Origin of the sequence: Rhizobium sp. C1, from assembly GCF_021026335.1 — a bacterium.
GTDB lineage: Bacteria > Pseudomonadota > Alphaproteobacteria > Rhizobiales > Rhizobiaceae > Ensifer_A.
The window spans coordinates 109378-155705 of the sequence record NZ_JAJNCY010000011.1 but is presented as its reverse complement, the minus strand read 5'-3'; the positions used below and the strand labels follow the sequence as shown (position 1 = coordinate 155705).

34 protein-coding genes (1 of these 34 running past the window's edge) are annotated in these 46328 nt (G+C 61.7%); 24 read left to right on the top strand and 10 right to left on the bottom strand.

Features of this window, described 5'->3' with window-relative positions; all coding sequences use genetic code 11:
* Positions 1 to 414: 414 nt before the first annotated feature.
* A complete protein-coding gene (locus LQK83_RS19720) occupies positions 415 to 2043 on the top strand; it encodes a phospholipase C (RefSeq protein ID WP_230839165.1) in 1629 nt (542 codons plus the stop codon).
* Positions 2043 to 3326, top strand: coding sequence for a cytochrome-c peroxidase (locus tag LQK83_RS19715; RefSeq protein WP_230839164.1), 1284 nt, complete (start codon positions 2043 to 2045; stop codon positions 3324 to 3326). The genes LQK83_RS19720 and LQK83_RS19715 overlap by 1 nt, the downstream gene beginning before the upstream one ends.
* Positions 3327 to 3399: 73 nt before the next feature.
* Here the strand turns inward: LQK83_RS19715 and LQK83_RS19710 are convergent, their stop codons facing one another.
* On the bottom strand, positions 3400 to 5730 hold the full coding sequence (locus LQK83_RS19710) for a methyl-accepting chemotaxis protein (RefSeq protein WP_230839163.1): 2331 nt from the start codon (positions 5728 to 5730) through the stop codon (positions 3400 to 3402).
* 310 nt (positions 5731 to 6040) lie between these two features.
* On the opposite strand from LQK83_RS19710, the gene LQK83_RS19705 reads away from it, so the two are divergent.
* The 12 genes from LQK83_RS19705 (at position 6041) to LQK83_RS19650 (ending at position 26395) form a co-directional block, all read left to right on the top strand.
* Complete coding sequence (locus LQK83_RS19705; RefSeq protein WP_230839161.1) at positions 6041 to 9352, top strand: transglutaminase family protein; 3312 nt, start codon at positions 6041 to 6043, stop codon at positions 9350 to 9352.
* A 25-nt stretch (positions 9353 to 9377) separates the two neighbouring features.
* Positions 9378 to 11789, top strand: a complete 2412-nt coding sequence (locus tag LQK83_RS19700) for a circularly permuted type 2 ATP-grasp protein (protein ID WP_442966802.1) — start codon at positions 9378 to 9380, stop codon at positions 11787 to 11789.
* Between the two features lie 8 nt (positions 11790 to 11797).
* A complete protein-coding gene (locus tag LQK83_RS19695; protein ID WP_230839160.1) occupies positions 11798 to 12673 on the top strand; it encodes a transglutaminase family protein in 876 nt (291 codons plus the stop codon).
* A 228-nt stretch (positions 12674 to 12901) separates the two neighbouring features.
* A complete protein-coding gene (locus LQK83_RS19690; protein ID WP_230839157.1) occupies positions 12902 to 14113 on the top strand; it encodes a vWA domain-containing protein in 1212 nt (403 codons plus the stop codon).
* Between the two features lie 173 nt (positions 14114 to 14286).
* Positions 14287 to 16743 (top strand): glycogen/starch/alpha-glucan phosphorylase, encoded by a 2457-nt coding sequence (locus LQK83_RS19685; protein ID WP_230839155.1) that lies wholly within the window; start codon positions 14287 to 14289, stop codon positions 16741 to 16743.
* Entirely contained in the window at positions 16743 to 18953 is a 2211-nt protein-coding gene (glgB, locus tag LQK83_RS19680; protein ID WP_230839154.1) for a 1,4-alpha-glucan branching protein GlgB, read from the top strand. The genes LQK83_RS19685 and glgB overlap by 1 nt, the downstream gene beginning before the upstream one ends.
* A 23-nt stretch (positions 18954 to 18976) precedes the next feature.
* Positions 18977 to 20242 carry a glucose-1-phosphate adenylyltransferase gene (gene glgC / locus LQK83_RS19675; RefSeq protein WP_230839153.1) on the top strand — a complete coding sequence of 422 codons (1266 nt, stop codon included), beginning with the start codon at positions 18977 to 18979 and terminating at the stop codon, positions 20240 to 20242.
* Between the two features lie 4 nt (positions 20243 to 20246).
* Positions 20247 to 21686 (top strand): glycogen synthase GlgA, encoded by a 1440-nt coding sequence (gene glgA, locus LQK83_RS19670; protein WP_230839151.1) that lies wholly within the window; start codon positions 20247 to 20249, stop codon positions 21684 to 21686.
* 3 nt (positions 21687 to 21689) lie between these two features.
* Entirely contained in the window at positions 21690 to 23318 is a 1629-nt protein-coding gene (locus LQK83_RS19665; RefSeq protein ID WP_230839149.1) for an alpha-D-glucose phosphate-specific phosphoglucomutase, read from the top strand.
* 79 nt (positions 23319 to 23397) lie between these two features.
* Entirely contained in the window at positions 23398 to 23784 is a 387-nt protein-coding gene (locus tag LQK83_RS19660) for a DUF302 domain-containing protein (protein WP_230839147.1), read from the top strand.
* Positions 23785 to 23895: 111 nt separating this feature from the next.
* Positions 23896 to 25854: a glycogen debranching protein GlgX gene (gene glgX / locus LQK83_RS19655; protein ID WP_230839146.1), complete on the top strand. Its 1959-nt coding sequence runs from the start codon at positions 23896 to 23898 to the stop codon at positions 25852 to 25854.
* Between the two features lie 58 nt (positions 25855 to 25912).
* Positions 25913 to 26395 (top strand): MaoC family dehydratase, encoded by a 483-nt coding sequence (locus tag LQK83_RS19650; protein WP_230839145.1) that lies wholly within the window; start codon positions 25913 to 25915, stop codon positions 26393 to 26395.
* Here LQK83_RS19650 and LQK83_RS19645 read toward each other — a convergent pair.
* Positions 26388 to 27323: a LysR substrate-binding domain-containing protein gene (locus LQK83_RS19645; RefSeq protein ID WP_230839143.1), complete on the bottom strand. Its 936-nt coding sequence runs from the start codon at positions 27321 to 27323 to the stop codon at positions 26388 to 26390. The two genes, LQK83_RS19650 and LQK83_RS19645, sit on opposite strands and share 8 nt — an antisense overlap.
* A 130-nt stretch (positions 27324 to 27453) precedes the next feature.
* On the opposite strand from LQK83_RS19645, the gene LQK83_RS19640 reads away from it, so the two are divergent.
* Entirely contained in the window at positions 27454 to 27666 is a 213-nt protein-coding gene (locus LQK83_RS19640) for a hypothetical protein (RefSeq protein ID WP_230839141.1), read from the top strand.
* Between the two features lie 260 nt (positions 27667 to 27926).
* Complete coding sequence (locus tag LQK83_RS19635; RefSeq protein ID WP_230839140.1) at positions 27927 to 28724, top strand: ParA family protein; 798 nt, start codon at positions 27927 to 27929, stop codon at positions 28722 to 28724.
* Here the strand turns inward: LQK83_RS19635 and LQK83_RS19630 are convergent.
* Genes LQK83_RS19630 through LQK83_RS19615 form a run of 4 tightly spaced genes read right to left on the bottom strand, consistent with a single transcriptional unit; the run spans position 28667 to position 33787 of the window.
* A complete protein-coding gene (locus LQK83_RS19630) occupies positions 28667 to 29227 on the bottom strand; it encodes a sarcosine oxidase subunit gamma (protein ID WP_230839138.1) in 561 nt (186 codons plus the stop codon). The genes LQK83_RS19635 and LQK83_RS19630 overlap by 58 nt on opposite strands.
* Positions 29220 to 32213, bottom strand: a complete 2994-nt coding sequence (locus tag LQK83_RS19625; RefSeq protein WP_230839136.1) for a sarcosine oxidase subunit alpha — start codon at positions 32211 to 32213, stop codon at positions 29220 to 29222. Before LQK83_RS19625 ends, LQK83_RS19630 begins: the two co-directional genes overlap by 8 nt.
* Complete coding sequence (locus LQK83_RS19620) at positions 32210 to 32518, bottom strand: sarcosine oxidase subunit delta (protein WP_112627078.1); 309 nt, start codon at positions 32516 to 32518, stop codon at positions 32210 to 32212. The genes LQK83_RS19625 and LQK83_RS19620 overlap by 4 nt, the downstream gene beginning before the upstream one ends.
* Before the next feature lie 15 nt (positions 32519 to 32533).
* A complete protein-coding gene (locus tag LQK83_RS19615) occupies positions 32534 to 33787 on the bottom strand; it encodes a sarcosine oxidase subunit beta family protein (protein ID WP_230839135.1) in 1254 nt (417 codons plus the stop codon).
* On the opposite strand from LQK83_RS19615, the gene LQK83_RS19610 reads away from it, so the two are divergent.
* From LQK83_RS19610 to LQK83_RS19600, 3 genes are all read left to right on the top strand, one after another.
* Positions 33786 to 34106 (top strand): hypothetical protein, encoded by a 321-nt coding sequence (locus LQK83_RS19610; protein WP_230839133.1) that lies wholly within the window; start codon positions 33786 to 33788, stop codon positions 34104 to 34106. The genes LQK83_RS19615 and LQK83_RS19610 overlap by 2 nt on opposite strands.
* Positions 34107 to 34132: 26 nt before the next feature.
* The gene (gene rpsU / locus LQK83_RS19605; RefSeq protein ID WP_109856714.1) at positions 34133 to 34360 is read left to right on the top strand and encodes a 30S ribosomal protein S21; all 228 of its coding nucleotides are present in this window, start codon (positions 34133 to 34135) and stop codon (positions 34358 to 34360) included.
* 170 nt (positions 34361 to 34530) lie between these two features.
* A complete protein-coding gene (locus LQK83_RS19600; protein WP_230839187.1) occupies positions 34531 to 35379 on the top strand; it encodes a tetratricopeptide repeat protein in 849 nt (282 codons plus the stop codon).
* A gap of 109 nt (positions 35380 to 35488) precedes the next feature.
* Here the strand turns inward: LQK83_RS19600 and LQK83_RS19595 are convergent, their stop codons facing one another.
* Positions 35489 to 35710, bottom strand: a complete 222-nt coding sequence (locus LQK83_RS19595) for an aa3-type cytochrome c oxidase subunit IV (protein WP_230839132.1) — start codon at positions 35708 to 35710, stop codon at positions 35489 to 35491.
* Between the two features lie 209 nt (positions 35711 to 35919).
* Here LQK83_RS19595 and LQK83_RS19590 point away from each other — a divergent pair, with 209 nt between their 5' ends.
* Entirely contained in the window at positions 35920 to 36360 is a 441-nt protein-coding gene (locus LQK83_RS19590) for a DUF4279 domain-containing protein (RefSeq protein WP_230839130.1), read from the top strand.
* A gap of 488 nt (positions 36361 to 36848) precedes the next feature.
* Here LQK83_RS19590 and LQK83_RS19585 read toward each other — a convergent pair whose 3' ends face one another.
* Positions 36849 to 40325 (bottom strand): indolepyruvate ferredoxin oxidoreductase family protein, encoded by a 3477-nt coding sequence (locus tag LQK83_RS19585; RefSeq protein ID WP_230839129.1) that lies wholly within the window; start codon positions 40323 to 40325, stop codon positions 36849 to 36851.
* A 224-nt stretch (positions 40326 to 40549) separates the two neighbouring features.
* Between LQK83_RS19585 and LQK83_RS19580 the strand changes: the two genes are divergently transcribed.
* From LQK83_RS19580 to LQK83_RS19570, 3 genes are all read left to right on the top strand, one after another.
* Positions 40550 to 41107 (top strand): TRAP transporter small permease subunit, encoded by a 558-nt coding sequence (locus LQK83_RS19580; RefSeq protein WP_230839127.1) that lies wholly within the window; start codon positions 40550 to 40552, stop codon positions 41105 to 41107.
* 1 nt (position 41108) lies between these two features.
* Positions 41109 to 42992, top strand: a complete 1884-nt coding sequence (locus tag LQK83_RS19575) for a TRAP transporter large permease (protein WP_230839125.1) — start codon at positions 41109 to 41111, stop codon at positions 42990 to 42992.
* 122 nt (positions 42993 to 43114) lie between these two features.
* On the top strand, positions 43115 to 43738 hold the full coding sequence (locus tag LQK83_RS19570; RefSeq protein WP_230839123.1) for a LysE family translocator: 624 nt from the start codon (positions 43115 to 43117) through the stop codon (positions 43736 to 43738).
* On the opposite strand, the gene LQK83_RS19565 is transcribed toward LQK83_RS19570, so the two are convergent.
* Both LQK83_RS19565 and LQK83_RS19560 read right to left on the bottom strand, forming a co-directional pair.
* Positions 43739 to 44404: an HAD family hydrolase gene (locus LQK83_RS19565; RefSeq protein WP_230839122.1), complete on the bottom strand. Its 666-nt coding sequence runs from the start codon at positions 44402 to 44404 to the stop codon at positions 43739 to 43741.
* 124 nt (positions 44405 to 44528) lie between these two features.
* A complete protein-coding gene (locus LQK83_RS19560; protein WP_230839120.1) occupies positions 44529 to 45638 on the bottom strand; it encodes a TRAP transporter substrate-binding protein in 1110 nt (369 codons plus the stop codon).
* A gap of 264 nt (positions 45639 to 45902) precedes the next feature.
* Between LQK83_RS19560 and LQK83_RS19555 the strand changes: the two genes are divergently transcribed.
* Positions 45903 to 46328, top strand: partial view of a gamma-glutamyl-gamma-aminobutyrate hydrolase family protein gene (locus LQK83_RS19555; RefSeq protein ID WP_230839118.1) — the 5' portion only. The gene runs 336 nt beyond the window's last position; only the first 426 of its 762 coding nucleotides appear in the window; the start codon lies at positions 45903 to 45905; its stop codon lies off the right edge, out of view.

Below are 46328 nucleotides of genomic sequence, written 5' to 3'. Positions count from 1 at the left end.
AACCCGGCCAAAACAGAGGCCGGGCTCGATAAGGCACGTCTAACAATCTCCCAGCCGCGAAGACATCGCATTATGCAACGGTCCCCTTGAGGGGGAGATGTCAGCGAAGCTGACAGAGGGGGGGCTACACGAAAGAACGCGAATGACCGCTGAATATGCCGCACCATACCCCCCTCTGCCCTGCCGGGCATCTCCCCCTCAAGGGGGGAGATCGGCTGGAGGGACCCTCCTCAAACTGCGACGGAATGTCTCATGGGTTGGGGCAAAGAATATGTTCAGAAAACTGTCACAGAACTGTCGTGCGACGGTTCTAGTACTCGCAGCGTCGTCGAGGGGGCGGCATCGATTAGTCCCGAACGGATGGGCCCGGAGGCGGGTCTGCTTCCGTTCGCCATCATGGCAAAGGAAACACTGATGACCCTTCTCAATACCCGGCGGCTGCTGGCCTGCAGCGCAGCAGCCCTTCTCGCCGTCCAGAGCCCGCTTGCCTATGCTGACGAGGCGAAGACCGCCACGCCGATCAAGCATCTCGTGGTGATCTTCCAGGAAAACGTCTCCTTCGACCATTATTTCGGCACCTATCCGAAGGCTGCCAACCCGGCTGGGGAGCCGGCCTTCACGGCTGATGCAAAAACGCCGACCGACATTGACACGCTGGCCCATGCCGGCCTTCTCGACAACAATCCGAACAAGACCAATCCCGGCAACGGCGCTGACGCCACCGCGCCCTTCCGTCTCGACCGCTCGCAGGCCGCGACCGCTGACCAGGATCATGGCTATACGGCCGAGCAGGCGGCCTTCAACGAAGGCAAAATGGACCTCTTCCCGGCCCATACCGGCAAGGGCACGAAGGGCGCGGCTGGCGTCTTCGGCTCGAAGGGTCTCGTCATGGGCTATTACGACGGCAACACCGTGACGGCGCTGTGGAACTATGCCCAGCACTACGCCATGAGCGACAACTCCTTCTCGACCAATTTCGGTCCCTCGACGCCCGGCGCGATCAACCTCGTTTCCGGCCAGACCAATGGCGCGATCCTGCCCGAGGGCTACAAGCTGGAGAAGGACGGCACCTATGACGGCGGCCGCATCGTGCCGGACGGCAATGGCGGCTGGACGATCATTTCCGACTTTGACCCGACCGGCGACGTCTGTTCCAGCCCCAAATATCCGACCGCGCTGATGGCCGGCAAGAATATCGGCGACCTGATGAACGAGGCCGGGATCACCTGGGGCTTCTTCGAGGGCGGCTTCGACCTGACGGCCAAGAATGCCGACGGCTCGACGGGCTGCGGCCGGGCGACGGCAGCGACGGTGACGGGCGTCAAGGTCAACGACTATATCCCGCATCACCAGCCGTTCCAGTATTACAAGTCGACAGCCAATTTCGACCACAAGCGTCCGTCTTCGGTCGATGCCATCGGCACGTCGAAGGATGGCGGCGCGAACCACCAGTACGACCTGACGGATTACGAGGCGGCGCTGAAGAACGGCAACCTGCCGGCCGTGACCTTCCTCAAGGCTGCCGCCTATCAGGACGGTCATGCGGGCTATTCCAACCCGATCGACGAGCAGACCTTCATCGTCAACACGGTCAACGAGCTGCAAGCGTCGAAATACTGGAAAGATACGGCCATCGTCATCGCTTATGACGACTCCGACGGCTGGTATGACCATGCCATGAAGATCGTCAATCCGTCCGACATTCCGGTGAAGGGCTATGACGTGCTGAACGGTCCCGCCTGCGGCACCGGCACGCCGCTTGACGGCATCGACGGCAAGCCGGCGCAGGGCCGTTGCGGATATGGCACGCGCCAGCCCCTGCTCGTCATCTCGCCCTACGCCAAGGCGAACTATGTCGACCACACGCTGACCGATCAGACGTCGATCCTGCGCTTCATCGAGGACAACTGGCTGGGCGGCAAGCGGATCGGACAGGGCTCTTTCGACGCCAAGGCCAATCCGATTGACGGCATGTTCGACTGGCAGCACGCCACCAACACCACGCTGACGCTCGATCCGGCCACGGGCGAAAAGAAGAGCTGATGCGAACGCATCTATCGATCCTTGCTGCCGCAGGCGTGATGCTTGCGGCGGCTGGGGCCTCTGCACAGCCAGTGCAGTTGAGCGCGATGGCGCAACTCGGCAAGGACATGTTCTTCGACCGCAGCCTCTCGGGCAGCGGGGCCATGTCCTGCGCCACCTGCCACGACCCGGCGCATCACTTCGCGCCGGCCAACGATCAGGCCGTGCAGATCGGCGGCCCCTATCTCAGCGAGCCCGGCATTCGCGCCACGCCCTCGCTCACCTATCGCTCCTTCACGCCGACCTTCTCGGTGGGGCCGGCGGACGAGGCGAGCGAGGCGGGCGATGCGACGCCGATGGCGGCGGCCAACGGGGCGGTGAGTGGCGGTCCGGCCGGCCCATTGGGGGCTGCGCCGCCGGCGACGGGCAAGAGCGGAACGGACAACGCCGCCAACATGGTGCCGCGTGGCGGCATGTTCTGGGACGGGCGGGTCGATACGCTTCAGGATCAGGCGCTGGGGCCGCTGATGTCGCCCTTCGAGATGGCCAATCCGGATATCGCCACGCTGGCCGAGAAGGTGCGCAAGGGCTATGGCGATCGCATCGCGCAGCTGGCGGGCCGCAACGTGCTGGACGACCCGCAGGCGCTGGTCGGCGAGGCGGGCTTCGCCATTGCCCGCTATCAGATCGAGGACCCGGTCTTCCACCCGTTCAACAGCCGCTACGACGACTATCTCGCCGGCAAGGCGACGCTCAGCGAGCAGGAAATGCGCGGCCTCAAGGTCTATGAGGATCGCAACAGGGGCAATTGCGCCGACTGCCATCCGAACAAGCCGGCAGCGGACGGCACGCCGCCGCTCTTCACCGACTTCCAGTATGAGGCGCTCGGCGCACCGCGCAATAGCGCGATCCCGGCCAATGCCGATCCGAAGTATTTCGATCTCGGCATCTGCGGGCCGATGCGCGATGACGATTATGCGAAGCAGAAGGAAAATTGCGGGCTCTTCAAGACGCCGAGCCTGCGCAATGCGGCGTCGCGCGGCGTCTTCTTCCACAATGGTGTGTTCCATTCGCTCGAAGATGTCATGCACTTCTATGCGGAGCGCAATACCAACCCGGCGCGCTTCTATCCGAAGGCTGGCGATGGTGCCGTTCTGGCTTACGACGACATGCCGATGGAGTATCGCGGAAATATCGATGTCATCGATCCGCCCTTCAACCGCAAGGCGGGCGACAAGCCGGCGCTCAATGATCAGGACATTGCCGATCTCGTCGCCTTCCTGAAGACGCTGACGGACAAGTGACGCACCTGCAAAAAGAACGGCGCCCCTGAGGGCGCCGCCTTGTTTGTTCGATCTCGTAATCCTTGATAGCGGATCAGAATTCTTCCCAGTCCCGCGAAGCCAGCGCGTTGTTGCCGGAAACGGCGGGCATCTTGCGGGCCGGCGCGGCGGCGCGGCTCTGCGAGTGCCGGACGGGCTGCTGGCCATACTCGCGCGATGCCGAGGCCGAAAGCGCGCTGGACGATGCGCCGGTGCGGAAGCGGTTGACAAGCTCCATCAGCACACCGGCTTCCGTATTCAGCGCGGCGCTGGCGGCGGTTGCCTGTTCCACCATGGCGGCGTTCTGCTGGGTCACCTGGTCCATCTGATTGACGGCAGAGTTGATCTCGCGGAGGCCCACGGCCTGCTCGGTCGAAGAGGACGAGATCTGGTGAATCAGGCCGTTGATCTGAAGAACCTGTGTCGCGATGCTGGCCAATGCGTCGCCGGCCTTGTTGACGAGGCCGACGCCTTCGCTGACCTGAGCTTCCGAAGCATTGATCAGCGTCTTGATTTCCTTGGCGGCTGTGGCCGAGCGCTGGGCGAGTTCGCGGACTTCCTGTGCAACGACGGCAAAGCCCTTGCCGGCTTCACCCGCACGGGCAGCTTCCACGCCGGCGTTCAGGGCGAGAAGGTTTGTCTGGAAGGCGATCTCGTCGATCACGCTGATGATGCGGTTGACCTCTTGCGAGGACTGCTCGATGCCGTGCATCGCCGAAATCGCCTTGTGGACGATCTCGCCGGACTTCTCGGCATTAGAGTTCGCCGTCTGAACGGAGCTTGCTGCGCGGCCGGCATTGTCGGCGCTGGAATTGACCTGCGTTGTCAGCTCGTCGAGCGCTGCTGCCGTCTCTTCAAGGCTTGCGGCCTGCTTCTCGGTGCGCAGCGACAGATCGGCGGATGCGCTGGAGATTTCGCCGGCGCCACCGCTGATGTTGCGCACAGAGTGGTGGAGCGTCTGGATGGTTTCCTCGAGGCTGGCAAGTGCCGAATCGAAGTCAATCTTCAACTGACCATATTCGGCCGGGAAGTTGGCCGGCAGGCGATAGGTGAGGTTGCCGGAAGAGAGTTCCGAGAGGCCCTGGCCCAGATGCGTCACGACCTGCTGCTGGAGGGCCGCATTGGCGAGGCGTTCCTGCTCGTTCTGGCGGCGTGCGGCATCGGCCGCGTTGCGCTGTTCTTCGGCGGCTGCTTCGAGGCGGACCGTGTCGGCAAGCTTGTGGCGGAAGCCTTCGAGGGCTGCGGCTACGGAACCCGTCTCGTCTTCGCTGTCCTGGCCGGCGACAGGCTTGTCATACTGGCCGCGGCTCAGACGCTGAACGTCGGCGACAAGGCCGTCGATCGGGCGCTGGACGAGACTACGGACGGAAAGATAGAGGCCGATGATGACGGCGAGCAGTACGACGAAGCCGCCGGCGACCATGAGCATGGTCTGTTCGCGAACCTGTGCAGCCACGACGGACGTGGGGATATCGACGAGGACGACCCAGCGGGCGTTCAGGCCCGGCAGGTCGAAGGGATAGACGAGGCGGTCGAACTGCGCGCCGTCTTTGCCGGTGATGCCATCAAGCTCGGATGTCGTCTTGTCGGCGATGGCGGCTTTGATCTTCTCCGGCGCCAAGCCGTCATAGTCCTTCATCATGGCTTTGGCATCGGGGCCGACGAGCCACTTGCCGTCCTGCGAGACGAGCATGACGCGGCCCGTTTCGAAGGGACGCAGCGCGGAGAGGCGGGTCGAGAGCGACGCCAGCGAAATGTCCACGCCCGAGACGCCGATCAGCTTGCCGCTTGAAACGACCGGATAGGCAATCGAGCTCATGACGGTGGGTACGTCCGTGCCTTCGGCCAGATAGGGCTTGGTGATGGCGCCCTTCATGCTCTTGGCCGCCAGAGCGTACCATTCCTTGGTATAGTCGACGTTGAAGGTGCTGAACTGGATATCGCCGGTTTTGTTCTTCGACCAGTAGGGCGAGAACTGGCCTGTCTTGTTGCCGCCGAAATCTTCCTTGCCCTTCATCTCCTCCTGCTTGCCGTCGAAGGCATTGGAGGCTTCGGCAAACCAGCTTCCGAAGGCGAAGGGGTTCTGCTCCAGATTGGCGCGCAGGATGTCGATCGTGCCCTTGCGGTCGAGAAGGCCGCCGGCATGCGTGTGGCCAATGACGCCGGCCATGGTGCGGGCGGCGCTGGAGAGTTCGCCGACATCGGCGGCGATATCCTTGGCGATGCCGCCGGCCTCGCTGCCGGCCTGCTTCATGACCAGATTTCGAACCCGGTCGTTCGTCTGAGAGATCAGCACGTAATTGGAGAGCGCCAGGAGCAGCGTGATCGTGGCCGCGGTGACCAGGATGAGCTTGGCTGCGATGGAGCGTTTGATGAAACCGAACATGAAGCCTCATTTCAAGGTTCTGTGGCGGGAAGGGTGGTGGTGCCCGGCCACGTGACAAATATTCGCTCGAGTGTGCCGGAGCAGGTCTTGTCCGAACGGTCAGTCGAGAAGCATTGGTTAAAATTTATATCGATATGTTGTTAATGAAGCCCGAAAACCCGGCGTTTCCGGTTGTAACAGTCATGTGACACAATCGCGTCAGGGGGTGGCCCGTTTGCGACTTCGAACGGCGAATGCACATTCCCCATTGCACAAATCGGTGGCGTGATTAAAGATTTGGCAATTGTTTGTTCCGGCGCGATGAGGGCCAATGTCGATTAAAGCCAGTATCTATCACCTGACCCATTACAAATACGACAAGCCCATCATCCTGGGGCCGCAGATCATCCGGCTCAAACCGGCCTCGCATTCGAAGACCAAGGTGATCAGTCATTCGCTGAAGGTCACGCCGGAAAATCACTTCGTCAATCTGCAGCAGGACCCTTACGGCAACTATCTCGCCCGCTTCGTGTTTCCGGAGCCGGTGACGGAGCTGAAGATCGAGGTCGATCTCGTTGCCGACATGACGGTCTACAACCCGTTCGACTTCTTCGTCGAGGAACAGGCCGAGCACTATCCCTTCGACTATCCGGAGGACCTGAAGGAAGACCTTTCCATCTACATGAAGCCCGAGCCGGCGGGGCCGCTGCTCAGGGAGCTTCTGAAGGGCATCGATCGCAAGAAGCAGCGCACTGTCGACATGGTGGTCGGCATCAATGCGATGCTGCAGGGCCGGACGGAATATACGATCCGCATGGAACCCGGCGTGCAGACGCCGGAAGAGACGCTGAAGCTCGCCAAGGGCTCCTGCCGCGATTCGAGCTGGCTGCTAGTGCAGATCCTTCGGCATCTCGGCTTTGCCGCCCGCTTCGTCTCGGGCTATCTGATCCAGCTGACGCCAGACCTCAAAGCGCTCGACGGACCGTCGGGCACGGATGTCGACTTCACCGACCTGCATGCCTGGGCGGAGGTCTATATTCCCGGCGCCGGCTGGGTTGGGCTCGATCCGACTTCCGGACTGCTCGCCGGGGAAAGCCATATTCCGCTCGCCGCTACGCCGCACTACAAGAATGCCGCGCCGATCTCCGGCGGCTATTTCGGCGAGGCAAAGACCGAGTTCGACTTCGACATGAAGGTCATGCGCGTTGCCGAGCATCCGCGTATCACCAAGCCCTTCTCGGATGAAAGCTGGGATGCGCTGAACGCGCTTGGCGAAAAGGTCGATGCCTATCTCGACCAGGCCGATGTACGCCTCACCATGGGTGGCGAGCCGACGTTCGTTTCCATCGACGACTTCCAGTCGGATGAGTGGAATACGGCGGCCGTCGGTCCGCAGAAGCGCGACCGCGCCGATGTGCTGATCCGCAAGCTGCGGGAGCGTTTCGCGCCCGGCGGTTTCCTGCATTACGGGCAGGGCAAGTGGTATCCGGGCGAAAGCCTGCCGCGCTGGACCTTCTCGCTCTACTGGCGCAAGGACGGACTGCCGGTCTGGAATCAGCCGGACCTGATTGCGGCGGAGGCGAAGGACTACAAGGTCACCCACGAGGATGCCGGCAAGTTTGCCGCAGCGCTCGCCATCGAGCTCGACGTGAAGCCGGAATTCGCGACGCCCGCCTTCGAGGACACGGCCGAATGGCTGATCAAGGAGGCGAACCTTCCGGAGAATGTCGATCCGTCGAATTCGAAGCTGGAAAATCCGGAAGACCGCAGCCGCATCGCCCGCGTCTTCGAACGCGGTCTGACCAAGCCGACGGGCTACGTCCTGCCAGTGCAGGCGTGGAATTCGCGCGCTTCCGGACGCACCTGGATTTCGGAAAAGTGGAGCACGCGGCGCGGACGCCTCTTCCTCATTCCGGGCGATTCGCCCATCGGCTTCCGACTGCCGCTCGGCTCGCTGGTCTATATCCCGGCCTCGCAATTTCCCTATATTGTCCCGACCGACCCCTCCGTGGCGCGTCCGCCATTGCCGGACTACCGGCAGGACAAGGGCCGGCTGATGCCGGAACATTCGCTGCAGCCGGATCAGGCGACGACGCCGATCCAGCAGCAGGCGCTCTCGGAAATCGAAGGGCGCGTGCGCACCGCCATCTCCATCGAACCGCGCGACGGACGCCTCTGCGTCTTCATGCCGCCGACCGAAACGCTCGAAGATTATCTCGACCTCATCGCCTCTGCCGAGCGGGCGGCGTCGCATCTGAATATGCCGATCCATATCGAGGGCTATTCGCCGCCGCATGACGAGCGGCTGAACGTCATGAAGGTGACGCCAGATCCGGGTGTCATCGAGGTGAACGTGCATCCGGCCAATAACTGGAAGGATTGCGTCGAGATCACCACGGCGCTTTATGAGGAGGCGCGACAGTCGCGTCTCGGGGCCGACAAGTTCATGATCGACGGCCGCCATACCGGCACGGGCGGCGGCAACCATGTCGTCGTCGGGGGCGCGAACCCCAATGACAGCCCGTTCCTGCGCCGGCCCGACCTGTTGAAGAGCCTCGTGCTGCACTGGCAGCGCCATCCTTCGCTTTCCTATCTGTTCTCCGGCCTCTTCATCGGGCCGACGAGCCAGGCACCGCGCATCGACGAGGCGCGGCATGATGCGCTCTATGAGCTGGAAATCGCGCTCGCCCAGGTGCCGCTGCCCGGCAAGGGCCTGCCGCCGCTGCCCTGGCTGGTCGACCGGCTGTTCCGCAATCTGCTGACCGATTCGACCGGCAACACGCATCGCTCGGAAATCTGCATCGACAAGATGTTCTCGCCCGACGGGCCGACGGGCCGCCTGGGCCTCGTCGAATTCCGCGGCTTTGAAATGCCGCCGAATGCGCGCATGAGCCTTGCCCAGCAGCTGCTTGTCCGGGCGCTGATCGCGCGCTTCTGGAAGAACCCGATCGAGGGCAATTTCGTGCGCTGGGGAACGTCGCTCGCCGACCGGTTCATGCTGCCCTATTACGTCTGGAAGGACTTTCTCGATGTGCTGGCGGATCTCAAGGCCAATGGCTTCGAGTTCCGGCCGGAATGGTTCGCGGCCCAGCTCGAGTTCCGCTTCCCGTTCTGCGGGGAAGTCGAATACGAGGGCAACAAGCTGGAGGTCCGTCAGGCGCTGGAGCCATGGCATGTGACGGGAGAGCAAGGGGCGATTGGTGGCACGGTGCGCTATGTCGACAGTTCCGTCGAGCGGCTTCAGGTGAAGTTCGAGACGGCGAACCCCGAGCGCTATCAGGTAACCTGCAACGGGCGGCTGGTGCCGCTGAAGGAGACCGATCAGCGCGGCACCTCGGTCGCCGGCGTGCGCTTCAAGGCATGGCATCCGGCGTCGGGCATCCACCCGGTCCTGCCGGTCAATGCGCCGCTGACCTTTGACATATACGACACGTGGTCCAGCCGATCGCTGGGCGGTTGCGTCTATCATGTCGCCCATCCCGGCGGTCGCAGCTACGATACATTCCCTGTGAATGGCAATGAGGCGGAGGCCAGACGCCTTGCGCGCTTCCTGCCATCGGGGCATACCGGAGGCTTGTGGCTTTTCAGGGCCGATCCGCCGCATCCGGAATTCCCGATGACGCTGGATCTCAGGCGGCCCTGAAAAGGGCGTATCGGGGGTGATCGACTTGGCAGGCGGGACTGCGGCAGACAAGAGACAGGTGGCGGGGGGCAGGGCGGATGCCCTGCTCGGCTATCGGCCGCTGCCCGGCATCGCCGACGAGATGATCGATCCGCAAGGCAAGGTGCGGCCCGTCTGGCAGCATCTTCTCGGCTATCTCGGCCGGCAGGATGAGCAGTCGATTGCCGACCGTTTCGCCACCGCCGACCGTTACCTCAGCGATGCCGGCGTGTTCTACCGGGCCTATGGCGGTCCGGGGACATCGGAACGCGACTGGCCGCTGTCGCATATTCCGGTGATGATCGCCGAAGACGAATGGGCGAAGATCTCGGAAGGGCTGGTGCAGCGCGCCGAGCTTCTGGAACATATCGTTGCCGATATCTATGGCGAATGCCGGCTGGTGCGCGACGGGCTCTTGCCGCCGCCGCTGGTGGCCGCCAATCCCGAGTTTCTCAGGCCCATCGTCGGGTTGCAGCCCTATGGCGGGCATCATCTGCATTTCTGCTCCTTCGAGATCGGCCGTGGCCCTGACGGCAACTGGTGGGTTCTGGCGGATCGCACGCAGGCGCCGTCGGGTGCCGGCTTTGCGCTGGAAAATCGCGTGGCCACGGCGCGCGCCTTCTCCGATCTCTATGCCGAAATGCATGTGCATCGGCTGGCCTCCTTCTTCGGGAACTTCCGCGACACGCTGCTCAACAAGCGCCAGAGCCGCGACCAGCGCGTGGCAGTTCTATCGCCGGGTTCGGCCAACGAAACCTATTTCGAGCACGCCTATCTCGCCCGCTATCTCGGCTTCATGCTGCTGGAAGGCGAGGACCTTGTTGTCGTCAACGGCAAGGTCATGGTCAGCACCGTGTCGGGCCTGAAGCCGGTCGGTGTCCTGTGGCGGCGCGTGGATGCGAGCTTCACCGATCCGCTGGAACTCGACCAGAACTCCTATATCGGCACACCCGGCCTCGTGCAGGCGGTGCGCAGCGGCTCGGTGATGATGGTCAACGGGCTGGGATCGGGCATTCTGGAGACGCGGGCGCTGCTCGCCTTCCTGCCGCGCATCTGTCGCGAAGTGCTGGGCGAAGACCTCAAACTGCCTTCGATCGCGACCTGGTGGTGCGGGCAGGATGCGGAGCGGGCGCATGTCTCGGCCCATCTCGACCGCATGGTGATCGGACCGGCCTATTCGCGGCTGCCGTTCTTCGACGACAAGGGACAATCGGTGCTGGGCGCATCGCTGCGCGACCGGGCGAAGGAATCGATTGCCGGCTGGCTGCGCACCGAAGGGGCGAAGCTTGCGGGGCAGGAGGCGGTCACGTTGTCGACCACGCCGGTCTGGAACGATGGCAAGCTCGCTCCGCGGCCGATGTCGCTGCGCGTCTTTGCCGCCCGTACGCTGGACGGCTGGAAGATCATGCCGGGCGGCTTTGCGCGGATCTCCTCGGGCGAGGACGCGGCGGCAATTGCCATGCAGGCGGGCGGCAATGCGGCCGACGTCTGGATCGTGTCGGAAAAGCCGGTCGAGAAGACGACGCTGCTGCCGCCGGATTCGAGCTTTACGCGTACCATGCCGGGCAGCTTGCCGAGCCGTGCAGCGGACAATCTCTATTGGCTCGGCCGCTATATCGAGCGCGCTGAAGGTACGATCCGGATCCTTCGCGCCTGGCATGCCCGCTATGCCGAGGCGGCGGATGCGCAGACGCCCCTTCTCGGCGACGTCACGGATTATCTCGAAAGCCTCGATATCGAGATCGAGCCGGCGATCCCGAACAGCCTCATCACCAATATCGAGAGCGCGCTCTACAGCGCGTCGCGCATCCGCGACCGGTTCTCGCCGGACGGCTGGCTGGCGCTGGCGGATCTCGCCAAGACCGCACGAGATTTCAACAGGAAGGTCAAGCCCGGTGATGATGCGACGCGGGCGGCAACCATTCTATTGCGCAAGCTTGCAGGCTTTGCCGGTCTGGTGCACGAAAACATGTATCGCTTCACTGGCTGGCGCTTCCTGACAATCGGACGCATGCTGGAACGCGGTCTGCATATGACACGGCTGCTTGGCCATATGGCGGGCGAAGATGCGCCGGACGGCACCTATGACATGCTGCTGGAAATCGGCGATAGCGTGATGACGCATCGCCGGCGCTATAACGTGGCGACAGCGCGGGTTACGGTCACCGACCTGCTAGCGCTTGATCCGCTCAACCCGCGCTCGATCTTCTACCAGCTCAACGAGATCAAGATGGAAGTCGAACATCTGCCCAATGCCTATGTGGACGGACAGATGTCGCCGCTCGCTCGCGAGGCGCTTCGGCTTCATTCGACGATTGCACTGATGACCGCAGACACGATGACGCCGGAGGTCTACAAGGAGCTGGAACGCGAAATGGAACAGCTCTCCGACGTTCTGGCGCATACCTATCTGAACTGACGGCTTTCATGCTCTACGACATCAAGATCAAGATCGCTTATGACTACGACGTGCCGGCCTCCGGCGCGCGGCACATGGTCCGCGTGTTGCCAATGTCGATCCCCGGTCGGCAGCGGCTGATTGCGGGGACGGTCGCGATCGTGCCGGCGCCGGAAGAGCGGGTCGATATGGTCGATTTCTTCGGCAACACGGTGACGTCGGTCTATTTCCGTTCGGCGCATTCGCATTCGGAAGTCAACATGCAGGCAAGGGTGCAGGTGGATGTGCAGGCGCCGGGCCTTGGCCTTTCCTGCCGCGCCGATGCGATTGCCAGCGAATTGCAGGCGGTCGCCTCGATCGGGCCGGATTCGCCCCATCATTTCGTCGGCGAGAGCCCCAAACTGCGCGACATCCCGGTGATCGCTGCCTATGCCCGCAGCTTCTACAGGCCGGACCTGAGCGTCCACGAAATCGCGCGGTCCATCTGTGCTGATATCTACAAGACGTTCAAATACGATCCCAATGCGACGGATGTGGATACGTCGGCGGCGGAAGCCTTCGAACTCAAGGCCGGGGTCTGCCAGGACTTCACCCATATCATGACCTCTGCGCTGCGCAGCCTGGGCATTCCCGCCGGTTATGTCAGCGGTTATCTCCGCACGATCCCGCCGCCCGGCAAGGAACGGCTGGAGGGGGCGGATGCCATGCATGCCTGGGTTCGGGTCTGGGCCGGCCGCGATGCCGGCTGGCTGGAATTCGACCCGACCAACAATATCCCGGCCGGGCCGGATCACATCGTCGTCGGCTATGGCCGCGACTATTCCGATGTTGCGCCGATCATCGGGGTGCTGCGCAGCTATGGCCGGCACAACAATGTCCAGTCCGTGGACGTTGTGCCGGTTTGACCGGCTTTCAGGCGGGACTTGTTTCCGTCGATGGGGAAACTTCAATTTTAGATAATTTCGATTTAATAATTCATGTATTGATTAAATGGACGGCAATATATTCGCGTTAACTTACTTTCAATCGGCCATAATCGTGCATAAAAAGACTTCGGGCGATCGTCTTCTTTGGGGCGTTGCATCGATATTCCGGCCTGGGCTACGGAATGCGATGTAAGAACGGGGGATTGCGTGTTCATTCTTCATCATTGGCATCAGCTTCTGTCTGAGTTTCTGGCCGACAGAAAAGGGAATTTCGCAGTCATTTCCGCATTCCTCATTCCGGTCGGGGTGGCATCGGCCGAGCTGGCGATGGATATTTCCAATGTGATGGCGGAGCGGACGAGAGTTCAGGCTGCGGCGGATTCGGCGGCGATCGCGGTGGGGGCCGCACTTGCCAATGAAGAGATGACGGTTGATCAGGCCAAGCAATTTGCCGTCAATTTCGTCAAGGGGCAGCTGAATCAGGAACTGGGCGCAATCGCACAGAGCCAGCAGCAATCGGGCCCGACAGGTCCCTATGCAGGTTTCGATATCGGCAATTGCACACAGGTCACGGCGACCCAGGGCACCGGGGTCGGAACGACGAAGGTCTTCGATGTCACGGTTTCCACCTGCCTTCAGAAAAAGCTGACGGTGCTTGGCGCGTTCTATTGCGGCAGCGTCCAGACCCTGAAGGCGACCGGTTCGACGAAGAGCATGACAGCGTCCCAGAAGGCGCTCTCCATGTATCTCGTGCTCGACCGTTCCGGATCCATGGCGGAAAATACGGATACGGTTACGGGGACGGCGACCTATAGCTATTCCTGCGGTTGGCGGAAGACCTGCACGGGAACCAAGACGACCTACCTGACGAAGATCGATGCGCTGAAACAAGCGGCGGATGCGCTGCTGAAGCAGATCTCCTCGGCCGATCCCGACCAGTATTATGCCCGTCTCGGGGCGGTGTCCTACAACTCGGCGATGGATACGCCGCAGGCGCTGGCCTGGGGCACGGTCGCGGTGTCGAATTATGTGAATGCGCTGCTTGCCTCCGGCGGAACGGATTCCAGCAATGCCTTCAAGCAGGCCTATCAAGCGGTGACCTCGACAACGGAGGTCAGTCTGCACCAGACGAAAAATGGCCAGACGCCGGACAAGTTCATCGTCTTCATGACCGATGGCGAGAACAATTATACCTCGGCAGATACCGCCACCAAGCAATGGTGCGACAGCGCGCGGGCGGCCGGCGTACAGGTCTATTCCATCGCCTTCATGGCGCCGGCAACCGGGCAGGCGCTGCTCAGCTACTGCGCCACCGACGCCCGACATTTCTTTGCCGCCAACAATGCCGGCGACATGATCGCCGCCTTCAAATATATCGGCGAAAAAGCCGTTTCGGCGACCACGCGCCTTACACAATAAGTTGCTCATAAATCTGAGGAAATGCGAACGGCCGGGAAAGTCCTCCCGGCCGGTTTGCTATGCACCGCGGGAATTTCGCAATTGCAAAATCGCGGTTGCAACGCTCCGGGAACAATGCATTAATTGGCGTCATTAACCGATTAAGTCATGTTGAAACAGGCTGGATTGTACCGATGAATATACCGTCTTCCGAAACGCTCACGCCTGCTCCGCGCACCTCAGATCCGGAGCAGCTTGCGACAGAACTGCTGGAACGACTGAAGTATCGCATCGGCAAGGATCCCAAGGTCGCAAAGCCGCATGACTGGCTGACGGCCGCCATTCTGGTGGCGCGCGACCGGGTGACCGACAACTGGATGGATAGTACCAAGCGCACCTATGCGGAAGGCCGGAAGCGCGTCTATTATCTCTCGCTGGAATTCCTCATCGGCCGCCTGATGCGCGACACGATGACCAATATCGGCATCATGGATGAGATGCGCATCGCGCTTGCTTCGCTCGGCGTCGATATCGACGTGATTGCGGAGCTGGAGCCGGATGCGGCGCTGGGCAACGGCGGTCTTGGCCGGCTGGCGGCCTGTTTCATGGAATCGATGGCGACGGTGGACGTGCCCGCCTATGGTTACGGTATCCGCTATGTGCACGGCCTCTTCCGTCAGCAGATGTCGGACGGCTGGCAGGTGGAGCTGCCGGAAAACTGGCTGGCGCACGGCAACCCCTGGGAGTTCGAGCGTCGTGAAAGCTCCTACGAGATCGGTTTCGGCGGTTCGGTCGAGACGGTCGATGTCGGCGACGAGGCGATCCGCTATGTCTGGAAGCCGGCCGAGCGGGTGATCGCGACGGCTTACGACACGCCGGTCGCCGGCTGGCGCGGGCAGCGCGTCAATACGCTGCGGCTGTGGACCGCGACGCCGATCGACCCGATCCTGCTCGAGGCCTTCAATGCCGGCGATCATATCGGCGCGCTGCGCGAGAGCAACAAGGCTGAAAGCCTTGCCCGCGTTCTTTACCCGGCTGACGCGACGCCAGCGGGGCAGGAACTGCGTCTCAGACAGGAGTTCTTCTTCTCTTCGGCTTCGCTGCAGGACATTCTGCGCCGTCATCTTCAGCAATATCCGGATTTTACCTCGCTGCCCGATGCGGTCGCCATCCAGTTGAACGACACGCATCCGGCCGTCGCCGTCGCCGAACTCGTGCGTCTGCTGATGGATGTGCACGGCCTCGATATCGAGCAGGCCTGGGGCATTGCCAAGGGCACGTTCTCATATACGAACCATACGCTTCTGCCGGAAGCGCTGGAGAGCTGGCCGGTGCCGCTGTTCGAGCGCCTGCTGCCGCGCCACATGCAGATCGTCTATGCGATCAATGCGATGATCCTGATGGAGGCGCGCCGCCAGAAGACACATACCGACCAGCAGATCCGCTCGATCTCGCTGATCGACGAGGGTGGCGAACGGCGTGTGCGCATGGGCAATCTCGCTTTTGTCGGCTCGCATTCGATCAACGGCGTCTCGGCGCTGCATACCGAGCTGATGAAGGAAACGGTGTTTGCCGACCTGCACCGGCTCTATCCCGACCGCATCAACAACAAGACGAACGGCATCACGCCGCGGCGCTGGCTGATGCAGTGCAATCCGGGTCTTCTGTCGCTCATTCGCGAGGCGATCGGCGACAAGTTCATGGACGATACCGAAGCGCTGAAGGATCTCGAGAAATTCTCGACCGACTCTTCTTTCCAGGAGAAGTTCGCGGCCGTGAAGCGCGAGAACAAGGTTCGTCTCGCCAGGGTGGTGCGCGAGCGCATGGGTGTGCGGCTCGACCCGTCTGCGATGTTCGACATCCAGACCAAGCGCATTCACGAATACAAGCGCCAGCTCCTCAATATCATCGAAGCCATCTCGCTTTACGATCAGATTCGGTCTCATCCGGAACAGGATTGGGTTCCGCGCGTTAAGATCTTCTCTGGCAAGGCAGCGCCGAGCTATCACAATGCGAAACTGATCATCAAATTGGCCAACGACGTCGCCCGTGTCATCAACAACGACCCCGCAGTGCGCGGGTTGCTGAAGGTCGCCTTCATTCCGAACTACAATGTGTCGCTGGCCGAAATCATCATTCCGGCCGCAGACCTCTCGGAACAGATTTCGACCGCCGGCATGGAAGCCTCGGGCACCGGCAACATGAAGTTCGCCCTCAACGGCGCGCTGACCATCGGGACGCTGGACGGCGCCAATGTGGAGATGCGCGATCATGTCGGCGCGGAGAATATCAAGATTTTCGGCATGACCGCCGAAGAGGTCGCCAAGATCCGCGCCGAGGCCTACAATCCCCGCGCGATCATCGAGGAATCGAAGGAATTGCAGCAGGCGCTGTCGGCCATTGCCTCGGGCGTCTTCTCGCCGGGCGACACGGGCCGCTTCTCGGATCTCGTCGACGGGCTTTACAGCCACGACTGGTTCATGGTCGCCGCCGATTTCGATGCCTATGCCAAGGCACAGCGCGAGGTGGACGCCCTGTGGGCCGATGTGCCGACATGGTACACAAAAACAATTCTGAATACCGCCCGCATGGGCTGGTTCTCGTCTGATCGTACGATCAGGCAATATGCGCGTGAAATCTGGAGAGCTTGATGGGGAAACATCCCGAACCACCGGGTGCGACAAGCGAACCGGTGGTGCCTGCCCCGGAGGAGATCAGGGCGATCATAGACGGGTTGCATACCGACCCGTTCGCCGTGATGGGGCTGCATGAGATCGATGGGGTCTTTCAGGTCCGCTGTTTCATTCCCGGCGCCGAAAGCGTCGAGGCGGAGACGATCGGCGGCAAGCTGATCGGTACGCTCGAGCGTCTGGATCGCGATGGCTTCTTTGCCGGCAAGGTCGAGATTGCACATCGGCAACCCATTCTTTATCGCGCCCGGCGCGGGTCGTCGGAATGGACCGTTGTTGATGCCTACAGCTTCGGGCCGGTGCTTGGCCCCATGGATGATTATTACATCCGCGAGGGCTCGCATTTGCGGCTCTTCGACAAGCTCGGCGCGCATCCGATGATGCTTGAGGGCGTGTCTGGCTTCCATTTCGCCGTCTGGGCGCCCAATGCGCGGCGCGTTTCCGTCGTCGGTTCGTTCAACAACTGGGACGGGCGCATGCATGTGATGCGGCTCAGGCGCGATACCGGCATCTGGGAAATCTTCGTTCCCGACGTTCCGGTTGGCGAGGCTTACAAGTTCGAGATCGTCGGGCCCGATGGCACGGTTCTGCCGCTGAAGGCCGATCCGTTTGCGCGGCGCTCGGAGCTTCGGCCGCAGACGGCCTCGGTGACCACCGGGGAGCTGCATCAGGATTGGGAGGATGCCGCGCATCGTGCCCACTGGTCTTCGGTCGATGCCCGCCGCCAGCCAATTTCGATCTACGAGGTTCATGCGGGATCGTGGAAGAAGCACCCGGACGGGCGGTTCTATTCGTGGGACGAAATGGCGGATCATCTGATCCCCTATTGCGTCGACATGGGCTTCACCCATATCGAATTCCTGCCCATCAGCGAGTTCCCTTACGATCCGTCCTGGGGTTACCAGACGACCGGCCTCTATGCGCCGACCGCCCGTTTCGGCGAGCCAGAGGGCTTTGCCCGCTTCGTCAACGGGGCGCACAAGGCGGGGCTTTGCGTGCTGCTCGACTGGGTGCCGGCGCATTTCCCGATGGATGCGCACGGGCTGCGCCAGTTCGACGGCACGGCGCTCTACGAACATGCCGATCCGCGCAAGGGCTTCCATCCCGACTGGAACACGGCGATCTACAATTTCGGCCGCAACGAGGTCTCATCCTTCCTCGTCAACAACTCGCTCTACTGGGCGGAGAAGTTCCATATCGACGGACTGCGCGTCGATGCGGTCGCCTCGATGCTCTATCTGGATTATTCGCGAAAAGAGGGCGAGTGGATCCCGAACGAGCATGGCGGGCGCGAGAACCTTGAGGCGGTGAGCTTCCTGCAGGCCATGAACAAGGCCGTTTATGGAAGCCATCCGGGCATCGTTACTGTGGCGGAGGAGTCCACCTCGTGGCCGAAAGTGTCTCAGCCGGTTCATGTCGGGGGTCTGGGCTTCGGGTTCAAATGGAACATGGGCTTCATGCACGACACGCTGCAATATTTCGCCCATGAGCCGATCCACCGGAAATATCATCACAACGACCTGACCTTCGGCCTCGTCTACGCCTTCTCGGAAAACTTCGTCCTGCCGCTCAGCCATGACGAAGTCGTGCATGGCAAGGGCTCGCTGATTGCCAAGATGGCGGGCGACGAGTGGCAGAAGTTTGCGAACCTGCGCGCCTATTACGGGTTCATGTGGGGTTATCCGGGCAAGAAGCTGCTCTTCATGGGGCAGGAATTCGCACAATGGGCCGAATGGAACCACGCCAAGGAACTCGACTGGCACATCACGCAATATCCAACGCATGGCGGCGTGCAGAGGGCGGTGAAGGATCTCAACCGGCTCTATCGCGACACGCCGGCGCTGCATGCGCGGGACTGCGAGCCGGAGGGCTTCGAATGGCTGATCGTGGACGATCACGACAATTCGGTCTTTGCCTGGCTGCGCAAGGCGCCGGGCGAGAGGCCGGTCGCCGTGATCTCCAATCTCACGCCGGTCATGCGCGAGAATTACGAGGTGCCATTGCCCGCAGAGGGGCTGTGGCGGGAAATCTTCAACAGCGATGCGGAGATTTATGGCGGCAGCGGCAAGGGGAACGCCGGTGAAAGCCATGCCCGCAAGACCGGGTCGGGACGGGTGGCGGCAAGCCTGCTTCTGCCGCCGCTTTCGACCATCATGCTGGAACTGGCATAGCAATATCAAACGGGAGGACTGCCATGACAAAGATAAGAAGACCGCAACCACTCGCCCGCGACGCCATGGCCTATGTGCTTGCCGGCGGGCGCGGCAGCCGCCTGAAGGAGTTGACCGACACGCGCGCAAAGCCGGCCGTCTATTTCGGCGGCAAGACGCGCATCATCGACTTCGCGCTCTCCAACGCGCTGAACTCCGGTATCCGCCGCATCGGAGTCGCGACGCAATACAAGGCGCATTCGCTGATCCGCCACCTGCAGCGCGGCTGGAACTTCTTCCGCCCCGAACGTAACGAAAGCTTCGACATCCTGCCGGCCTCGCAGCGCGTTTCGGAAACGCAATGGTACGAGGGGACGGCCGACGCCGTGTTCCAGAACGCAGACATCATCGAGCCCTATGGTCCGGAATATATGGTCATCCTGGCGGGCGATCATATCTACAAGATGGACTACGAGATGATGCTGCAGCAGCACGTCGACAGCGGTGCCGATGTCACGATTGGCTGCCTGGAAGTGCCGCGCATGGAGGCGACCGGCTTCGGCGTCATGCATGTCGACGAGAAGGACGTCATCATCGACTTCGTCGAGAAGCCGGCCGACCCGCCGGGCATTCCCGGCAATCCGGACATGGCGCTCGCCTCGATGGGCATCTATGTCTTCCACACCAAGTTCCTGATGGACATCCTGCGCAAGGATGCGGCGGACCCGAATTCCAGCCGCGACTTCGGCAAGGACATCATCCCCTATATCGTGCAGCACGGCAAAGCGGTGGCGCATCGCTTCGCGCAATCCTGTGTGCGTTCCGAGACCGAGGCGCATGCCTATTGGCGCGACGTCGGGACCGTGGACGCCTACTGGCAGGCCAATATCGACCTCACGGACATCGTGCCGGAACTCGACATGTATGACAGCAGCTGGCCGATCTGGACCTATTCCGAGATCACGCCGCCGGCCAAGTTCGTGCACGATCTCGAAGGCCGGCGCGGTTCGGCGGTGTCGTCGCTGGTCGCGGGCAATTGCATCATTTCCGGTGCCTCGATCCACAAGACGCTGCTCTCGACCGGCTGCCGCATCAACTCCTTCTCCAAGCTCGACCAGGCGGTCGTGCTGCCGGAGGTCGTGGTCAGCCGTCATGCAAGGCTCACGAATGTCGTGGTAGACCGTGGCGTCATCATTCCGGAGGGTCTCGTCGTCGGCGAGGACCCGGAACTGGACGCCAAGCGCTTCCGCCGCACCGAAAACGGGATCTGCCTCGTCACACAGGGCATGATCGACAGATTGGGACTGTAAACGCATGAAGGTTTTGTCGGTCGCTTCAGAGATCTATCCGCTGATCAAGACCGGCGGCCTTGCCGACGTGGCGGGCGCCCTGCCGCTTGCCATGCGGCATCATGGCGTGGAGATGCGGTCGCTGATCCCCGGCTATCCGGCCGTGATGGCCAAGGTGGGCAAGACGAAGAAGGTGGCGACCATTCCGTCGCTCTTCGGGGTCAAGGCGACCATTCTCTTCGTTGTGCATGAGGGGCTCGAACTCTACGTGCTGGATGCGCCGGCGTTCTTCCAGCGTGATGGTGGGCCGTATACCGACGCTCTCGGCAAGGACCATCCAGACAACTGGAAGCGCTTCGCGGCACTTTCGCTCGCCGCAGCAGAGATCGCGGCGGGGCTCATCCCGGCGTGGAAACCGGATCTGGTCCATGCGCATGACTGGCAGGCGGGGCTTGTGCCCGCCTATATGCGCTATGGTCGTGCGCCGGAGACCCCTTCGGTCATCACGGTGCACAATATCGCCTTCCAAGGGCAATTTTCATCCGCCATCTTTCCGGAACTGGCGCTGCCGCCTCAAGCCTTCTCGGTGGACGGGATCGAATATTACGGCGATGTCGGCTTCCTCAAGGGCGGTTTGCAGATGGCCTATGCCATCACCACCGTCAGCCCCACCTATGCACGGGAAATCCATCAGGGCGAGTTCGGCATGGGGCTGGAAGGGCTGATCCGGGCGCGCGCCAGCCATGTCAGTGGCATCGTCAACGGCATCGACACGGCGGTCTGGGACCCGCTGACGGACCCCATGCTTCCACAGCCTTTCTCGGCCAAGCAACTCGCCAAACGCGCGGCGAGCCGCGAGGCGGTGATGCGGCATTTCGGCCTCGACGGCGACGGGCCGATCTTCTGCGTCATCAGCCGGTTGACCTGGCAGAAGGGCATGGACCTGATGGCCGAAGTCGCCGGCGACATCGTCGCGCAGGGCGGCATGCTGGCCGTTCTTGGTTCCGGCGACCGCGCACTGGAAGGCGGGCTTGTGCAGGCTTCCTATTACCACCGCGGACGCATCGGCGTGCATGTCGGCTATGACGAGCCGCTGTCGCATGTCATGCAGGCCGGCTGCGACGCCATTCTCATTCCCTCACGTTTCGAGCCCTGCGGGCTCACCCAGCTTTATGCGCTTCGCTATGGCTGTGTGCCGGTCGTGGCGCGCACCGGCGGACTTGCGGATACGGTGATCGACGGCAACGAGGCGGCACTCGCAGCGGGTGTCGCGACCGGCTTCCAATTCTCCAACATATCCGCCGACGGGCTGCGGCAGACGCTGGCGCGTGTCTTCGATGTCTGGCACCAGCCTGACACATGGCGACAGCTGCAGAAAAACGGCATGAAGTCCGATGTTTCCTGGGACAAGAGCGGCGCGGCCTATGCCGCCCTCTATGCCCGGCTCGTTTCGAAAGGCAATTAATTGATGATCAAGACCGTCGCCACCACTCCGTTCGAAGGCCAGAAACCCGGCACGTCGGGCCTGCGCAAGAAGGTACCCGTCTTCGCGCAGCCGAATTATGCCGAGAACTTCATCCAGTCGATCTTCGACAGTCTCGAAGGCTTTGCCGGTGAGACGCTGGTGATCGGCGGCGACGGGCGCTATTTCAATCGCGAGGTCATCCAGATCGCCATCAAGATGGCCGCCGCCAACGGCTTCGGCAAGGTGATGGTCGGGCAGGGCGGCATTCTCTCGACGCCGGCGGCTTCGAACGTCATCCGCAAATACAAGGCCTTTGGCGGCATCGTGCTTTCGGCCAGCCACAATCCCGGCGGTCCCACGGAAGATTTCGGCATCAAATACAATATCGGCAATGGCGGACCGGCGCCTGAAAAGATCACTGACGCGATCTTTGCCCGCACCAAGGTGATCGACACCTACAAGATCGCCGATGTCGCGGATATCGACCTCGACAAGGTCGGTACGCAGACGGTTGAAGGCATGACGGTCGAGGTGATCGATCCGGTTGCCGACTATGTGGAGCTGATGGAAAGCCTGTTCGACTTCGGCGCGATCCGCGCGCTGATCGCCGGCGGCACCCGCGTGATCATCGACTCCATGGGTGCCGTGACCGGGCCTTACGCCAAGGAAATCCTTGAGAAGCGCCTTGGCGCGCCGGCGGGCTCGGTGCGCAATGCGATGCCGCTGCCGGATTTCGGCGGGCATCACCCGGACCCGAACCTCGTGCACGCCAAGGAACTCTATGACGATGTCATGAGCGCGGAAGGCCCGGATTTCGGCGCGGCCTCCGATGGCGATGGCGACCGCAACATGGTGGTCGGCAAGGGCATGTTCGTGACGCCGTCCGACAGTCTCGCGATTATCGCGGCAAACGCGACCGTCGCCCCCGGCTACAAGCGCGGAATCGCCGGTATCGCCCGCTCCATGCCGACGAGTGCGGCGGCTGACCGCGTGGCCGAAAAGCTGGGCATCGGCATGTACGAGACGCCGACCGGCTGGAAGTTCTTCGGCAACCTGTTGGACGCCGGCAAGGCGACGGTGTGCGGCGAAGAGAGCTTCGGCACGGGCTCGGACCATGTGCGCGAGAAGGACGGTCTGTGGGCCGTGCTGTTCTGGCTCAACATTCTCGCCGCCCGCAGAGAGAGCGTCGCCGAGATCGTCAAGGCGCATTGGGCCGAATATGGCCGCAACTACTATTCGCGCCACGACTACGAGGAAGTGGACACGGACGCCGCCAACGGCCTGATGACCCATCTGCGTGACAGCCTCGCCTCGCTGCCGGGCCAGACCTTTGGCGCGCTGACCGTCGAGGCGGCGGACGACTTCGCCTATCACGACCCGATCGACGGTTCCGTCTCGAAGAACCAGGGCATCCGCATCCTGTTCAAGGGCGGCTCCCGCGTCGTCTTCCGCCTCTCGGGCACCGGCACAGCGGGTGCGACGCTGCGCGTCTATGTCGAACGCTACGAGCCGGATGCGGCGCGCCACGGGATCGAGACGCAGGAAGCGCTCTCCGATCTGATCGCGGCTGCCGAGCATTTTGCGGAGATCAAGACGCGGACGGGGCGTGACAAGCCGACGGTGATCACCTGATCCACTAAATCGGACACCTGTCCTTGAATTTGAGCTCCTTATTACATATATATTTCCATATGTAATAAGGAGCACGGCAATGACCTACGCATTCACCAAGACCATCGACATGCCCTTCGAGGCTGCAATCACGTATGTCACCGACGCACTGAAGTCCAAGGGCTTTGGTGTGCTGACGACGATCGACGTCAAGGCGACGATGAAGGCAAAGCTCGACAAGGACATGGCGCCCTACACGATCCTAGGCGCCTGCAATCCCGGCTTCGCCTACAAGGCTCTGCAGGCGGAGGCGCTGATCGGCACGATGCTGCCGTGCAATGTGGTCGTCCGCGAGACCGATGACGGCAAGATCGAGGTCGCTGCGGTTGATCCGGCAGCCTCCATGCAGGCGATCGACAATCCGGCGCTGGCATCCGTCGCGGGCGAGGTTCAGACCATGTTGAAGGATATGGTCGCGGGACTTTAAAGGCGCGGCTTCTTTCAGAGGCCGATACTATCAAACCTTGCAAAGCCTTCCCGCTCCTTCCGAAAGCGTCTAAGACTGTCGAATTGATTTTCGACAGTCCCGGATTCGCGCATGCAATCTCCCAAGCTCGGTGCAACGCTTCTTTCGAACGGTACGCAATTCGGCGTCTGGTCTGAGCATGCGGCGGCTGTCGACCTTTGTCTTTACGCCCCAGACGGCAGGACGGAAATCGTCAGGTTGCCGATGGAGCGAGGGATCGACAATGTGTTTCGCGTGTTCGCGGAAGGTCTGGGGGAGGGCGCGCTTTACGGGTTGCGGGCTTCTGGTTCCTATGCGCCGGATCATGGACTGTGGTTTGACGAGTCGAAGCTGCTTGTCGATCCTTATGCGAAGGAGCTCGACCGGCCATTCGTCTATTCGCCGCGGCTTTCGACATTTGGCGATGATACGGCCGATATCGTGCCGAAGGCGCGGGTGGTGGGGCAGACGCTGGTCAGCGTCGAGCCGCCGCGGTTCAGGTCCGGTGGCTTCGTCTACGAGATTGCGGTGAAGCCCTTCACAATTCTCAACGAGGATGTGCCGGCGGCGCAGCGGGGCACGGTCGCGGCGCTGGCCGATCCGTCGGTGATTGCGCATCTGAAGCGGCTGGGCGTCGATGCGATCGAGCTGATGCCGATTACCGCCTGGATCGATGAGCGGCATCTGCCGCCTCTCGGGCTTTCGAACGGCTGGGGCTATAATCCGATTGCCTTCATGGCGCTCGATCCGCGTCTCTGCCCCGGCGGGGTGGCCGAATTGCGCGAGACGGTTGCGGCGCTGCATGCCGAGGGGATCGGCATGATCCTGGATCTCGTCTTCAACCATTCCGGCGAAAGCGACCGCTACGGGGCGACGCTCTCCATGCGCGGGCTCGACAATCTCGGCTACTATCGCCACCTGCCGGAAGAGCGCGGCATTCTGGTCAACGACACAGGTTGCGGCAATACAGTCGCGCTGGATCATCCCATCACTGGTGGGCTGGTGGTGGATACGCTGGCGCATTTCGTCTCCGAGGCAGGCGTTGACGGCTTCCGTTTCGATCTGGCCCCGGTGCTCGGGCGCGAGGAGAATGGGTTCAACCCGAATGCGGCGCTGTTCCAGGCAATCCGGAGCCATCCGCTGCTTTCTGACAGGGTCATGATCGCCGAACCGTGGGATATCGGGCCGGGCGGCTATCAGCTCGGGAATTTCCCGGACGATTATCTCGAATGGAACGACCGGGCGCGTGACGACATGCGCCGCTTCTGGCGCGGCGACGGACGCATGGTTGGCGCGTTGGCGACGGCGCTTGCCGGGTCCTCTTCAATCTTCGGACGTTATGGCGGCAAGCGGACGCGAAGCGTCAATTTCCTTGCGGCGCATGACGGGTTCACGCTGTTCGATCTCGTGTCGCATGCCCACAAGCATAACGAGGCCAATGGCGAGGAAAACCGCGACGGCCACAACGAGAATTACAGCTGGAACAACGGCGTCGAGGGTCTGACGGACGATCACGCCGTCAATGCCGCGCGGCGGCGCGATGTGAAGGCGCTGCTCGCCACGCTGTTTGCGGCGCGCGGCACGGTCATGCTCACCATGGGTGACGAGGGCGGGCGCAGCCAGCAGGGCAACAACAATGCCTATTGCCAGGACAATGCCATCACCTGGCTCGACTGGGCCACGTTGGACGAAGAACTGGTGCTCTACACGCGCTTCCTCTCCGGCCTGCGCAAGCGCTTCGATGTGTTCTCCCGGGCTGATTTCTTCACCGGCGTGGATGAGGATATCTGCTGGCTTTCGCCCACCGGCGCGCCGATGTCCGTTGGCGAATGGGAGGCGGAAGAGCAGGGGCAGCTCGGGATGGTCGTGAAGACGCGCGATGGGTCGAAGGGGGTCGCAACGCGGCTTGCCGTGCTGTTCAACCGCGGTGGTGGGCCGGTTTCGTTCCGGCTGCCGGGGCTGCTCTGGCGCGAGCTTGAGGGCGGACAGAGCGGCGCGACATTTACCGTGTCGGCCCGCAGTGTTCTCTTTGCCGTTGAAGAACCGCAATAATTCCTGCATGTTCCCGGCCTATTCTTTGTCTTACGATTGATCTTGCACGGAATTTCTCATGCCCCCGAAAATTCACCTGAAGGACGTCCCCGCGCTCATCGGCACGGAGGTGGGTGTTTCCGACTGGATCACCGTCGATCAGGCCATGATCGACAAGTTCGCAGATGCGACGCTCGATCACCAGTTCATCCATGTCGATCCGGAGCGCGCGAAGGACACGCCCTTCGGCACCACGATCGCCCATGGCTTCCTGTCGCTGTCGCTGCTGTCGGCCATGAATGCCTCCGGCGCGCCGCAGATCCTCGAGCAGAAGATGGGGATCAATTATGGGTTTGAGAAAATCCGCCTCATGTCGCCGGTCAAATCCGGCGCGCGGGTGCGCGGCCGCTTCAAGATCGACGATGCCCGCTTTCGCGGCGGCAATATGCTGATGATCACCTATAATGTCACGGTCGAGATCGAGAACGAGACGAAGCCGGCGCTGACGGCCATGTGGATCATCATCGTCCAGTTCGACCCCGAGGACCGGCCCGCTATGTGAGCGGCCGCTCCTGCTGCTCGATTTCCAGCGCCTCGCCCAAGATCCATTCGCGGAAGGCAAGGATACGCGGGTCGTTGGCACTCTGCTCCGGATAGACCAGAAAATAGGCGAACTCGGCCGGGATGCGGATGCCGAGTTCGAACGGCTGGACGAGGCGGCCTTCCGCCAGATCGTTGGCGACGATGGCAAAGTCGGCGAGTGCAACGGCAACGCCGCTGAGCGCCGCTTCGATCGCATCCGAGGATGACGAGAACGAAAGCACGTTGCGATCGTCGAAATCCCGAATGCCGGCGGCGGCCATCCACATGTTCCAGTTCGGCCATGTAATGCCCTGACCCGACCAATCGACATGCGCGAGCGTGTGCTGGAGAAGGTCAGCCGGCTCTTTCAGCGGCCGCTCGGCATTGAGAAGGCGCGGGCTGCAAACTGGGACGATGACATTGCCGAAGAGGCGCTCCGACCTCAGGCCATCATAGTGGCCGGTGCCGAAGCGGATGGCGATGTCGATATCGTCGAGGTCGAAATTGCGCGTGTCGTAGGAAATGTCGAAGCGCAGGTCGATGCCGGGGTTCAGCCGGCGGAACTGCACCACCTTCAGCATCAGCCATTTGGTGGCGAGTTCGACCGGCACGCTGATACGCAGCGCCGTCGAGCCGCGCGAGAGTTTCTGGATGCGGGAGGCGGCGCGCGTCAGCGTTTCGATACTGTCTTCCGCCGCGTCGCAGAAGATCGTGCCCGCCTCCGTGAGCCGCAGGCTGCGGCCGGCCCGGTGAAAGAGGATGGCGCCCAGCTGATCCTCGATCTCCTTGATCTGATGGCTTACGGCCGCCGGCGTCAGTCCCAATTCATCCGCCGCGCGGGTGAAATTCAGGTGTCGGCGCGCTGCCAGCAGGGTCTTGAGCGCTCTGGTTCCTGGGATGAACAGCATCGTAACTTCAAAAATAATTTGAAACAGAGAGAAAAATTATCAGTTTCTCTTTTTCTTATCAATGCGTCATAAGCTCTCTCACAAGGAAGCATCAAAGATAAATAAAAGATAAACAAGAAGGAGTGGCGTCATGGCACACGAAGTCAACAAGTTCATCGACATCCTGAAGTTCCGCCGCTCGCAGCAGCGCCTCTCCCAAGCCCTGCACAGCGTTCCGGATTTCCTCAAGTCCGACATCGGCGTCGAGGGCGCCCCGGTTCAGCGGGCGCATTATGGCGACGTCCATTCGGTTGCCGCTGCGGCTCGCGTCTCGACCGCACATCGCCAGGTTTCGGCATTCTGAAATCACTGTGGCGTTAACGGATTGGGGCCCGGTGCGTTGAACGCACCGGGATTTTTCGTTTTCACGAAGTCTTTTGCCGGATTCTATTTTTGATTTGTCATATTGAACTTCGCAATTCATGTGACGCAGCAAATTTAGTTTTCTAAAATATAATTTTCCCAACGAGATATAGTAATTTTCGCTCTGTCTTTTTTCTGTCATTTTGTAAGAATGCGATTCGGTCTGTTGGATCGAAATGGCGTAGATGAGGGTTGAGGTAGGTGGCGATCATATCGTTGGCGAATGCCAAGGGTGGCGCGGGCAAGACGACGGCAGCGGTTCTTCTGGCGGCGGCTTATGCGCGCAAAGGAAAGAGCGTTCTGGTTCTGGATTGCGACAGGTTTTCAAGCGCGACCGACTGGTGCATCAAGGCGGGCGCAAAGATTGATGCGATCAGCGGGGTCACCTCGTCCAATCTCGCCGAACATCTCCGGCGCAATCGCGGCCGATACAAGCATGTGATCATCGATCTCTCGGGCGCGTCGGACATGCTGATCGCGCTTGCCTCGGGGCTTTCCGATCTCGTTCTCGTGCCGGTTCAGGGCAGCGTGCTCGATGGGCAGGGCGCGGTGCATGTCTTCAACATCATCGACATGGTCATGCAGAACACGCGCAGCCGTGTGCGGCGTGCCGTGTTGCTCTCGCGCGTCAATCCGCTGGTGACGACACGCTCTCTGCGCCAGGTGCAGGCGATGCTCGGCCAGAAGGGCATCGCGGTGCTCGCGACCCCGATTGTCGAGCGTAGCGCCTATCGCGACATGTTCGAAAGGGGTTGCCTTCTGGACAACCTCGACCCGGCAAAGACCAGCAATATCGACAAGGCGATCGCCAACATGGCGGCGCTTCTGCGCGAGGTGAAGACCTTTATCGCCGATGACGAGCATGCGCAGACGCCCTATTCGGGCATCTGCTATGGCGAGGAGCGCGCGGCCCAGCCGGGCAAGCGCGATCCGTTCAGACGTTACGCTGCGGCGTCGGCCGCGTCGCTGGCGCCTTCGTTGAGCATGCCGAGCGCATAGGTCGAGAACGACCGCCAGCATTCGACATGGAACGTGTCGGCGCTCTTCCTCCAGACAATGACCTCGACCTTGCCCAGCAGGGTGCGCGCGCATTTGCCGACCGGGAAAGCGGCATCGCGCAGGTCGAGCGGGCAGCCGGCATTGATGGCAGCGGCCGCCTGCGGGCCCTTGACCTCGAAGGCCGTGTTTCGATGCGAGACGTCGGTCGCCGAATGCAGCGCCTTGACGCCTGCGAGCAGCGCCATCATGTCGGCGCCGGTGGCGTCGATCAGAAACCACTCGTCCGGGCCGAGCCAGAAGGCCATGCGGCCATCCTTTTCGGCGGATGTCAGCGGCTGGGTCGGCAGGTCGATGCCAAGCGCCTTGGAGAGCGCCTTGACCGCATCGGCGTCAGCGCGCAGCGACAGACGCGTCATCGGACCGAGGGGCAAAATCGAGGCTGCGCCCGATCCGGAGATGGTGAGCTTCTGGGGGAGGTTACGGGTTGCCTGAGCCTCAAGCATTGATGCGGCTCCCTTCCTTGTCATAGAACACGGCGTCGGTGACTTCGACCGCGATGGTTTCCTTTTCCAGCGGCACATAGAGCGTCTGGCCGATCTTGGCGCGTCCATCGGCAACGACCGCGAGGCCGAAGCTGTAGCCGAGATTTTCCGACCAGTAGGACGACGTGATGTGGCCAAGCATCTTCATCGGCTTCGGCTGGTTCGGGTCCTCGACGATCTGTGCGCCTTCCGGCACGATGGTCTTGCCGTCGCGCGGCTTGAAGCCGACGAGCTGCTTGCGGCCGGAGCGCACGAGATCCGGGCGCTTGAGGCCGCGGATACCGACGAAGTCGGTCTTCTTCTTGGAGACTGCCCAGGCCACGCCGGCATCATCCGGCGTCAGCGTGCCGTCCGTATCCTGGCCGACGATGATATAGCCCTTTTCGGCGCGCAGAACGTGCATGGTTTCAGTGCCATAGGCACACCCGCCGACGGCCTGCGTTGCCGCATAGAGCGCATCCCAAAGAGCCGCGCCGTAATCGGCCGGAACGTTGATTTCGAAGCCCATTTCGCCGGCAAACGTCATGCGGAAGAGGCGGGCGGGGACGCCCATCACCTTGCACTCGGCAACGCTCATATGCGGGAAGGCCTCGTTCGTCAGGTCCACGCCCTCGACGAGCGGGGCGATGATGTCGCGCGCCTTCGGGCCCTGCACTGCAACGGTGGCCCACTGCTCGGTGGCAGAGGTCAGCCAGACCTTCAGATGCGGGAATTCCGTCTGGAGGTAGTCTTCCATGTGGTTCATGACGCGGGCGGCACCGCCGGTCGTCGTGGTGACATGGAAGCGATCGTCTGCGATGCGGCCCACGACGCCGTCGTCATAGACGAAGCCGTCTTCGCGCAACATGATTCCGTAGCGGCAGCGGCCGGGCTTCAGGTTGTCCCAGGCGTTGGTGTACATGAGATTGAGGAAGGCGGCCGCATCCGGGCCAACGACCTCGATCTTGCCGAGCGTCGAGGCGTCGAAAATGCCGACGCTGGTGCGGACCGTCTTGCATTCGCGGTTGACGGCGGCGTGCATGTCTTCGCCGGGGCGCGGGTAGAACCAGGCGCGCTTCCAGTTGCCGACATCTTCAAAGACCGCGCCGATCGCCTCTTCGCGCTCATGCATCGGCGTCTTGCGCGCCGGGTCGAAGAGCGGGCCACGATTGTGGTTGAGGATCGTGCCGAAGGTGACCGGCGTATAGGGCGAGCGGAAGGTGGTGAGGCCCACTTCCGGAATGTCCTTGCCCAGCGCTTCGGCGGCAATCGCCAGACCATGCATGTTGGAAAGCTTGCCCTGGTCGGAGGCCATGCCGTTGGTGGTGAAGCGCTTGATATGCTCGATCGAGGCCATGCCTTCGCGCACTGCGAGACGAATGTCCTTGGCGCAGACGTCGTTCTGGAAGTCGATGAAGGCCTTGCCGTGGGTTTCGGGGCCAGCACCTTCCGGCGTGCCGATCATGCCGCCGGTCCAGACATAGGCGGTTACGGCTTCCGGTGCGGTGCGGACATCACCGGTGGCGCCTGCTTCGCGGGCGGCGTCCGTGCCGGCCTTGAAAGCTTCGGCTACGAGGGCAGCCGCATCGTCGGTGCCGTTGCAGGCGCCGACCGATATGCAGTTCTCGGTGTAGATGTCGGGCAGGAAGCGGGCCTTGTCGGCCTCGTATTTCAGCTTGCCGCGCGTCTGCGAGAACATATGCACGGAGGGCGTCCAGCCGGCGCAGGTGATCAGCGCGTCGATCTCGATCTTGCGGCGCGTGCCGCCCGCCTTGCGGATGACCGACATGGAATTGACACGCAGCTTGCCGCCGGTGGTGACGACGGATTGCCCGGTCATGACCTCGATGCCGAGGCGGGCGGCTTCGGCACGAACGGCTTCGCCCGGATTGTCGCGGACATCGACGATGCCGGCAATCTTCACGCCGGCGTTCGCCAGATCGAAGGCGGCCTCATAGGCCGAGTCATGGGCGGTGAAGACGCCGACCTTGGAGCCGACGGCGACGCCGTAATGGTTGATGAAGGTGCGGGCGGCGGAGGCCAGCATGACGCCGGGGCGGTCGTTGCCGTCGAAGACCATGTGGCGTTCGATGGCGCCCGAGGCGATGATCACCTTCTTCGCACGGACCTTCCAGAGACGCTCGCGGGGCGCGGCGCGCTCCGGGATGGCCTGATGATCGGTGACGCGCTCGGCCAGAGCCACGAAATTGTGGTCGTAGTAACCAAACGCGGTCGTACGGGTCAGGACCCGGACATTCGGTCGTGCCGCGAGGCGTTCTGAGGCGGCTTGCGCCCAGTCATAGGCCGGCTGGCCGTCGACGGTGAGGTTGCTGTCGTAATGCGCAGCCCCACCGAGTTCCGGGCGCTCGTCGCAAAGGATGACGTCAGCGCCGGCGCGGGCTGCGGCAAGGGCTGCCGTGATGCCGGCCAGACCGCCACCGATCACCAGCACGTCGCAATGGGCGAAGCGGCTGGCGTAATGATCCGGGTCGGCTTCCTTCGGCGAATTGCCGAGGCCGGCAGCGGCCCGGATGAAGGGCTCGTAGACATGCTTCCATGCAGCCTTCGGCCACATGAAGGTCTTGTAGTAGAAGCCGGCGGCGAAGAAGGGCGACAGCATGTCGTTGACCGCGCCGATGTCGAAGGACAGCGACGGGAAACGGTTCTGCGAGTTCACCTTCATGCCCTCGAACACTTCCTGCACCGAGGCGCGGACGTTCGGCTGTTCGCGGGAGGCGTCACGGGCGACATTCATCAGCGCGTTCGGCTCTTCGGAGCCGGCGGAGATGACGCCGCGCGGGCGGTGATACTTGAACGAGCGGCCCATGAGATGGACGCCGTGGGAGAGCAGCGCCGAGGCGATCGTGTCGCCTTCGAGTGCCGTGTAATACTTGCCGTCGAAGGAAAAACGCGCCTGACGGGCGGGCGTCAGCCGGCCCTTGCCGGCGATACGGAATGCGCCGCTCATTTCGCGTCTCCTTCCAGATTGAGGGATTCAAGGGAACGCTTGGCTTCGCCGGCCTTGTAGGTGACGACGAACTTGTCGCTCACCGTGTGGCGCACGGCGTTGAAGAAGCGGCCGCAGCCATGCTGGTGCCGCCAGCGCTCGTAGATGTAGCCTTTGGGGTTGTCGCGGAGGAAGAAATATTCCGCGAAGGCCTCGTCCGAGATGTCGGCGATGTTTTCAGGGCGCGCGATATGCGCTTCGCCAGCTGCGTGGAATTCCAGCTCCGAGCGGTCTTCCTGGCAATAGGGGCAATGAATGAGAAGCATTTGTATCCCCCGAGATCAGTGAGCAACGGCGGCGGCGGCCGCTTCGTCGATGAGGCGGCCGGTGCGGAACCGGTCGAGCGTGAGGCCTGCGGCCAGCCGATGCGGCTCGTCGCGGGCAATGAGATGGGCGAAGAGATTGGCAGAGCCGGGCGTCGCCTTGAAGCCGCCGGTGCCCCAGCCGCAGTTGACATAAAGGCCCGGAACCGGGGTCTTCGACTGGATGGCCGAGCGGTCCGGCGTGTTGTCGGTGATGCCGCCCCACTGGCGCATCATCTTGACGCGGCGGAAGATCGGGAAGAGCTCACAGATGGCGTCGAGCGTGTGCTCGATGATCTGGATGCCGCCGGTCTGGGAGTAGGAGACATACTGGTCGGTGCCGGCGCCGATGACGAGTTCGCCCTTGTCCGACTGCGAGATATAGGCATGCACCGTGTTGGACATGACCACGCAGGGGAATATTGGCTTCAGCGGCTCGGACACGAGCGCCTGCAGCGGGTTGGACACCAGCGGCACGCGGACATCGGCCATGGCCATGATCTGCGTGTTGTGGCCCGAGGCCGAGACGCCGATCTTCTTCGCGCCGATGAAGCCGCGCGTCGTTTCGACGCCGGTGACGGCCCCATCCGGGCCGCGGGTGATTCCCGTCACCTGGCAGTTCTGGATGACATGAACGCCGCGATCGTGGGCGGCGCGGGCATAGCCCCAGGCGACCGCATCGTGGCGGGCCGTGCCGCCGCGGCGCTGCAGGGCGGCGCCGTTCAGCGGATAGCGGGCGGTTGCGGAGATATCGAGCGGCGGGCAATAGGCCTTGGCCTGTTCGGGCGTCAGCCACTCGTTGTCGATGCCGTAGAGACGGTTGGCATTGATGTGGCGGGTGAAGGACTGCTTGTCATGCGTATTGTGCGACAGCATCATCACGCCGCGCGGAGAATACATCACATTATAATTCAGATCCTGGCTGAGATTTTCCCAGAGCTTCAGCGAGTGCTCGTAGATGTCCATGCTCTCTTCATAGAGATAGTTGGACCGGATGATGGTCGTGTTGCGGCCCGTATTGCCGCCGCCGAGCCAGCCCTTTTCGATCACGGCGACATTGGTGATGCCGTGTTCCTTGGCCAGATAATAGGCCGCGCCGAGGCCATGGCCGCCGCCGCCGACGATGATCACGTCGTAAGCCTTCTTCGGCTCCGGAGAGACCCATTGCTTCTCCCAGCCCTTGTGGCCGCGCAGGGCCTCGCGAACCACGGCGAATGCGGAATATTTCTTCATGAAGGCGCTCCGGCGGTCGAATGATGCGGCACAGGATGGATATACGACATCCCGTCTTTTCTCTGTGCGACAGGAATGGCAAATTTCCGTCACGCATAATGGTTCTTTTGCGACGCGAAAACAGCTATCTTTCGACACGGCCGAAATTGGCGGGCGCTCAGCACGGCTGCAGGTGGGAAAAACGCGACATGGTCGGTCAATGCTCTGGACTTCGAAACGCCGATCTGTTATCCGCATTTCCCAATCGCAGGGCTTCCGGCTCGGCGAACGTTATATTTTTGCCGCTTTGGAGCAGAACCTACTCCTCTTGCTGGCTTAACACGAAACCAAAGGAACGGGATTCACGTGCAGGTACTTGTCCGCGACAACAACGTTGACCAGGCGCTCCGCGCTCTCAAGAAGAAGATGCAGCGCGAAGGCATTTTCCGCGAAATGAAGATGCGCGACTACTACGAAAAGCCGTCGCAGAAGCGCGCCCGCGAAAAGGCCGAAGCCGTTCGCCGCGTTCGCAAGCTTGCTCGCAAGCGCATGCAGCGCGAAGGTCTCATCGGCGGCCGTCCGGGCGCACGTTGATTTTCGCGCCGTTTTTTCGGCGTTTTTTTGAATGATGTGTGGCGGTGGTGACTGTGTCGCCGCCGCCATTTTCTTCAAGCGGCGTCGCGGTTGACGTTACAGGATTTAGCATTTCCTTTGGGGGACTGGTTTTGACGGGTGCCATCAATTTCTCGGCAGCGAAGGCTGCGATGCCGGATCAGCGGCCTGTTCGGGCGGTCCTTGCAGCATTTGCTGTCGGCGGCCTTATGGCGCTGGCCAGCTGCGCGTCCACGAATATGCCGGACGACACGATCCGAATCGATCGCGCGCAGGGTTCCGAAGAAAACATCAGTTCGCTGACCTCCGTCATCAATTCCAACCCGAACGATCCGGAAGCCTACAATTCGCGCGGTTCGGCGCTCGGCAAGGCCGGACGTTTCCGCGACGCGATGAACGACTTCAACAAGGCGATCGCGCTCAATCCTCGCTACTATCAGGCCTATGCCAACCGCGCGCTTGTCGAGCGCAGCATGAACAAGCAGGTCGAGGCCGCGCAGGATTATACGACCGCGCTGCAGATCAATCCGCGCTATGATGTCGCCTTGATTGGTCGTGGCGATATCTATCGTCTCGCCAACCGGCTGCCCGAAGCGCTGTCCGATTTCAACAAGGCGATCGAACTCGACACGACCGATGGTCGCGCCTATCACCGCCGTGGTCTGATCTACCAGCGCATGAACCAGCACGCGAAGGCGATCGAGGACTTCTCGTCCGCCATTTCGTTGTCGCCGACGGCGCCGGAGCCCTATAACGGGCGCGGTATTTCCTATCTGGCGACCGGCGATCTCGACAACGCCTTCGCCGACTTCAACCATGCGATCGATCTGGATGGCAAGGTTGCCGAATCCTGGGCCAACCAGGCGCTTGTCTATGAAAAGCGCGGCAACATGCAGATGGCCTACAAGTCCTATTCGCATGCGCTGCAGCTTGATCCGAAATACCAGCCCGCCCGTGACGGTGTTGACCGCACCCGTGGCGCGATGGGCGGCGCCGGCTGATCCTGATATCGTTCCCATGAAAAGCCCGGCTCAGGCCGGGTTTTTTGTATCCGTTGCCCGGCGTTATCTTCTCATGCCGTCTTCTAGGATCAAAACTCTTGGTAGCTGATCAGAACAGCAGAATGCCGCCGACGCTCAGGATGATGAAGAGCAGGACGGAGAAGATGAAGCCTGCGGAGGTGAAGAAGCCGACGGCCATCGAGATCATCAGGAACACGATGATCATCGTGCCATATTTCGCGCCCTTGATGAAAAGATCGTAGCTCTTTTCATGTTCCTTGTAGTCCATCGGCGCGCCGAGCTCGACCGGACCGGACTTGTGTTCTGCCATGATTTCCTCTCCTCATCCCGAAAATGCGCCCCGTCCCCTCCGGCCCAAATCCCCGGATTGACGCATGTCATCGTTGGTATGAGAAATTACATAAAGAGAGGGACTTGGCAATGGTGGCGGAGTGTCGCTGGGGGCAGTCTCGGATTCTCCTGAGAAGAGCGCTGGTGCTATTTGTGATATGAGAGGCTACAGCGCTTCAGGAGCAAGACATGGCAGATGTTTACAAGACGACCGTCTCCCTGCGGTTCAAGGGCGACGACCTCGACCCCGACGAATTGACGGTCGCCCTCGGCAAGAAGCCAGAAATTGGTGCCAGGAGGGGAGGTGTGTGGATTTCACCAAAGGGTGGTGAAACAGTATCCCGGATGGGGAGCTGGATTCTTTCGATCAAGGATGCTGAACCCGCCGACATCGATGGTCAGGCCGCCGCACTCTTCTCAGACCTCTGCCAAGACTTCACGATATGGCGCCGTTATGCAGAGCGCTATCAGGGGAATATCTTTGTTGGCGTTTTCCTGTCCCAATTCAACGAAGGCCTGAGCATTTCGACGACGACTTTAAATGCAATTGGTCTGCGAGGGCTCGAACTCGGATTTGATATCTACGCGGATGACGGTCGGGATGATCACGATAGCTCTCGCGAGGAATGAATGTTCCGCCCGGTAGAGGTGTCGGCACATGGCGCGCTTAGACCCCCTCTGGCTACCGCCATCTCCCCCACAAGGGGCATGAATGATCTGCGAAACAGCTCCCTTGCTCCTGTGAAATTATCAGTCTACGAAGCGCCTAAGGAACCAAGTTGTTATACAACAACTGATGAAAATTACGAATGTAGACGGGATATATGCACCAGCTTGCTGGTTTGTTGATGACGCCACTACAGTTGCGATAAGGATTAGAAAAGAGACTATTGCGCCGGTTGCAGAAGCAAGAAAAAGGAATGCTAACATGCCGCCAGTGACCCCGGCTTCGACCAATCTGAATATCAAGAAGCCGCTCAATACAAGTAGGATGGCGAGAAACACTAGACCCATCTTTGCCCCTTTAGATCACCAAAATTGTTATAAAGCACTTCTCCTGACCTTGGGCCAGTGACTACAACTCCGCGCGTATTGTCACATTGAGGGCGGGGGGCAGCTTACTCCGCCGCCACCCGAACCTCCGGCTTCGGCGAATCGAGCTCCCGCTCCATCGCCGCCATCTTCGCCAGAACGTCCTTGGCCGCCTTTTCCTTCACATGCCCAAACCCGCGGATCTTTTCGGCGGCGGCGAGGAGTTCAGCCATGGCTGGCGCATTCGCCGCGTTCAGCTTGCCGACGACGCGGCCGAGCAGCGCTTCGAAATCGGCGATCATCTGGCGTTCCATCTTGCGCTCGTCCGTGTAGCCGAAGATGTCGAGGGGCGTGCCGCGCAAGACCTTGAATTTGGCGAGCGCGTTGAGCGCGCCCATCATCCAGGGGCCATAGGAACTTTTCACCAGATGGCCTTGTTTGTCCTTCTTCGCGAAAATCGGCGGGGCCATGTGGAATTCGAGGCGGTCCCAGTCGGAGAACTGTTCGGACAGGCGCTTTTCGAAAGCGCCATCGGTGAAGAGGCGGGCGGTTTCGTATTCGTCCTTGATCGCCATCAGCTTGCCGAGGCTGCGGGCGGCGGCGAGCGTGACGGGGCCGGCAGTACCTGTTGCGCGGATTTCGGCCTCGCGGACGGGCGCGATGGCCTTCTCGAAACGGCGGGCGTAGCGGGCGTTCTGATAGGCGGTGAGGTGGGCCTTCATGCGCTCGATCGCCTCGTCGGCGGTTTCCGCGCGGGGGGCTTCGTGATGGTGGTCACGATAGATCGCGGTGACGGCTTGCGGGTCGTTGCCGGCAATGCGGCCCCAGCGGAAGGCGGCGATGTTCATGTCCACTGCTTCGCCATTGAGGCGGATCGCTTCTTCAACCGACTCAGGCGAAAGCGGCAGGCCGCCGAGCTGGCTGGCATAGCCCAGCATGAACATGTTGGTGGCGAGCGCATTGGCGAAAAGTTCGCGCGCGGCCTCGTCTGCGTCGAAGAAGCGGGTCGTGGCCTCGCCCGCTGACTTGCGGATCGTCTTCTTCATCAGCTCGGCCGGGAAAGAGAAATCCGGGTTGCGGGTGAAGCCGCCGGGCATGATTTCGGCGGTGTTGGCGATGAAGAGTGTCCGATCTTCGGTGACGGTCGCGAGCACTTTCTTGGAGGCCGAGACGGCGAGGTCGCAGCCAAGCACGAGATCGGAGCGGCCGGCGGGGATGCGGATCGCGGTGATCGCTTCGGGGGTCTTTGCGATGCGCAGATGGGTGAGCACTGCGCCGCCCTTCTGGGCCAGGCCTGCCATGTCGATCAGGCCGCAGCCCTTTTCCTCGATATGGGCGGCCATGCCGAGGATCTGGCCGATGGTGACGACGCCGGTGCCGCCGATGCCGGCGACGATGGCGGCCCAGCCGTCATCGAGCGAGGCGATGGCCGGGGTCGGTAACGCGGCGAAGAGGCTGTCGAAGCTGCTGGCGTCCTTGGCTTTCGCCTCGGCCTTGCGCAGCTTGCCGCCATGGACGGTGACGAAGGAGGGACAGAAACCCTCGACGCAGGAGAAGTCCTTGTTGCAGCTCGACTGGTCCACCTTGCGCTTGCGGCCGAAGGCGGTTTCGACCGGCTGGATGGAGACGCAGTTGGATTTCACGCCGCAATCGCCGCAGCCCTCGCAGACGGCCTCGTTGATGAAGGCGCGCTTGTTCGGATCGGGGAAGGTGCCGCGCTTGCGGCGGCGGCGCTTTTCGGCGGCACAGGTCTGGTCGTAGATGAGAATGGTGACGCCGGGAATGTCGCGCAGTTCCCGCTGCACGTCGTCCATGTCGCGGCGATGGTGGAAGGTGGTGCCCTTCGGCCAGTCGATGCCGGGCGGGTATTTGCCCGGCTCGTCGGAGACGATGGCGATGCGCTTCACGCCCTCGGCGGCGAGCTGCCGGGCGATCTGGTCGACCGTCGCGCCGCTTTCGACATGCTGGCCGCCGGTCATGGCGACCGCGTCGTTATAGAGGATCTTGTAGGTGATGTTGGTGCCGGCCGACAGCGCGAAGCGGATGGCGAGCGAGCCGGAATGGGCATAGGTGCCGTCGCCGAGATTCTGGAAGATATGGCCGCGGTCGGAGAAGGGGGCAACGCCGACCCATTGTGCGCCTTCGCCCCCCATCTGGGTGAAGCCGAGCGTGTTACGGTCCATCCAGATCGACATGAAATGACAGCCGATGCCGGCCGCCGCGACCGAGCCTTCCGGCACCTTGGTCGAGGAATTGTGCGGACAGCCGGAGCAGAAGAAGGGCGTGCGGATATTGCCGTCGGCAATGCTGGCGATCATCGCCTGCGCCTGTTTCATGCGCGCCGTGCGGGCGGAGATTTCGTCCGATGGGCCGATATAGCGGGTGATGCGCTCGCCGAAGGCGATGGCGATATCGTTGGGGTCGAGCGCGCCCTTGACCGGGAAGAGCCAGTCGCCGCGCTCGTCGCGCTTGCCGATGATCACGGGCTGGCCGGCAGTGCCGTAAAGCGCCTCGCGCAGCTGCGTTTCAATGAGCGAGCGCTTTTCCTCGACGACGATGATCTCGGTAAGGCCGTTCGCAAAATCCTTGACGTCGTCGAGATCGAGCGGCCAGGTGCACCCGACCTTGAAGAGGCGGATGCCGAGGCGATTGGCCTCTTCCTCGCCTATGCCGAGATTGGAGAAGGCCTGCAGGACGTCGAGATAGCTCTTGCCGGTCGAGATGATGCCGAGCTTCGGGGCTTCTCCGCCCGACCAGATGATCCTGTTGATCCCGTTGGCGCGGATGAAGAGATTGGCGGCGGCGCGCTTGTATTCGTGGAGGCGGGCTTCCTGGCCGAGGAAATCGATGTCGTTGAGGCGGATATGGATGCCGCCGGGCGGCCCTTCGAAAGGCGGCGTGACGATGTCGAGGCGGTTGAGGCCGGCATTCACGGAAGCCGTGGACTCGACATTGTCCTTCACGCATTTCAGCGCCACCCAGCAGCCGGAATAGCGGCTGAGCGCATAGCCGAGCAGGCCATAGTCGATGATTTCCTGCACACCGGCGGGGTTCAGGATCGGCATCATGTAGTCGACGAAGTTGAATTCGGTCTGGTGCGCGTTTGTGGAGGATTCGGCCGTGTGGTCGTCGCCCATCAGGACGAGGACGCCGCCATGGGGCGAGGTGCCGGCCAGATTTGCGTGGCGGAAGACGTCGCCGGCGCGATCGACGCCGGGACCCTTGCCATACCAGAGGCCGAAGACGCCATCATATTTGCCGTGACCGTCGAGGCCGGCCTGCTGCGAGCCCCAGACGGCGGTGGCGGCAAGCTCCTCGTTGAGGCCGGGCGTGAAGGTGATCTGATGTTCGGTGAGCGGCCTCTTCGCCTTCATGAACTGGCTGTCGAGGCCGCCGAGCGGCGAACCGCGATAGCCGGAAATGAAGCCGGCGGTGTTCAGCCCCGCGGCCTTGTCCGCCTCGTGCTGCATCATCATCATCCGCGCGATGGCCTGCGCGCCGGTGAGATACACCCGGTTGCGCGAAAGGTCGTATTTGTCCTCGAGCGAGATTTTCTGATGCATCCACGGTCCTCCCAAACCCTGACTGACATCCGAATTGTTCTACCAATGTCTAAGAAGGTCAAATCTTTTCAGGCGCGTGCTTTACAGACGCAATGGAGTTGCCGATAACTTTCCATGCGAGAGGTAATATTTCGCAAAGGGGCGGCGAGGGGAAACATGCGAAAAGCAGCCGCCCGTTAAATTGGCTTTTTGCCGCAAGGCAGAGACCTGCTGGGGGAGAAAAAATGGCATTCTTGTTGAGGCTGAGCGCGTTGATCGACGCGATCACGTCCGCGATCGGGCGTAGCGTATCGTGGCTCATTCTGGTGGCGGTGCTGGTCAGTGCCATCAATGCCGTCGTGCGCAAGATATTCGACATGTCGTCCAACGCATGGCTGGAACTGCAATGGTATCTGTTCGGCGCCGTGTTCCTGCTGGCGGCGGCCTACACGCTGCAGAAGAACGAGCATATCCGCATCGACATCCTGTCTTCCACCTGGAGCAAGCGGACGCGCGACATCATCGATCTGGTGCTGCACATCATCTTCCTGCTGCCGTTCTCATCGCTGATGGTCTATCTCTCCTGGTCGTGGTTCTGGCTCTCCTTCCGGACGGGCGAGGTTTCCGCCAATGCCGGCGGGCTCGTCATCTGGCCGGCCAAGTCTTTCGTGCTGATCGGCTTCATTCTGCTCACCGCACAGGCCTTTTCCGAAATCATCAAGCGCATCGGTGTGCTCACAGGACGGATCGAGGATCCACTTGTGGACGCAACGCCTGCCAATCATGCCGAGGAGGTGCGCTGATATGCTTGAATTTATCGTAGAAAATCTCGCGCCGATCATGTTCACGACGGTCATGGCGCTGCTTGTGCTCGGCTATCCCGTCGCCTTCACGCTTGCCGCCGGCGGTCTGGCTTTCTTCGCCATCGGCGTCGAATTCTCGCATCTGTCGCCGTCGATCAATCTGTTCTGGCCGCTGCTGCAATCGCATCCCGAGCGGATCTACGGGATCATGAACAACGATACGCTGCTGGCGATTCCCTTCTTCACCTTCATGGGGATCATCCTGGAGCGGTCGCGCATGGCGGAAGACCTGCTCGACACGATCGGCCAGCTCTTTGGGCCGATCCGGGGCGGGCTGGCCTATGCCGTCGTCCTTGTCGGCGCGCTTCTGGGCGCAACAACGGGCGTGGTTGCGGCCTCGGTCATGGCCATGGGCCTCATTTCCATGCCGATCATGCTGCGCTACGGTTATAACAAGCCGTTCGTGTCCGGTACGATCGCTGCTTCCGGCACGCTGGCGCAGATCGTGCCGCCTTCGCTTGTTCTCATCGTCATGGCCGACCAGCTCGGCCGGTCGGTCGGCGACATGTATGTCGGCGCTCTCTATCCGGCGCTGCTGATCGTCGCGACCTATTGCGCCTATGTCTTCGTCATCACGCTGGTCAAGCCGGCCTGGGCGCCGGCCCTGCCACGCGAGGCGCGCACACTGGGCGGCGGGGTGACGTCGCTGGCCGTGATGATCCTCATTGCCGTCGTGCTCTACTATCTGGCCGACATGTTGCTCTTCACCGGCATCTCGCCGGAATGGCGCATGGTGATTTCGCTGGCGCTGGGCGTCGGCGTCATCTTTCTCATCGCCCTGGCCAATGACAAGCTCAAGCTGAATATCATCTCGCGGCTGGCCCAGCAGGTGATCATCGTGATGATCCCGCCGCTGGCGCTGATCTTCCTCGTGCTCGGTACGATCTTCCTCGGCATTGCGACGCCGACGGAGGGCGGGGCGATGGGGTCTGCCGGTGCGCTGATCATGTCGCTCATGAAGGGCCGGCTGAGCTTTGCGACGCTGAAGCAGGCGGTCGAATCGACCACGAAGCTTTCGGCTTTCGTAATGATGATCCTCATCGGTTCGCGCGTCTTCGGTCTCACCTTCTATGGCCTGAACGGCAATCTCTGGATCGAGCATCTCATGCTGTCGCTGCCGGGCGGCGAATACGGCTTCCTGATTGTCGTGACGATCATCGTCTTCATCCTCGGCTGCTTCCTCGACTTCTTCGAAATCGCCTTCATCATGGTGCCGCTGCTGGGGCCGGTCGCCGAAAAGCTCGGCATCGACCTCGTCTGGTTCGGCATCATCCTGGGCATCAACCTGCAGACCTCGTTCCTGACGCCGCCCTTCGGCTTCTCGCTGTTCTACCTGCGCTCCATCGCGCCGGCGGGCAACTGGAAGGACAAGGTGACGGGGATCACCATGAGCGGGGTGAAGACCTCCGACATCTACAAGGGCGTGTTCCCCTTCATCGTCATCCAGTTCGTGATGATCCTCGTCGTCATCGCCTTCCCGCAGCTGGTCATGGTCTACAAGAGCGGCGATGTCGTGGTTGATCCGTCGAAAGTGAATATCACGGTGCCGATGTCCACGCCCGGCGGGGCGCCGGGGATGACGCTGCCGCCGCTGGGCGGGGCAGGTGGAAATGGCGTGTTGCCCGGGCTTTCGCTGCCGCCCATCGGCGGCGCGCCGCCGGCGGGCTCGGGTGCCGGCAACAATGAAAGCGGCAACACGCTGGGTCTGCCTCCGCTGAATGGCCTCGGCAGTCCTCCGGCGCAACCGCCGGCAAATGATGCCACGAAGCCGACGGAAGGCGCCAAGCCTGCCGTCGATCTCAGCCAGCCGCCGAAGATCAACTGAGGCCAGGCTGACAGGCAACGCACAAGGCCGGTTCTCCGGTCTTGTGCCGAGAGCTTGCGTGCCTGTTGCTTTCCGTCTCTATTGTCGGTCTCCATCCAACAACCGTAATCGGAAATCGAGACATGGATCATCTGCAGCAGCTGGCGCTGGTTTACCTGACCTACCTGATTACGATCGCCAGTCCCGGTCCGAGCAATATGGCCATCATGGGCACGGCGATGAACCATGGGCGTGCGCACGGCGTGGCGCTGGCATTGGGCGTGCTGACGGGCAGTCTTTGCTGGGCCAGCCTGGCGGCGGCGGGCATCTCGACGCTTTTGACGCGCTTTGCGGAAGCGTTGATCGTCATGAAGCTTGCCGGTGGGCTCTATCTGCTTTTCCTCGCGTGGAAATCGGCAAAATCCGCGATGACGGAAAAGTCTTCGACCGTCGCGGACGTAACGCCCGCAAGCCGCTTTGCGTCCTACCGGCGTGGTGTTCTCCTGCATCTGACGAACCCCAAGGCCATTCTCGGATGGGGCGCCATTATGACATTGGGGCTCAAGCCGGATGCGCCGGCCTATACGCTCCCAGCCATTATAGGTGGCTGCGCGGTTCTCGGCTTCATCGTCTTTATCGGCTATGCGCTGCTCTTCTCTACGGCGGCGATGGCGAATGGCTATCGCAAGGCGCGGCGCGTCATCGAGGGGACGCTGGCTGCCGTCTTCGGATACGCGGGGCTGCGGCTGCTTCTGTCGAAGCCCTGATCAGGCGGATTTCTCGATCATCAGCGCCACTTCGTGCAGGTCATGCGCGACGACCGTGCAGAAGGGACGGATTTCGTCCGTGGGGTCGAGCAGGTCCGGCACCATGACGGCCATCATGCCGGCGGCGTGCGCCGAGCGGATGCCGTTATGGCTGTCTTCCAGCGCCAGGCAGGCGGCAGGATCGACGCCGAGGCGCTCGGCTGCGGTGAGGAATGGGTCGGGCTCCGGCTTGCCTTTCGCATAATCGCCCTGCGCCACGACGGCGTGAAAGCGATGGGTGATATCGAAGGTGCCGATCTTGTAATCCACGGCCCGGCGCGGCGATGAGGTGGCGATGGCGCGCGGGATCGCGAGGCGGTCCAGAAGGTCGAGAATTTCGACGACGCCCGGCTTGATGGCGAGGCGGATCTCGAGAAGCGCTTCGTAATGTGAAATCCAGATGGGGCGGAAGGCGTCAGCATCGAAAGTTTCGCCCAATGCGGCGACAAGCCTGGTCCGGATATCCGGCCATTGACGACCGATGAGCGTCTTGAACAGATCCCACTCGACCGTGTGGCCGAAATGCGCAGCCGCCGTCACGGCAGATTCGAAAGACAGCGTTTCCGTGTTGAACAGAAGGCCGTCCATGTCGAAGATCACGGCGGCCGGTCGGCGGGGGAGGGACATCGCGTATTGATTCCTGAAGTGTCGATTCAGAATTGTCTGTAGCGATTTTTCATCCGGATTGTGTGAAAAACAAATGATGCCCCGGAAACAATTTCCGGGGCATCTGAAGGCAAATGCGGATCGCTCAGAGCTTGCCGGCGCGCTGCTGGATCATCATGAAGGTGTCGAACGTGTATTCGCCGACCTGCGCCCAGAGATAGGCGTCTTTCTTGAAGGCCAGCTGGTCATCGTAGGTCTTCTTGAAATACGGGCTCTTGGCAGAAAGATCCGCATAGATCTCGACGGCCGACTTGTAGCAGGCTTCCATGATTTCCTGGCTGAAGGGACGAAGCTGGGTGCCGGAGCCGACCAGTTCCTTCAGCGCGATCGGGTTCTTGACGTCGTATTTCGCCATCATGTTGGTGTTGGCGAAGGCGCAGGCGTCCTGAAGAACGGCCTTATAATTCTTCGGCAGCGCATTGTATTTCTGCAGGTTGAAGAAGGCGTGGACGACCGGGCCGCCTTCCCAGAAACCGGGATAGTAGTAATACTTGGCGACCTTGTTGAAGCCGAGCTTGGCGTCGTCATAGGGGCCGACGAATTCGGCAGCGTCGATCGTGCCCTTCTCGAGTGCCGGGTAGATGTCGCCGCCCGCGAGCTGCTGCGGCACGACGCCCACCTTTTCCAGCACCTTGCCGGCGAGGCCGGCAATGCGCATCTTCAGGCCCTTCAGGTCGTCCAGCGTGTTGATTTCCTTGCGGAACCAGCCGCCCATTTGAACGCCCGTATTGCCGGCCGGAAGACCGTATACGCCCTGCGTGGCGAAGAATTCGTTCATCAGCTTGTTGCCGTTGCCCTGGTAGTACCAGGCATTCGACATGCGGGCGTTGAGCCCGAAGGGCAGGGCCGTGCCGATGGCAAAGGTCGGCTCCTTGCCCCAGAAATAATAGGAAGTCGTGTGTGCGGCCTCGACCGTGCCTGCGGCCACGGCGTCCAGAGCCTGCAGGCCGGGCACGATTTCGCCGGCAGCGAAGGTCTGAATGGTGAAGGCGCCATCGGTGGCGGCGGCGACATGTTCCGCAACATCGACGGCACCGCCCCAGATCGTGTCCAGCGATTTCGGGAAGGATGACGTCAGACGCCATGTGATTTTCGGATTTTCCTGCGCGATGGCAGGTGCCGCAAGCGTTGTGGCAGCGGCAGCGGCACCCGCGCCGGCGACGCCGGCCTTCCTGATAAATGAACGACGATCCATGAGTAACCTCCCGGTTTGGTTGCCTCTGCTGCCCGGTTTCCCCCTCAGTGCTGCAGAATGATTTGAAGGTAACCATTTTGGCGCCGGTGTTGCAAGCGCGACATTCCGAAATATTTCCGGGTTAAGTCTCTGCAAGAAAATGGCTTTTTGATAAATGTTCCAAACTTTTTCGGACGTCTTCAGCCTCGAACTCGTTGTAATTTCGATTGACTTGCGTCATTTCCGGCGAGATGTTCGCCAAACTTGATCAAATGGAGACCTTTCATGAGCATGCCTGTCGTCGTCATTCCCGCCGATATTCGTGAACTTGACGGAACGACCTGGCATGCCGTCCAGACCCAATATGTGAACGCAGCCATCAAGGGCGCCGGGGTTCTGCCGCTGATCGTGCCGGCGCTGGAGACGGAGCACGATATCGATGAAGTGCTGGACCGGGTGGATGGCGTTCTTTTGTCCGGCTCCCGCTCGAATGTTCATCCCTCGCTCTACGGCAAGGTGGCGGAAGAAAAGGACGGGCCTTTTGATCCGGCGCGCGATGCCACGACCATGCCGCTCATCCGCCGGGCGATCGAGCGCGGCGTCCCGCTTCTGGCGATCTGCCGTGGCATTCAGGAACTGAACGTGGCGCTGGGGGGCACACTCGCCAGCGAAATCCAGGAGATGCCCGGCGTTGCCGATCATCGCCGCCGC

Bases quoted from the DNA above. Each gene is read 5' to 3' on its own strand.
- LQK83_RS19720 (WP_230839165.1), top strand. From the start codon at position 415: ATGACCCTTCTCAATACCCGGCGGCTGCTGGCCTGCAGCGCAGCAGCC.
- LQK83_RS19715 (WP_230839164.1), top strand. From the start codon at position 2,043: ATGCGAACGCATCTATCGATCCTTGCTGCCGCAGGCGTGATGCTTGCG.
- LQK83_RS19710 (WP_230839163.1), bottom strand. From the start codon at position 5,730: ATGTTCGGTTTCATCAAACGCTCCATCGCAGCCAAGCTCATCCTGGTC.
- LQK83_RS19705 (WP_230839161.1), top strand. From the start codon at position 6,041: ATGTCGATTAAAGCCAGTATCTATCACCTGACCCATTACAAATACGAC.
- LQK83_RS19695 (WP_230839160.1), top strand. From the start codon at position 11,798: ATGCTCTACGACATCAAGATCAAGATCGCTTATGACTACGACGTGCCG.
- LQK83_RS19685 (WP_230839155.1), top strand. From the start codon at position 14,287: ATGAATATACCGTCTTCCGAAACGCTCACGCCTGCTCCGCGCACCTCA.
- glgB (WP_230839154.1), top strand. From the start codon at position 16,743: ATGGGGAAACATCCCGAACCACCGGGTGCGACAAGCGAACCGGTGGTG.
- glgC (WP_230839153.1), top strand. From the start codon at position 18,977: ATGACAAAGATAAGAAGACCGCAACCACTCGCCCGCGACGCCATGGCC.
- glgA (WP_230839151.1), top strand. From the start codon at position 20,247: ATGAAGGTTTTGTCGGTCGCTTCAGAGATCTATCCGCTGATCAAGACC.
- LQK83_RS19665 (WP_230839149.1), top strand. From the start codon at position 21,690: ATGATCAAGACCGTCGCCACCACTCCGTTCGAAGGCCAGAAACCCGGC.
- LQK83_RS19660 (WP_230839147.1), top strand. From the start codon at position 23,398: ATGACCTACGCATTCACCAAGACCATCGACATGCCCTTCGAGGCTGCA.
- glgX (WP_230839146.1), top strand. From the start codon at position 23,896: ATGCAATCTCCCAAGCTCGGTGCAACGCTTCTTTCGAACGGTACGCAA.
- LQK83_RS19650 (WP_230839145.1), top strand. From the start codon at position 25,913: ATGCCCCCGAAAATTCACCTGAAGGACGTCCCCGCGCTCATCGGCACG.
- LQK83_RS19645 (WP_230839143.1), bottom strand. From the start codon at position 27,323: ATGCTGTTCATCCCAGGAACCAGAGCGCTCAAGACCCTGCTGGCAGCG.
- LQK83_RS19640 (WP_230839141.1), top strand. From the start codon at position 27,454: ATGGCACACGAAGTCAACAAGTTCATCGACATCCTGAAGTTCCGCCGC.
- LQK83_RS19630 (WP_230839138.1), bottom strand. From the start codon at position 29,227: ATGCTTGAGGCTCAGGCAACCCGTAACCTCCCCCAGAAGCTCACCATC.
- LQK83_RS19625 (WP_230839136.1), bottom strand. From the start codon at position 32,213: ATGAGCGGCGCATTCCGTATCGCCGGCAAGGGCCGGCTGACGCCCGCC.
- LQK83_RS19620 (WP_112627078.1), bottom strand. From the start codon at position 32,518: ATGCTTCTCATTCATTGCCCCTATTGCCAGGAAGACCGCTCGGAGCTG.
- LQK83_RS19610 (WP_230839133.1), top strand. From the start codon at position 33,786: ATGAAGGCGCTCCGGCGGTCGAATGATGCGGCACAGGATGGATATACG.
- LQK83_RS19615 (WP_230839135.1), bottom strand. From the start codon at position 33,787: ATGAAGAAATATTCCGCATTCGCCGTGGTTCGCGAGGCCCTGCGCGGC.
- LQK83_RS19600 (WP_230839187.1), top strand. From the start codon at position 34,531: ATGCCGGATCAGCGGCCTGTTCGGGCGGTCCTTGCAGCATTTGCTGTC.
- LQK83_RS19595 (WP_230839132.1), bottom strand. From the start codon at position 35,710: ATGGCAGAACACAAGTCCGGTCCGGTCGAGCTCGGCGCGCCGATGGAC.
- LQK83_RS19590 (WP_230839130.1), top strand. From the start codon at position 35,920: ATGGCAGATGTTTACAAGACGACCGTCTCCCTGCGGTTCAAGGGCGAC.
- LQK83_RS19585 (WP_230839129.1), bottom strand. From the start codon at position 40,325: ATGCATCAGAAAATCTCGCTCGAGGACAAATACGACCTTTCGCGCAAC.
- LQK83_RS19580 (WP_230839127.1), top strand. From the start codon at position 40,550: ATGGCATTCTTGTTGAGGCTGAGCGCGTTGATCGACGCGATCACGTCC.
- LQK83_RS19575 (WP_230839125.1), top strand. From the start codon at position 41,109: ATGCTTGAATTTATCGTAGAAAATCTCGCGCCGATCATGTTCACGACG.
- LQK83_RS19570 (WP_230839123.1), top strand. From the start codon at position 43,115: ATGGATCATCTGCAGCAGCTGGCGCTGGTTTACCTGACCTACCTGATT.
- LQK83_RS19565 (WP_230839122.1), bottom strand. From the start codon at position 44,404: ATGTCCCTCCCCCGCCGACCGGCCGCCGTGATCTTCGACATGGACGGC.
- LQK83_RS19560 (WP_230839120.1), bottom strand. From the start codon at position 45,638: ATGGATCGTCGTTCATTTATCAGGAAGGCCGGCGTCGCCGGCGCGGGT.